The 43,153-nt window shown below is 50.8% G+C and carries 47 protein-coding genes, 2 tRNA genes, 1 rRNA gene and 1 other RNA gene; 9 read left to right on the forward strand and 42 right to left on the reverse strand.

The annotated features are described in order from the left end of the window. Position 1: 1 nt before the first annotated feature. From ABNS49_RS05940 to ABNS49_RS06065, 26 genes are all read right to left on the reverse strand, one after another. Positions 2-74: transfer RNA gene (locus ABNS49_RS05940), tRNA-His, on the reverse strand. 62 nt (positions 75-136) lie between these two features. Further along, on the reverse strand, positions 137-502 hold the full coding sequence (locus ABNS49_RS05945; protein WP_135981017.1) for a YbaN family protein: 366 nt from the start codon (positions 500-502) through the stop codon (positions 137-139). Further along, complete coding sequence (locus ABNS49_RS05950; RefSeq protein WP_135981016.1) at positions 499-825, reverse strand: nitrous oxide-stimulated promoter family protein; 327 nt, start codon at positions 823-825, stop codon at positions 499-501. Before ABNS49_RS05950 ends, ABNS49_RS05945 begins: the two co-directional genes overlap by 4 nt. Further along, positions 822-2,459 (reverse strand): ABC transporter ATP-binding protein, encoded by a 1,638-nt coding sequence (locus tag ABNS49_RS05955; protein WP_135981015.1) that lies wholly within the window; start codon positions 2,457-2,459, stop codon positions 822-824. Before ABNS49_RS05955 ends, ABNS49_RS05950 begins: the two co-directional genes overlap by 4 nt. Next, complete coding sequence (locus ABNS49_RS05960) at positions 2,452-4,176, reverse strand: ABC transporter ATP-binding protein/permease (protein WP_135981014.1); 1,725 nt, start codon at positions 4,174-4,176, stop codon at positions 2,452-2,454. The genes ABNS49_RS05955 and ABNS49_RS05960 overlap by 8 nt, the downstream gene beginning before the upstream one ends. Positions 4,177-4,386: 210 nt before the next feature. Continuing rightward, the gene (gene atpC / locus ABNS49_RS05965) at positions 4,387-4,779 is read right to left on the reverse strand and encodes an ATP synthase F1 subunit epsilon (protein WP_135981013.1); all 393 of its coding nucleotides are present in this window, start codon (positions 4,777-4,779) and stop codon (positions 4,387-4,389) included. After that, complete coding sequence (atpD, locus tag ABNS49_RS05970) at positions 4,776-6,179, reverse strand: F0F1 ATP synthase subunit beta (RefSeq protein ID WP_135981012.1); 1,404 nt, start codon at positions 6,177-6,179, stop codon at positions 4,776-4,778. The genes atpC and atpD overlap by 4 nt, the downstream gene beginning before the upstream one ends. A gap of 11 nt (positions 6,180-6,190) precedes the next feature. Next, a complete protein-coding gene (atpG, locus tag ABNS49_RS05975; RefSeq protein WP_135981011.1) occupies positions 6,191-7,039 on the reverse strand; it encodes an ATP synthase F1 subunit gamma in 849 nt (282 codons plus the stop codon). Further along, entirely contained in the window at positions 7,026-8,561 is a 1,536-nt protein-coding gene (gene atpA / locus ABNS49_RS05980) for a F0F1 ATP synthase subunit alpha (RefSeq protein WP_135981010.1), read from the reverse strand. Before atpA ends, atpG begins: the two co-directional genes overlap by 14 nt. Positions 8,562-8,569: 8 nt before the next feature. Further along, positions 8,570-9,103, reverse strand: coding sequence for an ATP synthase F1 subunit delta (gene atpH, locus ABNS49_RS05985; protein WP_135981009.1), 534 nt, complete (start codon positions 9,101-9,103; stop codon positions 8,570-8,572). Further along, a complete protein-coding gene (gene atpF, locus ABNS49_RS05990) occupies positions 9,097-9,612 on the reverse strand; it encodes a F0F1 ATP synthase subunit B (protein ID WP_135981008.1) in 516 nt (171 codons plus the stop codon). The genes atpH and atpF overlap by 7 nt, the downstream gene beginning before the upstream one ends. 19 nt (positions 9,613-9,631) lie before the next feature. Next, positions 9,632-9,877 (reverse strand): ATP synthase F0 subunit C, encoded by a 246-nt coding sequence (gene atpE, locus ABNS49_RS05995; protein ID WP_135981007.1) that lies wholly within the window; start codon positions 9,875-9,877, stop codon positions 9,632-9,634. Positions 9,878-9,903: 26 nt separating this feature from the next. After that, positions 9,904-10,611 carry a FoF1 ATP synthase subunit a gene (locus tag ABNS49_RS06000; RefSeq protein WP_135981006.1) on the reverse strand — a complete coding sequence of 236 codons (708 nt, stop codon included), beginning with the start codon at positions 10,609-10,611 and terminating at the stop codon, positions 9,904-9,906. Next, entirely contained in the window at positions 10,604-10,972 is a 369-nt protein-coding gene (locus tag ABNS49_RS06005) for an ATP synthase subunit I (RefSeq protein ID WP_135981005.1), read from the reverse strand. Before ABNS49_RS06005 ends, ABNS49_RS06000 begins: the two co-directional genes overlap by 8 nt. Next, positions 10,965-11,144 carry an AtpZ/AtpI family protein gene (locus ABNS49_RS06010; RefSeq protein ID WP_135981004.1) on the reverse strand — a complete coding sequence of 60 codons (180 nt, stop codon included), beginning with the start codon at positions 11,142-11,144 and terminating at the stop codon, positions 10,965-10,967. Before ABNS49_RS06010 ends, ABNS49_RS06005 begins: the two co-directional genes overlap by 8 nt. Further along, a complete protein-coding gene (upp, locus tag ABNS49_RS06015; RefSeq protein WP_135981003.1) occupies positions 11,144-11,764 on the reverse strand; it encodes a uracil phosphoribosyltransferase in 621 nt (206 codons plus the stop codon). Before upp ends, ABNS49_RS06010 begins: the two co-directional genes overlap by 1 nt. A 213-nt stretch (positions 11,765-11,977) precedes the next feature. After that, a complete protein-coding gene (locus ABNS49_RS06020) occupies positions 11,978-12,733 on the reverse strand; it encodes an MBL fold metallo-hydrolase (protein ID WP_135981002.1) in 756 nt (251 codons plus the stop codon). Further along, complete coding sequence (gene dnaB, locus ABNS49_RS06025) at positions 12,723-14,084, reverse strand: replicative DNA helicase (RefSeq protein WP_135981001.1); 1,362 nt, start codon at positions 14,082-14,084, stop codon at positions 12,723-12,725. Before dnaB ends, ABNS49_RS06020 begins: the two co-directional genes overlap by 11 nt. A gap of 3 nt (positions 14,085-14,087) precedes the next feature. Then, positions 14,088-14,537 (reverse strand): 50S ribosomal protein L9, encoded by a 450-nt coding sequence (gene rplI, locus ABNS49_RS06030; RefSeq protein WP_135981000.1) that lies wholly within the window; start codon positions 14,535-14,537, stop codon positions 14,088-14,090. Further along, positions 14,534-16,495, reverse strand: coding sequence for a DHH family phosphoesterase (locus ABNS49_RS06035; RefSeq protein ID WP_348688057.1), 1,962 nt, complete (start codon positions 16,493-16,495; stop codon positions 14,534-14,536). Before ABNS49_RS06035 ends, rplI begins: the two co-directional genes overlap by 4 nt. Next, complete coding sequence (locus ABNS49_RS06040; protein WP_289108234.1) at positions 16,492-17,364, reverse strand: hypothetical protein; 873 nt, start codon at positions 17,362-17,364, stop codon at positions 16,492-16,494. Before ABNS49_RS06040 ends, ABNS49_RS06035 begins: the two co-directional genes overlap by 4 nt. Positions 17,365-17,448: 84 nt before the next feature. Beyond that, positions 17,449-17,679, reverse strand: coding sequence for a 30S ribosomal protein S18 (rpsR, locus tag ABNS49_RS06045; RefSeq protein ID WP_003864783.1), 231 nt, complete (start codon positions 17,677-17,679; stop codon positions 17,449-17,451). 13 nt (positions 17,680-17,692) lie between these two features. After that, the gene (ssb, locus tag ABNS49_RS06050; protein ID WP_135980998.1) at positions 17,693-18,187 is read right to left on the reverse strand and encodes a single-stranded DNA-binding protein; all 495 of its coding nucleotides are present in this window, start codon (positions 18,185-18,187) and stop codon (positions 17,693-17,695) included. Between the two features lie 15 nt (positions 18,188-18,202). After that, complete coding sequence (gene rpsF, locus ABNS49_RS06055; protein WP_135980997.1) at positions 18,203-18,496, reverse strand: 30S ribosomal protein S6; 294 nt, start codon at positions 18,494-18,496, stop codon at positions 18,203-18,205. 97 nt (positions 18,497-18,593) lie between these two features. After that, positions 18,594-19,247: a nuclease-related domain-containing protein gene (locus ABNS49_RS06060; protein ID WP_168353638.1), complete on the reverse strand. Its 654-nt coding sequence runs from the start codon at positions 19,245-19,247 to the stop codon at positions 18,594-18,596. Positions 19,248-19,284: 37 nt separating this feature from the next. Next, positions 19,285-20,121, reverse strand: coding sequence for a putative ABC transporter permease (locus ABNS49_RS06065; RefSeq protein WP_135980995.1), 837 nt, complete (start codon positions 20,119-20,121; stop codon positions 19,285-19,287). 173 nt (positions 20,122-20,294) lie between these two features. Here ABNS49_RS06065 and ABNS49_RS06070 point away from each other — a divergent pair, with 173 nt between their 5' ends. Then, positions 20,295-21,530: an MFS transporter gene (locus ABNS49_RS06070; RefSeq protein ID WP_277820851.1), complete on the forward strand. Its 1,236-nt coding sequence runs from the start codon at positions 20,295-20,297 to the stop codon at positions 21,528-21,530. Positions 21,531-21,603: 73 nt separating this feature from the next. Here ABNS49_RS06070 and ABNS49_RS06075 read toward each other — a convergent pair whose 3' ends face one another. Both ABNS49_RS06075 and ABNS49_RS06080 read right to left on the reverse strand, forming a co-directional pair. Beyond that, entirely contained in the window at positions 21,604-22,458 is an 855-nt protein-coding gene (locus ABNS49_RS06075) for a DegV family protein (RefSeq protein WP_135980993.1), read from the reverse strand. A gap of 3 nt (positions 22,459-22,461) precedes the next feature. Further along, entirely contained in the window at positions 22,462-23,325 is an 864-nt protein-coding gene (locus tag ABNS49_RS06080) for a DegV family protein (protein ID WP_135980992.1), read from the reverse strand. Positions 23,326-23,532: 207 nt separating this feature from the next. Here ABNS49_RS06080 and ABNS49_RS06085 point away from each other — a divergent pair, with 207 nt between their 5' ends. After that, the gene (locus tag ABNS49_RS06085) at positions 23,533-24,237 is read left to right on the forward strand and encodes an ABC transporter ATP-binding protein (RefSeq protein ID WP_135980991.1); all 705 of its coding nucleotides are present in this window, start codon (positions 23,533-23,535) and stop codon (positions 24,235-24,237) included. Further along, positions 24,237-27,596 (forward strand): FtsX-like permease family protein, encoded by a 3,360-nt coding sequence (locus tag ABNS49_RS06090; protein WP_135980990.1) that lies wholly within the window; start codon positions 24,237-24,239, stop codon positions 27,594-27,596. The genes ABNS49_RS06085 and ABNS49_RS06090 overlap by 1 nt, the downstream gene beginning before the upstream one ends. A 67-nt stretch (positions 27,597-27,663) precedes the next feature. Here the strand turns inward: ABNS49_RS06090 and ABNS49_RS06095 are convergent, their stop codons facing one another. The 9 genes from ABNS49_RS06095 to pfkA form a co-directional block, all read right to left on the reverse strand. Next, positions 27,664-28,017 carry a hypothetical protein gene (locus ABNS49_RS06095; protein ID WP_135980989.1) on the reverse strand — a complete coding sequence of 118 codons (354 nt, stop codon included), beginning with the start codon at positions 28,015-28,017 and terminating at the stop codon, positions 27,664-27,666. Positions 28,018-28,105: 88 nt separating this feature from the next. Continuing rightward, entirely contained in the window at positions 28,106-28,603 is a 498-nt protein-coding gene (locus ABNS49_RS06100) for a DUF3284 domain-containing protein (protein ID WP_135980988.1), read from the reverse strand. Between the two features lie 57 nt (positions 28,604-28,660). Further along, a complete protein-coding gene (locus ABNS49_RS06105; protein ID WP_135980987.1) occupies positions 28,661-29,314 on the reverse strand; it encodes a GntR family transcriptional regulator in 654 nt (217 codons plus the stop codon). 27 nt (positions 29,315-29,341) lie between these two features. Next, on the reverse strand, positions 29,342-30,427 hold the full coding sequence (locus tag ABNS49_RS06110; protein WP_288341844.1) for a MupG family TIM beta-alpha barrel fold protein: 1,086 nt from the start codon (positions 30,425-30,427) through the stop codon (positions 29,342-29,344). A 30-nt stretch (positions 30,428-30,457) separates the two neighbouring features. After that, a complete protein-coding gene (locus ABNS49_RS06115; RefSeq protein WP_135980985.1) occupies positions 30,458-30,697 on the reverse strand; it encodes a glycosyl transferase family 1 in 240 nt (79 codons plus the stop codon). A 66-nt stretch (positions 30,698-30,763) separates the two neighbouring features. Then, complete coding sequence (locus ABNS49_RS06120; RefSeq protein ID WP_135980984.1) at positions 30,764-32,155, reverse strand: PTS sugar transporter subunit IIC; 1,392 nt, start codon at positions 32,153-32,155, stop codon at positions 30,764-30,766. 255 nt (positions 32,156-32,410) lie between these two features. Continuing rightward, positions 32,411-33,316 (reverse strand): ROK family protein, encoded by a 906-nt coding sequence (locus ABNS49_RS06125; RefSeq protein ID WP_135980983.1) that lies wholly within the window; start codon positions 33,314-33,316, stop codon positions 32,411-32,413. A 79-nt stretch (positions 33,317-33,395) separates the two neighbouring features. Continuing rightward, complete coding sequence (gene pyk, locus ABNS49_RS06130) at positions 33,396-34,811, reverse strand: pyruvate kinase (protein WP_135980982.1); 1,416 nt, start codon at positions 34,809-34,811, stop codon at positions 33,396-33,398. Between the two features lie 49 nt (positions 34,812-34,860). Continuing rightward, positions 34,861-35,823 carry a 6-phosphofructokinase gene (gene pfkA, locus ABNS49_RS06135; RefSeq protein WP_135980981.1) on the reverse strand — a complete coding sequence of 321 codons (963 nt, stop codon included), beginning with the start codon at positions 35,821-35,823 and terminating at the stop codon, positions 34,861-34,863. Between the two features lie 169 nt (positions 35,824-35,992). On the opposite strand from pfkA, the gene ABNS49_RS06140 reads away from it, so the two are divergent. Further along, entirely contained in the window at positions 35,993-36,421 is a 429-nt protein-coding gene (locus ABNS49_RS06140; RefSeq protein ID WP_135980980.1) for a DUF5684 domain-containing protein, read from the forward strand. 114 nt (positions 36,422-36,535) lie between these two features. Here the strand turns inward: ABNS49_RS06140 and ABNS49_RS06145 are convergent, their stop codons facing one another. From ABNS49_RS06145 to ABNS49_RS06155, 3 genes are all read right to left on the reverse strand, one after another. Then, positions 36,536-37,135 (reverse strand): cytidylate kinase-like family protein, encoded by a 600-nt coding sequence (locus ABNS49_RS06145; protein ID WP_135980979.1) that lies wholly within the window; start codon positions 37,133-37,135, stop codon positions 36,536-36,538. Positions 37,136-37,143: 8 nt separating this feature from the next. Next, positions 37,144-37,599: a thioredoxin-dependent thiol peroxidase gene (gene bcp, locus ABNS49_RS06150; protein ID WP_135980978.1), complete on the reverse strand. Its 456-nt coding sequence runs from the start codon at positions 37,597-37,599 to the stop codon at positions 37,144-37,146. A 476-nt stretch (positions 37,600-38,075) separates the two neighbouring features. Continuing rightward, positions 38,076-38,151, reverse strand: a tRNA-Ala gene (locus ABNS49_RS06155). Positions 38,152-38,236: 85 nt separating this feature from the next. Here ABNS49_RS06155 and smpB point away from each other — a divergent pair. Together smpB and ssrA are read left to right on the forward strand one after the other, a co-directional pair. Next, the gene (smpB, locus tag ABNS49_RS06160; protein WP_135980977.1) at positions 38,237-38,692 is read left to right on the forward strand and encodes an SsrA-binding protein SmpB; all 456 of its coding nucleotides are present in this window, start codon (positions 38,237-38,239) and stop codon (positions 38,690-38,692) included. Positions 38,693-38,726: 34 nt separating this feature from the next. Further along, positions 38,727-39,109: a transfer-messenger RNA gene (ssrA, locus tag ABNS49_RS06165) on the forward strand. A gap of 138 nt (positions 39,110-39,247) precedes the next feature. On the opposite strand, the gene ABNS49_RS06170 is transcribed toward ssrA, so the two are convergent. Then, positions 39,248-39,529 carry a hypothetical protein gene (locus ABNS49_RS06170; RefSeq protein WP_135980976.1) on the reverse strand — a complete coding sequence of 94 codons (282 nt, stop codon included), beginning with the start codon at positions 39,527-39,529 and terminating at the stop codon, positions 39,248-39,250. A gap of 294 nt (positions 39,530-39,823) precedes the next feature. Here ABNS49_RS06170 and serC point away from each other — a divergent pair, with 294 nt between their 5' ends. Genes serC through ABNS49_RS06185 form a run of 3 tightly spaced genes read left to right on the forward strand, consistent with a single transcriptional unit; the run spans position 39,824 to position 42,848 of the window. Beyond that, on the forward strand, positions 39,824-40,906 hold the full coding sequence (serC, locus tag ABNS49_RS06175; RefSeq protein WP_135980975.1) for a 3-phosphoserine/phosphohydroxythreonine transaminase: 1,083 nt from the start codon (positions 39,824-39,826) through the stop codon (positions 40,904-40,906). Between the two features lie 6 nt (positions 40,907-40,912). Next, entirely contained in the window at positions 40,913-42,076 is a 1,164-nt protein-coding gene (locus ABNS49_RS06180; RefSeq protein ID WP_135980974.1) for a phosphoglycerate dehydrogenase, read from the forward strand. Then, positions 42,066-42,848 carry a histidinol-phosphatase HisJ family protein gene (locus tag ABNS49_RS06185; protein ID WP_135981020.1) on the forward strand — a complete coding sequence of 261 codons (783 nt, stop codon included), beginning with the start codon at positions 42,066-42,068 and terminating at the stop codon, positions 42,846-42,848. Before ABNS49_RS06180 ends, ABNS49_RS06185 begins: the two co-directional genes overlap by 11 nt. 97 nt (positions 42,849-42,945) lie before the next feature. On the opposite strand, the gene rrf is transcribed toward ABNS49_RS06185, so the two are convergent. Beyond that, positions 42,946-43,060, reverse strand: a 5S ribosomal RNA gene (gene rrf / locus ABNS49_RS06190). Positions 43,061-43,153 lie beyond the last annotated feature (93 nt).

The raw sequence follows: 43,153 nt of genomic DNA on the forward strand, positions 1-43,153 counted from the left end.
GGGCGGCTGACGCGGATCGAACGCGCGAATGACGGAGCCACAATCCGTTGTGTTAACCACTTCACCACAACCGCCATGTGCTCAATTATAATAACGAAAAATCGAGCATTTGTAAAGAGGAAAATTCTTTTTTTTGTTAATTCTCCAACGTTTTCATCCCAAACCGAAAGTAAGCCACATGACCGATCCACACCAGGACAAGAACGATTCGTCCGACAGGCACCTGATCCATCATGACAAATCCAAACGCCATCGTCAACGTGATGATCGCCATGACCCGGATCTTCGCCCGCCGGCACATTCCCCGCTCCTTCACCCAGCTTTCCAGGTTATCCTTGTACAAATTGGTGGAAAGAAACCAGCGATGAAGCCGATCGCTCCCCTTGCCAAATCCGAAGGCGGCCAGCAATAAAAACGGAAACGCCGGCAGCAGCGGCAGGATCGCTCCCAGCACGCCCAGACCAAGCCCCAAAAACCCAATGATCAAGTATACGATTTTCATACCGCCTTCAACCTTCCCTCTCTTTTCTCTTTCCATTCCACCAGTAAGTGGCGGATGACCAAAACCGGATGGCGTAACAGCATCCGCGGTCCCGCGTAACGCATCACCGCCCGGATTTGCTCCCGCTCTTCCTTTCGATAGCAATGCACTTTGCAAGCCGAACAAAACGTTTTCGTTTCCATAAACGGGCATTTGTTGATGCGCAACGTAGCGTAGTCGATCAGCGCCTGCCCGTCGCCTTCATGATGTTTATAGTACAGACGAATCATTTCGCCCACCAGCCGAATCTCGTCTTTTCTTTTTTGGTCTTTGTCTTTTTTCATGTTTTCTCCATTTTCAAAATCGTGTCCGCGAACTGCAACGAAGACGTGCGATGCGAAACGAGCACAATCGTTTTTCCTGCTTTGTTTTCATCGACCGCCTTCAAAATGGCGCCCTCGTTCAAACTATCCAAATTGCTTGTCGGCTCGTCGAGCAGCAGCACGTCGCCATCGTGCAAAAACGCGCGCGCCAAACCAAGCCGCTGCCGCTCGCCACCCGACACGCTGCTTCCAAGCTCCGCGACCGGGGTGTCGTAGCCTTGCGGCAACGACATGATAAAGTCGTGAATGCTCGCCTTTTTGCAAGCCGCCACCAGCTCCTCGTCGCTTGCGTCCGCCTTCGCGATCCGCAAATTGCGCGCGATCGAGTCGTGAAACAGCACCGTTTCCTGCGCGACATAGCTTTCATGCCGGCGAAGCGAGCGGGTGTTGATCCCTTGAATGGATTTTTCGTCAATCAAGATTCGACCTTCGTCGACATCCCACATCCGCATGAGCAGCTTCAACAGCGTCGACTTGCCGCAGCCGCTTTTTCCCTGAATGCCTAAAATGCGGTTTTTTGGAATTTGCGTCGAGAAATTTTGAAGCACCCGCTCCTTGCCATACGCGAAATCTACGTTTTCAACCGCGATCGAGCCAAAAGCGGCATCCGCCCCGTCTTCCACCTCTTCCATCGCGGCTTCCTCTTCCAGCAAGTCGAGCAGCCGTTCCCCGGCCCCCAGCGTTTGCGCCAGACCCGTTCCTAAATTCGACAACGCGATCACCGGTCCAAACGAGGAAATCATAAGCATCGGCGCCATTAGCACGACATCGGAAACGACCATTCCCTGCCGCGCGAGCGCCATGGAAGCCAGCAGCGTCAGCACTGTAAACGCGATGACGCACACGTTGGTCGCCGACACGCCCTTCGCCATGCCTTGCTTGATCTTTTTTTCCTTGCTTGCAAGCTCTTTCGTGCTTTGCAGGATTTGTTCCTTCCGACGATTTGCCGCCTGAAACCACAACAGTTCCTTCATCCCGCGCACGCTTTCAAGCACCATCGCGTTTTGCGCGCCCGCCTGCTCGCGAAACGCCTTGCCCGCTTTGGCGCTCGTTTTCGACAACCAAAACGGAATGCCGATACCAACCGTAGCGTAGCCCGCCAAAGCAATGAAAGCCAAAACCCCATGCATCGAAGCCTGCCACGCCACGCAAATCGCTGATACGAGCAAGGCGATACAAACCGGGGAAATCGTATGCGCGTAAAACACTTCCAGCAGTTCCACGTCGCTTGTGATCAAGGAAATAAAGTTGCCTTTGTCGCGTCCTTCCAGCTTGGCGCACGACAAGGCGCGCAGTTTACCAAACACAAGATCGCGGATGTGGGCAAGCAGCCGAAACGCGATATAGTGGTTGCACGCCTGCTCGGCATAGCGCAAAACCCCTCGCAGCACGGCGCAGGCCGCCATCGCGATCACGATCGTCCGCAATGTCCGCCCTTCCATGATGTGGACAACGCCTTGGGCGCCCAGCACCGGAATGAGGATCGCGGCCAGAAAGCCGATCGTCCCCATCGCGATGGCGATGACCATGACAGGCAGCATCGGCTTCACGAACACAATGAGTTTCGATAAAATTTGTCGATTCGATTTATGCATATTGTCCTCCCTGGCTGTATCGTTCCAGCGCTTGCTGCGTGTTCCATAACGTGGCGTAGCGCCCCTCTGTTTGCACTAACTCGTCGTGCGTTCCTTTTTGAACGAGCCGGCCGTCTTGCAGCACGTAAATGACGTCGGCGTCCACGATGTTTTTGAGGCGGTGCGAAATGCACAAAATCGTCTTGTCGCGCAAAGAGCGCACAACTTGCATGATCCGGTCTTCCGTTTCGACGTCCACGTTGCTTGTCGCCTCGTCCAAAATCATCAGATCGCCAGACTTCAGCAGCAGTCTGGCCAGGGCGATGCGTTGCCTTTGTCCGCCGGAGAAGTTGGCGCCGCCTTCCTCAACCAGGGTGTCAAGTCCTTGCGCCTCTTCCAAGTCTTTGGCAATGCCGGCCAGCTGGAGCGCTCTCCAGAGCGCCTCGTCCAAATGCGTCGGGTCGGCCATGCGCAAGTTATCCCGCACCGTGCCTTTGAATAGCGTCGATTCGTGTCCTAAATACGAAACGTGCGCATACAAGGAGGCGAGCTGGATGTCATTCAAATCCGTGCCGTTCCACTCGATCGTTCCTTTTTTGGCCTGGATCTGGCCCAGCAGCAGCTTGGCGATCGTGCTTTTTCCCGAACCCGACTCGCCGACGATCGCGGTTTTCTTTCCTTTTTCAATGACGAGGTCGATGTTTTGCAGCGTCAAATCTTCCTCATACGCGAAGTCGACGTCACGCAAAGCCAGCGTGTCCAGACCGGAAAGATCGCTTTGACGACGCGTCGAAACAGGCGCGTCCAAAATCGCGAACATCTTCGCGCTGGCGGCCATGCCGTTCATCGCGATGTGGAAGTACGAGCCCAGCGTTCGCATGGGCAGGAAGAACTCTGCCGACAGCAAAACGATCAAAATCGTTTGAAACAACGTGATCGTCCCGCTCTGATACGCGCCCAGGGCGACGAGGATGCCGGCGGCCGCCCCGCCATAGGCGACAAGGTCCATGACGGAAATCGAATTGAGCTGCATTGTCAAGACGCGCATCGTGATTTTGCGGAATTTTTCCGCTTCCTCGTTCATTTCCTGATGGCGAAGGCCATCCGCCTCGTAAATCTTCAATGTCGTCAGCCCTTGCAGGTTTTCCAGAAAGCTGTCGCCAAGCTGCGTGTACTGGCCCCAGTATTTGCCAAGCAGTTTTTTGGCGAACTTTTGCACCGCGATAATCGAAGCCGGGATGAGCGGCACGCACACGAGCAGGACGAGCGCGGCTTTCCAGTCTAAAAACAACGTCACGACAAAGAGCGTGAGCGGCGCGAGCAGCGCGTAGAAAAACTGCGGAATGTAGCTGCCAAAATACGTTTCGAGCTGGTCGACACCTTCACCAAACAGCTGGACGATTTCCGCGGTCGACCACCGGTTTAAATAGCCGGGTCCGATTTGGACGAGCTTGGAAAAGAGCTTGTCGCGCATTTGTTCCTTCACAACCGTACTTGAGGAAAAGCTCGCCATCGTCGCCTGCTGGTTCATGATCAACCGCACGACGATGCATCCTGCCATGATCAGCAGCGTGGCGCCCACGTTCACCGGCGCGCCCGCCATCGTCCGGGCGATAAGCCACGCGATGCAGCCGCTCAACGCGGTGTTGGCAAGCAAGCCGATCCATTGGCAAAATATGTTTTTTCGAATGCCCGGCATGCTGTCCGGGAATGCTTGAAGCAATCGTTTATCAATCATGAGTTAGTCTCCTTTAACAATTAGTTAGTTTAATATAACTTAAGACTGTTTTCAAGCACATCCCATATTTTCACAAAAACAGACACGTCATTCTTTCTTCTTTGCCAAGGGATAACCATGCCTGGAATCATCGCGCATGATGAAATGGCTTATTCAGAAGAAAATGGATACTCAACAAAAAAAGAGCCACATTTTCATGGCTCTTCGTTTCTATCCGTGAACGCTGATTCGGTTGAGCGCTCTTTGCAAAGAGAGCTCCGCCCGTTTCATATTCGTGGTGGTGTCTTTTTTGTCGATGCGGGCGCGCGCACGCTCGTACGCTTTTTTCGCCCGTTCCAAGTCAATCTCGTCTTTGCCTTCGATTGCATCCGTCAGCAAAAGCGCTTCATCATTTCCGAAATGCAAAAATCCTCCCGCGATCGCGTAGTCGAGATCCTTGTCGTTTCCGTCTTTCAATTTCAGCCGGCAAGGAACGAGCGCCGCCACGATCGGCATATGTTTTGGAAGAATCGTCATTTCCCCTTCCACGCTTTTCACGTGGATGCTTTTGACGTCAAGGTCGAGATATTCGCCTAATGGTGTCACGACCCTGATTTTGATCATGACTCAGCCTCGATCTTCTTCGCCTTGTTGATGGCGTCCTCGATCGTTCCGACCAACAGGAACGCCTGCTCCGGCAAATCGTCGTAGTCGCCGTTCAAAAGCTTTTCAAAATCATCGACCGTCTTGTCAACCGGCACGTATTGGCCTGGAATGCCCGAGAACACTTCCGCCACGCTGAATGGCTGGGAAAGGAAGTTCCGGACACGGCGGGCGCGGTTTACGATTTTCTTATCCTCTTCGGACAATTCATCCATACCAAGAATCGCGATGATATCCTGAAGCTCTTTATAGCGCTGCAAAATGCTTTGCACTCCGCGCGCCACCTTGTAGTGCTTCTCGCCGACCACAAGCGGATCGAGCATTCGCGACGAGGAATCCAGCGGATCCACCGCCGGATAAATACCAAGGGCGGCGATATCACGGGAAAGGACGGTTTTCGCGTCCAAATGCGTAAACGTGGTCGCCGGCGCCGGGTCCGTCAAGTCGTCGGCCGGCACATAAACCGCCTGAATACTTGTGATCGAACCGTCTTTCGTCGACGTGATCCGCTCTTGCAGCTGTCCCATCTCGGTCGCCAACGTCGGCTGGTAGCCTACGGCGCTCGGCACCCGACCCAGCAAGGCGCTGACTTCCGAACCGGCCTGGGTGAATCGGAAAATGTTGTCGATAAACAACAACACGTCCTGGTGCTCGACATCGCGGAAGTACTCCGCCATCGTCAAGCCCGTCAAGCCAACCCGCATCCGGGCGCCTGGCGACTCGTTCATCTGTCCGTAAACGAGGACGGTCTTATCCAATACGCCGGACTCTTTCATTTCCCAGTACATGTCGTTTCCTTCACGTGTCCGCTCGCCAACGCCAACGACGACGGATTTGCCGCCATGCTCCTTGGCGATGTTGTGGATCAGCTCCTGGATCAATACGGTTTTTCCGACACCGGCGCCGCCGAACAAGCCGATTTTTCCACCTTTGGCGTACGGACACAACAAGTCGATGACCTTGATTCCCGTTTCCAAAATGGCGCTCGAAGTCGCCTGCTCGTCAAAAGCCGGCGCTTTGCGGTGAATCGACATTTCCGTATCGGTTTTGACCGCGCCCAGCCCGTCGATTGGCTGTCCAAGCACGTTGAACATCCGGCCGAGCACGCCGTGGCCGACCGGGGCCTGAATCGGTTTTCCCGTGTCGATCGCCTTCATGCCGCGAACCAAACCGTCCGTGCTGCCCATCGCGATGCAGCGCACCATATCGGCGCCGATGCCCTGGGCCACTTCCACGACGAGGTCGTCCCCGTCTGGTTTTTTTATTTTAATTGCCGTCAGCAAGTCAGGCAGGTGGTCTTCGTCAAATTTGACATCGACAACCGGCCCGATGACTTGGGCGACAGTTCCTACGTTTTCCATCCACTACCTCCTTAGGATGCGAGCGCGTTCGCTCCACCGACGATCTCGGTGATTTCCTGCGTGATCGCGCCCTGACGGATCCGGTTATAAGCGAGTTCAAGCTGTTCCTGGAGCTCGGTCGCGTTGTCCGTTGCCGACTCCATCGCCATTCTTCGCGAAGCTTGTTCGCTCGTCTTGGATTCAAGATACAAAGAATAGAGGACGGATTTTGCCGCCATCGGCACGATGCTCGAAAGCATCGCCGCCTTGTTCGGCTCGAAAATCGTCTGCACCGGATTGTGCTTTTCCTGCTCTTTTTCGATACGGACCGGAATGATCGTCTCGAGAACCGGAATAAATGTCAAAGTATTTTTATAATGCGTATACAGCACTTCGATTTTTGAAATTTTCTTTTCATTGAACAAATCGAGCGCCAGCTGCATCTGGTTGGCCAGATCCATATACGCCGTGTCTTCGTTTAAATCAATCAATGTGGCATCGCAATGAAGATCCTTGGCTTGCGCCCACTGCGCCCCGCGGCTGCCGACCATCACGATCCGGTCGTTTTGGGAAAGATCCTGCAAAACCGTCCGGTAAATGTTGGCGTTGTAGCCGCCACACAGCCCCATGTCGGATGTGATGACGAACACGAACGCCGGCTTGCCTTCGTTTTCCTTCAAGTACGGATCGTTCTTTCCGGCGGCGTTGACGATCAGCGTCAGCAGGTTTTGCAACGCGTGCGCGTACTCGCGGTTGCGCTCCATCGCCTCGCGCTGTTTCGACAGCTTGCTGCTGGCGACCAGCTGCATGGCTTTCGTGATCTTTTTCGTCGAGTCGACCGACGCGATCCGCGATTGAATATCCTGTCTACTTTGTGCCATCGCCAGTTCCTTCTGTTATGGCGAACTCCTTCGCAAACTCGTCAAGCGCCTTGCGGATTTGGGCGATCAAATCGTCCGACAGCGCTTTTTCGCTGTTGATTTGATCAAGGATATACGGGTATTCGCGTTCGATGAACGCCAGCATATCGTGCTCGTATTTCAAAACCTTGTCGACCGGAACCGATTTAAGATACTTGTATTTCGCCGCGAACAAGGAAAGCACTTCCTGCGCCACCGGCATCGGGTCGTACTGCTTTTGAATGAGCAGCTGCGTCAGCCGTTCGCCATGGTTGAGCACCTCGGTCGTCGACGCGTCCAAATCGGATCCGAATTTCGCGAAGCTTTCCATTTCGTGGTATTGCGCCAGTTCCAGCTTTAGCGAATTGGACACTTGCTTCATCGCCTTGATTTGCGCCGCCGATCCAACACGGGACACGCTCAAACCGGAGTCGACCGCCGGACGGATACCGGCGTTGAACATGTCGGTCTTCAAGAAGATTTGCCCGTCCGTGATGGAAATGACGTTGGTTGGAATGTACGCCGAAATATCGCCGGCCTGCGTTTCAATGATTGGCAGCGCGGTCAAAGAACCATTTCCATAGTTCTCGTTCAGACGGGCCGCCCGTTCCAGCAATCTGGAATGCAAATAGAAGACGTCGCCCGGATACGCCTCGCGTCCAGGTGGACGACGCAGCAGCAGCGACATCGTTCGATACGCCACCGCGTGCTTGCTTAAATCGTCATAGACGATGAGCACGTCTTTGCCGTTTTCCATCCATTCCTCGCCAATGGCGCATCCCGCGTATGGCGCGATGTACTGGAGAGGCGCCGGCTCGGAAGCCGTCGCCACGACGATCGTCGTGTATTTCATCGCGTCGTGCTGTTTCAGCTTTTCCACGATTTGCGCGACTGTACTCGCTTTTTGACCAATCGCCACGTAAATACAAAGAACGTCTTTTCCTTTTTGGTTCAAGATCGTGTCGATGGCGATTGCCGTTTTTCCTGTTTGTCTGTCTCCGATGATCAACTCACGCTGTCCACGTCCGATCGGGATCATGGAGTCGATGATTTTCAACCCTGTCTGTAAAGGGACGGATACGCTTTTCCGCGTCATAACGCCCGGAGCGACCCGCTCCACAGGACGCATTTTCGTCGTTTCGATCGGTCCGTCGCCGTCAATCGGCTGTCCGAGCGCGTTGACAACGCGTCCGACCATGGCGTCTCCGACCGGAACCTCCACGATATGGCCTGTTCTCTTTACGAGGTCTCCTTCTTTGATGTCATAGTTTTCCCCCATCAAAACGACTCCGACGGAGTCTTCCTCCAGGTTCATGACCATACCATATACATCATGCGGAAACAAAAGAAGTTCAGACATCATGGCGTCTTTTAATCCGTAAACCGTTGCGATTCCATCCCCGACGGAAAGCACCGTACCTGTTTCGCTCATTTCGAGGTCCTGGTCGATGTTTTGAATCTGGGCTTTGATCAGTTTACTGATTTCTACCGGATTTAAACTCATTGTTTCACCTACTTTTCATTCAATTTCTCTTTTAGATTGTCAAGGCGCGTCTTCACCGTGTTGTCCAGCACGATGTCTTTCGCTTTGACTTTCAGACCGGCGATCAAGTCGGGATCGACGTCGACCGTCAGTTCAACGTTTTTATTCAGTTTCTCTTTCAGCATTTTGGAAAGAGCTTCTATCTGCGCTTCGCTCAACGCCGTCGCGCTTTGCACATGCACTTCCTCGATCTGCTCGCTCTTGCGATACAAATCCGCGTACTCGTCCGCGATCTCGGGCACATGCGCCGCGATTCCATGCTCGTTTAGCACATACAGGAAATTGAGCACGACCGGATCGACGCCCGAGGCGAAGACCTGTCGGAGCCATTCTCTTTTTTCCGCTTTCGCGATTTTTGGATGCGAGAGGGCGAGGGCGAAGTCCGCGTTGGACTTCCAGATCTGCTCGAGGTTTCTCAACTCGTCCAGATACGCTTGTTCCTTCCCTTGTTCCTGCGCGATTTCAAAAAGCGCACTGGCGTACGGTTTGTAACTGGCTACCATTCGTTATTCCCTGCCTGTTCGATAAACGCATCGACGTAGGCTTGCTGTGTTTTTTCATCCATTTCTTTTTGAACGATGTTTTTGGCCACTTCGATCGCCACATCGCTAATGGCGCTCTTCATGGCCGCTTCCGCCTTGCGTTTATCCCGTTCTATGTCTTCATGGGCCGCGTCTTTGATTCGAGTGGCTTGGGCGTTCGCTTCGGAAAGGATTTGCGCCTTCTCCTGGTTCGCCTGTTGCTTGGCGGACTCGATGATGGCGTGCGCCTCTTTTCCGATGCCCTTCATCTTCTCGTCGTACGCGGCTTTCGTTTCAAGCGCCTCCTCTTTCAGTTCGATGGACGCATTGATGTTTTCCTGAATGAGATCTTGTCTTTTTTTCACGAGAGCAATGATCTTATTCCAGAAAAAATGCTTGGCGAACAAAACGATCAGCGCGGTGGAAATACATACTAATATTACATCGGTCAGTGAAATTCGCAGATAGTTATCAATGTTAAAATCTATCATCACCGATCACCCTGCAATCTTAACCTTTGATGAAGATCAATAAGATCGCGATGACAAGCGAGTAGATACCGGTCGTTTCGGCAAGCGCGATACCAAGGACCATGATGGACTGGATCTTTCCGGCTGCTTCCGGATTGCGTCCAACGCTTTCAGCACCTTTACCAGCGGCAAAACCTTGCCCGATACCTTGACCAAGTCCGGCAACCATCGCGATGCCGGCACCTAACAATGCCATACCTTGTACGAAAAATTCGTTAAATCCCATGTTGTTTCCTCCTGTTAAAATTTATCTTAATCTTCCTGCTTGCTGACTTGCTGTCCTAGGAAGAACGAGCCCAGCGTGAAGAAGATGTAAGTCTGAATCACACCCGAGAAGATATCAAAATACATATGCAGGAACGGGGTCAGCGTCAAGCCGAGATAACCCCAAGGCGCGATGTTTTTGATCAGCGTGTACACAAGCAGCGTAATGATACTTCCCGCCAAAATATTACCAAATAAACGCATCGTCAATGAAATCGGCAATGCGAGCTCGCCGATGATGTTCAGCGGCGTCAGCAGCCACATCGGCTCCGTCAGTTCCTTTAAACGGGCTTTGAGTCCCGCTTTTTTGATCGCGTTGCCCTGGATCATCAGCCACAGCGTCAAAGCCAGCGTCGCGTTGAAACTCACGTTCGAAGTCGGGTTCTGAAGCCCGATCAGTCCTGTCAGATTGGCTACCACCATCAGCAGGATCAGCGTTCCAAACATTGGAATGTAATGTGTCGTCGTCTCCTTCAAATTGCCCTGCACGACGTACAGGATCAAGTTGTACATTTCCTCGCAGACGTACACAAGCCCTTGGGTGGGCTTGGAAGGATCCGCTTTTTCGATCTTCTTCCCGGCAAAGTAGAAGAAGAACATCGCCAATACACAAATACAAAGCCAGACGAAGATGGATTGCTGGATTTCGATCGTGAAACCGCCCAGGCGGATCACGACCTCACTAACTTCAGGCATCGTCTGCCTCCTTTCTCAGTTTTCGGGAATACATCAAAAGCGCGCCTTTGCTGCACATGAAGCCAGCCAGCATCGCCAGGACCGGCACATGCACGCAAGCGAACGCGACCATGACGATCCCGTACATACAATAGCGCAGAACATACTGGGTAAGTCCCGCCCGATCCGCCTTTTTATGCGTCGTGATCGACTTCGCGAACCGGATGATCATCCACAGTCCCACCTGTCCGGTGACGACGCCGACAACCACGCCAAGCCCGCTAAGCCATCCAAAGCAAAAAAAAGCGGCACATGCACATGGAAGAGCGAGCAACAGCGAATCTTTCGTCGTTTCGACAAACAGTCTCTTTAAATCATCCATGTTTCTTTTTCCCTTTATACAGCAGCAGCGCAAAGCTTCCAATCAATGCGTACAAAACAAAAACGACCAGAAACACCGGCGTCGTGTGAAGCCAGTCATCCAACAGGTAGCCAATCAAAAGGCACACCAGCAAATTGACAAGCAGAAAGCCGGGAAACTGCGCCGGTTTCATTACTTCGTCCCGAAAATACGGTCCCCCGCATCGCCAAGTCCGGGAACGATGTAGCCATTCTCATTCAGGCGTTCGTCAAGCGCCGCCAAATAAATGTCCACATCCGGATGCAGCTTCTCGATCAGCTCCACGCCTTCCGGCGCGCCAACGAGGCATACGAGCTTGATGTTCGTCGCTCCCTGGCGTTTCACCATGTCGATCGCAGCCGCGCTTGAACCGCCGGTCGCCAGCATAGGATCCACGATGATCACCGTCGACTCGTCCATGTGTTTTGGATACTTCTCAAAATACGTATGGGGCTCCAGCGTCTCCTCGTCCCGATACAATCCGATATGCGCAACTTTCGCCGTTGGAATGAGCGAAAGAATTCCACTCACCATTCCCAGACCGGCCCGCAAAATCGGCGCCACAACGATCGGTGTCGCCAGCGTCTTGGCCACGTATGGACAAATCGGCGTCTCGATCTCAAGATCCTTGAGCGGAAGGTCACGCGTCACTTCATATACCATCAATCCCCCGATCTCATCGAGATTGTCGCGAAAATCTTTGGTTCCCGTGTCTTTATCTCTCATCACAGTCAGTTTGTGACGGATCAGTGGATGATCAATTACCTTAAGCATCTGTTTCACCACCTTTTTATCGTCCCCATTATAGCAAACCTGCATATCAAAAAAAACCATCTAGCTATCCGGGAGCCAAAAAGTTGCAAGATATTTATAGCAGCTTTTCAAAAAATAAAATCCACTCAACCGTCCAAATTTCACTTTGGACCAAAATATAGGAAATATGTGAAAACGCGAAAATACGCCAAAAAAAAACGGTTCGCGTCCTTTTCAGGCACACGAGCCGCGTTCAATCGTCTCGATTTGAAATTGCTCCGCCGCCCGGATCTGCATGCCGTCGGTTGGAATTTGCTTGCGCGCAAAACAAGCGTGCAGCGCCTTTAGCGCCAGCTCCGGCGTGTTGGCCTCCTGCGACAAATGCGCCAGCACGATGTCGGTCGTGTTCTCGCCGACAAGCTCCGTCAGGTTTTTCGCGCTATCCTCGTTATTCAAGTGTCCGCTTGGCGACAAGATCCGCTGCTTCAAATACAGCGGCCGGCTCGTCCCCATCAGCATCGGCACGTCGTGGTTGCTTTCGAAAATATAGTAGTCGGCGTTTTTCAAATACGGCTTGTTCGAATTGGCGATATAGCCCGTATCGGTAATATACACGAGCGTCTGCTCCCCGTCCGAAATGACATATCCCGCCGTTTTCGGCGCGTCATGCGACAAAGGAATGAGGCGAATCGACAATTCCCGGATCCGGAACTGCTCCAGCGGCTCGACATGAGTGTGCCGCTCGAAGCCTTCCACCTCGCAATACGAATACATCGGGATCTGGGCAAACAGCTTGCGTTGCGACACGTGGTCGGAATGGCTGTGCGTCAGCAAGATCGCGTCCGTCTGTCCGATTTGCGCGCCCACCGCTTGCAGTGACTGCGTCAAATACCGCTTTGTCGAGCCGCAGTCGATCACGATTTGCGTGTCTTTGGCGCGCACAAGGCAGCAGTTTCCTTTGGAGCCGCTGCACAATAAATCAATTCGCATACATATCATCTCCCCGATTTGTCTGATCCCACGTGGAAAATTTGGAAATCGACTTTTGAAACACGAGCTTGATGTCGCCAAGGCCGCCGTTTCGGTGCTTGGCCAAGGTCAAGTCGACAAGCTCGGTGTCTTTTTTATCCGCTTCCTCTTCCTCACGTTCATAGTACTTTTCACGATACAAAAACATGACGATGTCGGCGTCCTGCTCAATCGACCCCGATTCCCGAAGATCCGCCAGCTGCGGCCGGTGGTCGGTTCGCTTCTCGACTTCACGGCTTAGCTGCGACAGCGCGATAACCGGGCAATCCAGCTCCTTGGCCAGGATCTTCAGGTTTCGGGAAATGTCCGACACTTCCTGTTGTCTGGAGTCGGCGCGCGTTCCGGTAATGAGCTGCAAATAGTCGATCACGATCAAAGACAAGGCGCCGTACTCGCTTTTTAGCTTGCGGCACTTGGAAAAGATTTGGGAAACCTTGATGCTCGACGTGTCGTCGATGAAAATTTTCCGCTCGCTCAGCCGGTTGCCGCCTTCGTACAGCTTCGACCAGTCCTCGTTGGATAAAGACCCGTCCCGCAGCTTCGTGGCTTGCACGTCGCTTTCCGCGCTAAGCAAACGCTTCATAAGCGAGTCGGTTGGCATTTCCAGCGAGAAAATCGCCACCGCCTCGTCTTTGTTGTGCTTGGCGACTTCGGAGGCGAAATTGAGCGCCAGCGCCGACTTTCCCATCGCGGGACGCGCCGCCAAAATGATCAAGTCGCCCCGCTGGAATCCATTCGTGTAGCGGTCCAGATCCGAATAGCCGGTTTTAATGCCGGTCACCCCGTCCATCGTCTTTAAGCGGTTCAGCTCCTCGATGACGCGTTCCACGATTTGGCGGCTGCTTTCAAATTCCGTTCCCCGCCGGTGCCGGGTCACGTTCATGATGCCCCGTTCCGCCTCGTCGAGCAGCGTGTCGATATCGTCCGTCGAATCGTACGTGTTTTGCGCGATCTGGTCGGCCGCCATGATGAGTTCACGCATCTGCGCCTTGTTTTTGATCGTTTCGATATACGAGTGCGTGTTCGCTGGCGAAATGGCCGAATCCATCAGCTTGATAATGTAGTCCGCCCCGCCGGCGCGTTCAAGCTCCTCCTTGTCCTGCAACCGGGTAATCAAATTGTTGAGGTCGAGCGGATGGCCCGAATCGCTTAGCTCCTGCATGCACTGATAAATCCGGGCGTGCGCGGGCAAGTAAAACTCCTCGGGTGTCAAATCCAGTTCCGTGCATGTCGCCATCACGCTGGAGTACACCATTAAAGAACCGAGCAAAGCCTGCTCGATCTTTTGCGAATTCGGAAGTTCCTTCGCCATGGATCACTCCTTTTCGCTGACGTGCACTTTAATTTCCCCAATCACCTTGTTGCGATATAAATCCACTTTGATGATTGTCGTTCCCAGCGAGTTGATGGGCTCCTCTTTGTGAAGGCGCTTCTTGTCGATTTGAATCCCGGCCTCGTCGAGTGCCTGAACGATTTGCTTGTTCGAAACCGTGCCGAACACGTTGCCGTTTTTTCCGACTTTCAGCTTGAATTCGAACGTCATCGTCTTCAACCGTTCCTTCAACTCGTTGGCTTCCTTTTCCAGCTGCGCCTCGTTGGCCGCTCTTTGACTAAGTTGCGCGGCCAGCACCTTCTGGCTTCCCTTCGTATAAGGAACGGCCATTTTGTTTTTAAACAGGAAATTGGAGGCGTAGCCGTCGTTCACTTCCTTGACTTCGTCTTTTTTTCCGACGTTTTTCACATCTTTCAGCAATATAACTTTCATGATTTTTGTAAATCCTCCTTCAAACATTTAAGAAGCTCGTCCTTGATGGCGCCCACAGTCGTGTCTTTGCGCTCCAGCGCGGCCGCCGCGAAATGACCGCCGCCATGCATCTTCTCCATGATTTTCTGCACGTTGAACGTGCCGTCGCTGCGGGCGCTGACCGCCACGCAGTTCGGATCGGCTTTCGTTCGCGCAATCGTGAAAGACGCCTGGCATCCTTTAATTTTCAGCAGCGAGTCCGAAACTTGCGACATCATCGTCCGATCGAGCTCCTTGTCCTCGATCGCCGCGATGATAAAATGATCGAAAAACATTTCCCCTTGCGAAACGAGCTCGGTTCGCAGCCGGAAATCGCCGATGTTTTCGCACAGCGCCTTTTCGGCGAAATTCGCGTTGGCGCCCCAGATCCGCAACGTCGCCGCCGTTTCGAATGTACGCGCCGACGTATGCATTTTAAAGCGGTTCGTATCCACAAGCAATCCCAAATACATAATCGTCGCTTCCGCCTCGAAGATCGGGATGTGGTTTGGGATCGACTGAATCAGCTCGGCGATCAGCTCGCACGTCGACGAGGCCTGGCTTTCCACATACGTAATGAGCGGGTGGACGACAAAGTGCTCGTTGCGGCGATGATGGTCGATCACGACGATTCGTTCCATCCGGTCGATAAAAGGCTTCGACGACGAAATCATCGGGACGCCATGATCCACCATAATGACCAAATCGTTTTTCGGGTCGATCATTTCCATCGCTTCCTGCACCGTCACAAACCGGTGGCGCTCCCCAATCGCCTGTTTATAGTGGTCCATCGTATCCTGAAGCTGATGGTCGCGTGGCACATCCTGCAAAACGATGAACGCGTTGCGATGCAGCGCCCGGCACCAGTTGGACATGGACAAAGCCGCGCCCATGCAGTCGTAATCCGAATTGACGTGGCCGACAATGAAAACCCGGCCGCTTTCCTTGATCGCCTCCTGGATGGACTGGGCCATGATCCGCACCCGGACCTTGGAGCGCTGGGAACTCGTTTCCGAGTTTCCGCCAATGTAGTGGACGCGATGCCCCGCGCATTGAATGGCGGCCTGGTCGCCGCCCCGGCTTTGCGCCAGCTCCATCAGCTCGTTGAGCATCGTGTTCAATTCCTCGAAATCGTCGGTTCCATACGCGATGGCGACGCTCAGCGTAATGGACACGTCGATTTTCGCCGCCTCGTCCTTGATGATCTGCAAGATCGTGAAGTTCTCGTGCCGGATCTGGTCGAGAATCTCCCGGTTGAACAGCACGAAGATCCGATCCGAGCGAATGCGGCGCACGAGCATGCGGTGGTCTTTTGCCCAGGTAACCAGCGGCGTGCGCAAGTGGGTGTTTATTTTCGCGATTACGTCCTCGTTTTCATACGACTGGTATTCCACGTAGTTGTCCAGCTGCATCAAGGCGGCCACGACTTCGTTTTGTTTTTGGTGCTTGCGCAGTTTGTACAGCTCGGTGATGTCGCGCGCGTACAGCACTTGCGCGTCTTCTTTTTTAATGACTTCGTAAACGTGGTGCTCGTACTTTCCAATGACGGAATCGACGTCCTCGTCGAAAAGCTCGCGGATGTTCTCGATCCACGACGTCACCTTTTTATTGACGATATCAATGCCATGCTCGCGAAAAAAATCGCTCGCCCACGTGACGACGAATTCGTCGTTGTACGTCAAGATCCCGACATCCCCCACCTGAAGGGCGTCTTTGGCATCCCGGCCAAGGATTCGCGAAATATCGAATTCCGTCTGCAAGCCTCTTTTTTTCAAATTGTGCCAAAAACCGATAAAGACGGCTGAAAACAGCCCGCTGATTAAAACAAGCAGAACGACGGACACCCAGTCGTGGGCCCAAATCATATAGGCCAGCAGCCCGACGACGATCACCATCAAGACAATCATGAGATTGCGCCATTTCGTGTATTTTTTCATCATTTTCCTCTATCTTTCCTCAAGCCAATCAAACAATCCAGCTCGCCGAGCACGATCCAGATCAAATTCAGCCCCGGGACAAACCCGCCCAGGATCGCAAAAAACGTCAGCGAGCGCTTGTTGTAGCGAATGCAGCGATCCATCATATAGACGATACCGTAATAATCCAGCACGCATAAATCAATAAACGTGGCCATCATCACGATATCCTGAATCTCTGAGGAATATTTTACCATACTTTGACTCATAGAAAACAGAGCCAGCAAGACAATCGTGACAAATCCAATCCAGCGTCTTGGCCGGATCTGCGCCACTTTTCGAATGGGCGGAATCCAGATTTTCATCCGGATACACACCATGACCGCCAGCAAATGGATGCAGACGGTTTGCAGCAGCGACAGCAAAAACACCACCGCGCCCACAAAAACCCGCCAGTCGACGAAAGGAAGCCAGCGCTGGATCCATGCAAAATCCTCTTGCAGATCCAGGCCGAAGATCCCGGCCCAAACAGCGAAAATCAAGCCATAGGAAACGCAGGACAGGACGAACGTGACGCCAAGCTTCAGTCCGTTGCTCCATCGTTTGTACACGCCGATTCCATAGCACAAGCCGATCAAAATCGACGTCCAGCTGTAAAACCACGTCGTAAAGCCGCCAAACAAAAACGACTCGAGAGCCATGGCGAGCGCGCACACCCCCGCGATCGCGACCGGATTTTGGGCCGCGTAAATGAGAATCGGAAAGGCGAACAGCCAGGACATGCTTTCTTCAAGCGCTAACGCAAATTGTTGATTGACCAGCAACATCACGCCGTAGATGGCGCAAACCATCGCCCCACGGGTGATCTGCCGGGTTTTGATTGTTGAATTCATAATAGAGATTATAATACACAACCGCGTTTTTTCCTATCCCGCCCAAACTAAAAAGACAGGCTTTCGCCTGTCGCTTTTGCTTGATTAGTCTACTACGTAAGGAAGCAGAGCCATTTGACGCGCGCGCTTAATTGCGGTTGCCAGCATTCTCTGGTATTTCGCGCGGGTTCCGGTTACGCGTCTAGGAATGATTTTTCCGTTCGCGTTGATGAAACGTTTCAAAAGTTCTACATCTTTGTAGTCGATTTCCTTGATTTTATTTTTCGTAAAATAGCAAACCTTTTTACGACCCATACGTTGTTTTTTAAAAGCCATCTCTTGTTCCTTTCTAGAATGGTAAATCATCGCTGGCGATATCCAGCGTGTCATTCGCATCGAAAGCAGAGCTGAATCCGTCATCCACCGGCTGGGCGTAAGGATTCACCGGCGCGGGCTGCGGCTGCGAATACGAATTGTACGAATTGGAGTTGCCGTACGAATTGTACGCGTTTTGCTGCGGCTGCGCGTTTTTTGGCTCGAGGAACTGAACGTTGTCGGTCACGACTTCCGTCACGTACACGCGCTGTCCCTGCTGGTTTTCATAATTGCGGGTCTGGATGCGGCCTTCGACACCGATCAGCGAGCCCTTGTGAAGGTACTGCGCCATCAGTTCGGCCGTTTTGTTCCATGCCACGCAGCTGATGAAATCCGCGTCCGGCTGGCCGGGCGTCTGGGAGCGGCGATTGACGGCGATCGTATACGATACGACGCTCGTTCCGCTTTGCGTCTTGCGAAGCTCAGGATCTTTTGTAAGACGTCCTACTAATACCACTCGATTGATCATATTGTTTTTCCTCTATTATTTTTCGCTTTCAGTTTTCACGACCATGATGCGGATCACCGAGTTGTTGATACGGCACAGACGCTGGAATTCCTCGATTCCCGCATTGTCGGCCGTCGCATTGACAACGACGTAATGACCTTTTTTCATGTGGTCGATTTCATACGCGAACTCACGAACGCCCCAGTTGTCGACATTGTCGATCGAACCTCCGTTTTCCAGGATCGGAGCGAAAAGTCTTTTTTCCAGTGCTTCGAATTGAGCATCGTCTAAAGACGCGTTCACGATAATCATGATTTCATATTTTTTCATGCGTACACCTCCCTTTGGACTGATTTGGTTTCAAAAAATGAAACAGAGAGCAAGCGCAAACTTGCTCCAATATCTTAGCACAATCCCTTTGGGAAAATCAACGTAAAATTCGCACAATTTTCCGGATCTCGCTCTTGCGCAAAACCGGTTCGGAAAACGACTGGATCCTTGCCAGCAGCGCTTTGCCGTTGGTCAGCACCGCGCCCGAGTCCACGTCGATGGCCCGGGCGTTCGAGAAAAACACGCACCCGCGAATCGGTGCCGCCACGCCAAAAGAAGCCAGCGTCTGCCGCAGAAGCCTCATTTCCCGCTCCAGCTGGTGCAGCGGATTTTTCATATATTTTGTTTCCTGCCGCTTGTCCTGGCGCCACGTGTTTTGTCCTTTGCGCCCGAAGATCCTGCCGCTGTGGTTTTTGACCTCGACCACGAACAAGCCGGATTCGCTGACCACGAGCAAATCAATTTCGCTACGACGGCCTCCCACTTCCAGCTCGACGTTGTTTAAGACGGTGTAGCCTTTCGGCAGTCCTTCCAGCAGGCTTTGTGTCTGTTCCTCACCCGCCAGGCCGCACCGCGCCATTTTCGCCCGGATCCGGCAGCGCCATGAGAAAAACAGGAAAAGCGCGATCCACAAGACGCCAAACCACGTTCGGTACTCGATGGACACGACAACGGTCAGCGCGGCGAAGATCCAGCCCATACGCTGCAAAAGAATGTATTTTGTGTAACGGATTCGATTCGGATTTTTCATCGCTTCCATTATACCTCAAAAAGAAAAGGAACATCCGTCAATGTTCCTGATTTTCCTCTTTTTGTTCTTGTCCGCGCTGATGCAAATATTTGGCGATCACGTGCGAATCCTGCATCGGTCCGGTAATGAAACGGGAAGGAAACGCCTTGGACAACCGCTGCGTCCGGATTTTCTGGATCTTTTCCATCGTTTTGTTCAGCTCGTCCAGCCGGTCGGCCAGCTCGGGACGGTTTTCGACCCATTCGCCAATCCGTGTCGACACTTCGGTAAGCTGGTCGTGCATCGAACGGATACGAATCGAGGTTTCCTCCTCGAACTGCGTCTGCAAAGCCTCGATTTGCTTGTGCAGCTTTTGCAAAACGTTGCGCCGCTTCACCAAATGCACGCACGTCACGATAAGATCCGCGAAAAAGCCAATCGTAAAAATCGTCAAAAACGTTTCCATCGCCGGCAGCGGAATCGAGTGCGCCCACGCCTCGACGTGCGGCTGGATCAAAAAGACGACGACCAGCGACATCAAGCCGAACAAGACCGAATTCAGCAAGCACACCCGGCCGTTGATATTGAACCGGTACGTGCTGTAGTCCCACCAGCGCTCGTGAAACAGCTTTTCCATGATCCAGCTCGTAAAGTACTCGAGCACGCTCGTCAGCACCATGCCCCCGAAAAACACAAGCACGGGATGGTCGCCCAGCATCATGAGAGGATAAAGGACGATGAGCGCGCCAAATCCGTAAATCGGACAATACGGTCCGTAAAGAAATCCGCGGTTGACAAGCTTCTTCTTTCCGATTCCGACATACACGTCTTCGCACAGCCAGCCCGCCACGCTGTATACGATAAAATAAAAGTAGGCATCGAGCCAATACGTCATAAATAGTTCTCCTCTGCTTTCTTTGTGTTTGTTTTTTATTTTACCATACTTCCTTTCAAACGCTTTCACGCACGCTTTTCAGGTAAAGTTTTCCAACCAACTCGAAAATGTGTTTGAAAATTTAAAAATTCGTGTATCATAGTTTTGTATTAAAAGAAATGAGGAAAACATTCATGAAGAAACTCACAAAGCTTGAACTCAAGTGGATTTGTTACGATATTGGAAACTCGGCGTTTATTTTGCTCGTTTCCACGATCCTGCCAATCTATTTCAACTCGCTTTCATCGGCGGCAGGCGTCGCGGAAAGCGACTATCTCAGTTACTGGTCCTACGCCACAAGCATCTCGACGATCATCGTCGCCTTGCTTGGTCCGATCCTGGGCACGATTGCCGACTACAAAGGCCGCAAGAAACGCGTCTTTTTGACGAGCGCCCTGCTTGGCGCCCTGGCGCTGGCGTGCTTCTGGATCCCGTCGTACTGGTTTTCGTTTTTGGTGTTGTATATCGCGGCCAAGATCTGCTACTCGCTTTCGCTTGTCTTTTACGATTCGATGCTGGTCGACATCACGACCGAGCAAAACATGGACTCGGTTTCCAGCCAGGGCTACGCCTACGGCTATATCGGCAGCTGCATCCCGTTTGTCATCTCGCTCGTGTTCGTCCTGCTTTACGACAAGCTGGGCATCACGATGCACACCGCGATGATGATCGCGTTTTTGATCAACGCCGGCTGGTGGATCGCCTTCACGCTGCCGCTTGCCAAAGCCTATCGTCAAAAGCACTACATTGAACCGCAGCGCCACGTTGTCGTGGATACGTTTTCGCGGTTGAAGAAAACGCTCTCCTCGATTCGAAAGGAACGGAAAGTGTTCTTGTTTTTGCTGTCGTTCTTCTTTTTCATCGACGGGGTGTACACGATCATCGACTTGGCGACCGCGTATGGAACGAGCCTGGGTCTGGATACGACCGGTTTGCTGCTCGCGTTGCTGTTTACGCAAATCGTGGCGTTTCCAGCCAGTCTGACCTTTGCCAGCCTGTCGAAACGATACGATACCGCCAGGCTCATCAAGATTTGTATTGCCGCCTACTTCCTGATCGCCTTGTTCGCGATCCAGCTTGACAAGCTGTGGGAGTTCTGGCTTTTGGCCGGCGCGGTTGGATGCTTCCAGGGAGGCATTCAGGCGCTTTCCCGTTCCTATTACGCCAAGATCATTCCGGAAAACGCGAGCGGCGAGTATTTTGGCTTGTTCGACATTTGCGGCAAGGGCGCTAGCTTTTTGGGCTTGCTCGTCGTCGGTCTGGTCACCCAGTATACCGGTCATCAAAACATTGGTGTCGCCGCCCTGACCTTCATGTTCATCATCGGCTACGTGCTGTTCTCGAAAGCAGCCAAGCTGGACAACGACTAACGAGAAGAGGTTCGCCTCTTCTTTTTTTGCTTTTGGCAACAAAAAAGCACCACCCAATGGATGGTGCCACGCGCTAGGAAAAGCGCGGACGGAACGCCTGTACAGCCAGGCAGCCCAGTCCGGTGTGCACGCTGACCGCGCTCACCAAGTCAATATAGCGGATCTTCACGCCTTCGATGGCGTTCTTGATTTTCTCCCCGTATTTTTGCGCCGCTTCCGCCGCGTCGACATGCGCGACGATCACCGTGTAATCCTGGTCGACGCCCAGATTTTTCAGGCGGGAAATCACATAGTCCTGCGCCCGGTTCATCGTCCGGACTTTGTCGAGGACGTCGATGCGCCCCTCGGTTTCCATGTTGAGATGCAAAATCGGCTTGATTTTCAACAGTCCGCCCAGCGCGGCCGCCATTGGCGTCAGACGACCTCCTTTTTTCAAATGGTTCAAATCGTCGACGAGCAAAATCGTGTCGCACGACGCCGCGATTCGATTGAGTTCGCGAATGATTTCCTCCATCGTTTTTCCTTCATCCCACATTTTTTTGGCTGTCAGGATCATGTCGGCTTGCACGACCGCCGTCGAATAGCAGTCCACGCCGATAAATTCTATTTCCAGCATCCGGGCCGCCATTTCCATCGCGTTCATCGTCGAAGACAAACCGGTACAAATCGGGACCGCGAAAATCGTGTCATATCCTTCTTTTTTCAACTGTTCGAACAAATCCTCGATTTCGCCCAGCTTTGGCAGCGACGTCTTCATCGGCAGCTTCGCGTGCAAATTGTCGAGCACATCCGGTATCGCGATCGTTTCCTCCTCATCGAAGCTGTGTCCATTCACTTCGATTTGCAGCGGCAAGGAATAAATGCCCTTTTCCGCCCAATAAGCTTTGGAACGACCGGTGCCCGAATCGGTCACAAATGCGATTTTCATACGTTATTCCCCTTTTACTTTCTTTACATACTGCATGCCGACCGCGCCAAGACCTGTATGGCAGGCGATCACGGCGTACATCGGCTCGCGGCGGATATCCGCCTGGTCCCCTAAAACGCTTTTCAATTCCTCGATCGCGGTTTGGGCCCCTTCCTCGTTGCGCGCGTCCAGCACGTAAAACACATACTGGGATGGATCGTCGACGCTTTGTCCAATTTGATCGGCGCCCGTCTTGATGGCCTTGCTCATCGTTCGCACCTTGCTCCATACATCGACTTTTCCCCCGGTGTTTTTCGAAACTTCCAAAATCGGCTTGATTTTCAGCATGCCGCCCAGCTTGGCGGCCATCGGCGTCAGACGGCCTCCTTTGGCTAAATGGTCAAGATCCTCCGCGATCAAGTACCCAGCCGAACGGTCGATGGCTTCCTTCAGCGTCGAAACGATTTGTTCAGGCGCCACGTTTTTGTCGTTCAGACTGGCTGCCGCCAGCGCGCAATAATGCTCCACGCCCAGCGTCGTGAACAAATCCAGCGTATGCACCTGGATGCCGTGCCGGTTTGCCGCCGCCAGAAACGTGCTGTTCGTGCTCGACAACCCGTTGGAAAGCGTAATCAAAATCACCTGATCCACGCCTTGCTCCTCATACGACTCCAGCAAATCTTCCATAATGCCAAGGGGCGGCAGCGACGTCTGGACGCTGGCTCCCTGCGCGATATGGTCATACAAATCGTCGATGTCCAAATCCACCCCGTCCAAATACGTGTGATCGTCCACGATGACTTGCAGCGGCAAAAAATCTATTCCTAACGCGTTCGCCTTCTTTTGAGAAAGACCGGAACCGCTATCTGTTACTACTTTTATTGTCATTTTGCTACTCCTCTGATCTTTAGATCATGGGAATGGTATCATGTTTTTTCCCAAACATCTACTTCATTTCCGGAAATTCCGGTAAATCTCCATTCTACTCGTTCTTTTCACGAAAAACAAACGCTCCCCGTAGAACAAATAAAAAAATCCCTTTATAATAGAAATAGTCGTCTTTTACATAGTCTTTTGTTAGAAAAGAGGTTGGATATGGAACATTTTATTTCTTTTAAAGATGTCCGGAAAACATACAAAATGGGCGAAGTCGAGATCCACGCCCTCAACGGCGTTTCCTTCGATATCGACCAGGGGGAGTTCGTCATCATCGCCGGCGCTAGCGGCGCAGGCAAAAGCACGATTCTCAACTTGCTTGGCGGCATGGACACGGTTTCCGCCGGCACAATCGAGGTCGACGGCAGCGTCATTTCGGATTTCAACGAAAAACAGATGACGCTGTACCGGCGCTACGATGTTGGATTCGTCTTCCAGTTTTACAATCTGGTTCAAAATCTCACGCTCAAGGAAAACGTCGAGCTGGCTACGCAAATCTCGAAAAATCCACTCGATATCGACAAGACGATCGCGGCCGTCGGATTGAGCGAGCGCATCAGCAACTTTCCGGCCCAGCTTTCCGGCGGCGAACAGCAGCGCGTCGCGATCGCCAGAGCGCTGGCCAAAAACCCGAAGCTGCTGCTTTGCGACGAGCCGACCGGCGCCCTGGATTACGTGACCGGCAAGCAAGTTCTCAAAGTGCTTCAGGACACTTGCCGCAAAGAGCACAAAACCGTGATCGTCATCACGCACAACCTGGCGTTGACGCCCATGGGCGATAAAGTCATCAAAGTGCGCTCGGGTCAAATTGAAAGCGTCGAAATCAACCCTCACCCTATGGACGTAGATCGGATCGAATACTAATGCCGAAAATTCTCTGGAAAGATCTTTTGATCGAAATCCGGCATTCGCTGGGCCGCTTTTTCTCGATTTTGTGCATCGTAGCGCTTGGGGTGGCGTTCTTTGCCGGAATCAAAGCCAGCGCGCCCGATATGAAATACAGCGCGGATGTCTATTTCGATCAATACAACACGCAGGATATCCAGGTGTTCTCGACCCTTGGACTGCGGAAAAAAGACGTGGAAGCCATCGAGAAAATTCCCGGTGTCGAACACGTCCAGCCACTGTTTTCCATGGACGCCCTGACAAGGGTGGGCGCCAGCGAACTCGTCTACAAAGTGTTTTCCCTGCCAGACGATTCCGCGATCAACCAGGTCCGCCTTGTCGAAGGACGAATGCCTGAAAACGACAAAGAATGTCTGCTGGAAGCACCCAATGTCAAAAACGAGTTGTTCGCCGGGTACAAAATCGGCGACACCATCAAGCTGTACTCCGGGACCGATACACCCATCACCGACGATTTGAAATTCGACGAATACAAAATCGTCGGCACGTGCTACTGGCCAAGGTACCTGTCCTACGAAAAAGGCACGTCGTCGATTGGTTCCGGTGAAGTCGATTCTTTCATCTTCGTCCCGGATGCCGACATCAAAGCGGATTACTACACCGAAATCGACGTCACCGTCCAGGGGGCGAAAGCGCTGAACACGTATTCGGACGCCTATTTTGACCAAGTCGATCCGGTCGTCAAAAAAATCGAAGCGATCGCCAACGGGCAGATCCAAGCCGAAATCGACCAGCAGCAGGCAAAAATCGACGACGCGAAAAAAGAACTGCTCAAAGAAATCGACAGCGGACAGGCGAAGCTGAACGACGCCAAAGCGCAAATCGAGCAAGGACAGCGCGAACTGGCCGCCCAGGAGCAAAACCTCGCCAGCGCCAAAGCGCAGCTGGACGCGGGCTGGGCCGAATACGCCCAAAACCGCGCCGCCATCGACGCCAACCTGCCTAAGCTGGACGACGCCATCGCCAGCATCCAGCAGCAGGAGCAGCAAATTCCCGGCTTGCAAAACCAAAAAGAAGAGCTAGAAGCGAAGAAAGCCACCCTTCTGGCCCAAAAGGCGCAGCTGGATGATGGCATCACTCAAATCGAATCCGCGCTGGAGAAAAAGCCGGAACTTCTCGCGCAGCAGGCCGCGCTGCCGGAAGCGATCGCCCAAATCGAAGCGCAGCTGGCGGACCCGTCCCTTCCTTCGGAAGCGATCGAGTCGCTTACGCAAAAGAAAGCCGAGCTGGAAACCGCGCTCCAAGCGGTAAACGATGGTTTGGCGCAGCTTGAAACACAAGAAGCCGCCCTTTCCACGTACCAAAGCCAGCGCGACGAGCTGGCAAAGGGTCTGACGCAAATCGACGACGGCATCGCCCAGATTCAAAGCGGTCTTGACCAGCTGGCGCAGGCGAGCGCCACGAAGCAGCAGCTGATTGCCCAGCGCGATCAAATCGCTGCCTCCTATCCGCAGCTCAACGAAGCCTACGCCACGCTGAGCCGCTCCCAGGCGCAATACAACGATGGTTTGTCGCAAATCGAGAGCGCCCGCCGCGCGTTGATGGACGCGCAAAACGAAGTGGAAACCAATCAGAAAAAACTAAACGATGAAACAAAAAAAGCCCGGCAGGAAATTGACGACGGGCAAAAGAAAATCGACGAGCTGGAAGGCGAATGGATCGTGCTCGACCGGGATTCCCTGTATTCGTATCGGGACTATGGCGCGTGCGCGGACCGGATGGATGGCATCGCGTCCGTCTTCCCGGTGTTCTTCTTTCTTGTCGCCGCGCTGGTGTGCATGACGACGATGACGCGGATGGTGGACGAGCAGCGCAACGAAATCGGCACGTTGAAGGCGCTGGGCTACTCCAAAGGCCAAATCGCGATGAAATACTTGATGTACGCCTTGCTGGCCAGCGTCCTTGGCTCGATCATTGGCTGCGCGATTGGCTTGTTCGTCTTCCCGTACATTATCTTTTACGCCTGGAACACGATGTATCTGTTGGAAAAGATCCAGTACGCGTGGCAGCCGGGCTTGATGATTTTGGCCGGCGCGTCCGTGACGGGCATCACCTTGCTGGCGACGTTCCTTTCTATTTACAAGGAGTTGATGGAGGCGCCAAGCCAGCTCATGCGGCCAAAAGCCGGAAAAGCCGGGAAGAAAATTTTGCTGGAGCGGTTTCCAAAGCTTTGGAGCAAAGTTTCCTTTTTGCACAAAGTCACGATTCGCAACATCTTCCGGTATAAAAAGCGGTTCTTCATGACTGTGATTGGAATCGCGGGCTGTTCGGCGCTGCTTGTGGCGGGATTCGGGATCAACGACTCGATTTCCGACATTGTCCATTTGCAGTACGAGGAAATCGACCATATGGACGCCTCGGTGACGCTCGACGGCGCTTCGCCGGACACGTTGAAAGAAATTCTCGCCAATCCGGATGTGGAGGATGGCTTCGCGGAAGAGTCCATCAACGTAACGCTTCATATCGAAGACAAAGACATGAGCGGCACGGTCCATATCATCCCGAACGACGAGTTGAAGCGCTTTAACGAATTTGTCACTTTGCGCACGATGCGCGGAAAAGAAAAAATCACCTTGCAAAACGGCGGAATTTACATTTCCGAAAAAATGGCGCAAAAAATGGATCTGGCATCCGGGGATACGCTGACGTTCAAGGACTTGGATGGCCAAACGCTGCACGCCAAGGTGCTGGGGGTGTTCGAAAACTATATCGGTCATCAAATGTACGTCACGCAAACGGAATTCGAGCAATGGAAAACGACGGAGAAGCCGACGCAGACGTATTTGCTGAAGCTGAAAGACACGAGCGACCAGGCGCAAACCACGCTTGGAAACGAGCTGATGGAAATGAAAGATGTCAAGAGTGTCACCTTCTACTCCGCGCTGGAAAAAAACTTCCTCGATATGATTGGCTCGATTCAAATGATCGTTGTCGTCCTTGTCCTCTCGGCGGCCGCGCTGGCGTTTGTCGTGCTGTACAATTTGAGCAATGTCAACATTTCCGAGCGGATGCGGGAAATCGCGACGATCAAGGTGCTTGGCTTTACCGAGAAGGAAGTCAACGCCTATGTCAATCGGGAAAGCCTGATTTTGGCGGTCATCGGCTCTTTGGCCGGTCTTGGGATCGGCATCGGCCTGCACCATCTCATTATGAATTTGGCGGAAATGGACGATATTATGTTTGGACGTACGATTTTGCCGCAATCGTTCGCCATCGCGTTTTTCCTGACGATCTTTTTCGCTTTGCTGGTCAACTTTGTCATGAAATTCAAGCTGCGGAAAATCAAAATGGTGGAATCGCTAAAAGCGGTGGAATAATTTGGAAGAAGGTCGGATCGCGGCCTTCTTTTTTTGTTTGGCGCAAAAAAAGGCGGAGCGGTTCCGCCTAGGACAACAAGATCGTTGGAATAATGCTGCCAATCCAAATGAGAATTGGCGGCAGCGTGTTTTCGACAGGAAACACATGCGCGCACCCTAAGATAAAAAAAACAGTCAAACTGACGACAAGAACCCATCCGATTGTTCGGTGTGGATGGTTTTCATACACTTTTACCCAGAAAATCAGACATACCCCAAAAAACAAATAAACCAGCGGTGCGCTTTCTCCATTTAACGGCATGGACAGGCCGTTTCCAACGACGGTCTGCGGGTTGTTGATGAGCACAAACAAGATCGAGCTGCCAAATGGCGACAGCATCAAAAACAAGTTGTGGATCAATCGGCTTTTCGTTTTACTCATTTTCTTTTTCATCTTCTTTTCTTTGTTTTCATCATAGTCGAATTTTGGGAAAATTGTGTGCTGGATGCCCAAAAAAAACGCCGAATTTTCATTCCGCGTTTTCATTGTTTTCATCTGCTTCCAAAAAGGTGTCGTCGTCCATCGCCCGGTTTTCAATAATCGAGCGCTCCATGGCGCGCAGCCGTTTCTTGATATCCTTTTTCGCTTTGTGGTTGTAAATCAAACCGACAAGCCAGCCATTCATCGAGGCCATTTTTCCGGCGCCCTCAAAATCCTCCACGTAAGCGAGGCCGCTGTTTCCGTTTTCGAGCCGCTCCACTTCGTAGCGCATCATGTTGCTGCCGGAAGCCGATTCGAATCGGGCCTCGTACACGACCGGATATTCAAACTTCGCGATCGTCACCTTTACGCCCGCTTCCTTTCCCAGCTTTGATTTTAACTTTTTCTTGTATGTATAGTTGTCATGAAGCTGGTTGACTTTAACATTTTTCCCGGTGCTTTCCTTGATGTCGTACAGCACCGATGGCACGATGACGTCAAACAGTTCTTCCGGTGTGACTTCCAGTTCCAAATCCACTTCGATCATTTGGATTTTCCTCCCATTTCTTTTTTCGTAATTGCATTTATTTTAGCACAAGATCGTTTAATTGGAAATCTCGATCGTTTCCACGAAGGGATTGTAATAGGTCTTGCGCATCAAAATCGTTTCCCCGTTAAAAGAGCGGTAAATGGATTTCACCATAATGATGGGCACATCCATCGGAATGTTCATGATATTGACAAACTGGACCGGAATCAGCATCGGAATAAACGTTTTGGTGATGCGGAAATCCTTTTTACGTTCGATTAGCTCAAAAACTTCCTCTATGTCTTCCACTTCCCGGCGATAATACGCGGAAGTCATATAAATCTCGTCGATGTTCGCAATTTCGCCGGCGCGCTGCCTGCTTCCCACGATTCGCATGATATCTTCGTAAATCGGCACATTTAAAATCGGCGCGATTTCCTCAAACGTCCGGTGGGTCATATACAGCAAATGACAAGTTTCATTTTCCTTCTCGTCGTCGATCGTGTTTTTACGCACGAGCTCTTTGTCCGACACAAACGTTCCGCGTGTCTTGTCCCGATACAAGATGCCTTCGTCGACGAGTTCGTCAATGGCTTTTCGAACAGTCATCCGCGACACTTCAAACTCCAGCGATAAAGCCCGCTCGGAGGGAATCGAAGAATTGGCAGAAAGAGAAGCGATCTTATGGAGTATTTTCGATTTGACTTGTTGATACAACGGTCGGCTCATAAGCAGTTCCTTTCTTGCCCATTTTCCTTATTTCTTGAACGCGAATGTCTTCCAGGCATCCAAGTAGTCAAGAAGAATGAGTTCCTCTTCCGGTAAATGGGCCACAACATTCTTTTTACCATCATTTGGCATATCTTTCAAGACGACATGAAGCTCCCCTTTATACCGGTCGTAGTTTTCATTGACGATCACGATATCCCCCCGCTTTAAATCCCGGGTGTTGCGCGCAGGAATGGACGCGTCTTTGTACGTGATGCGCGGCATCGTGCTCCGGGCCGCGTAGTCGTTCATATCGCCACGAGCAAAATGCGGATGCTCGAACAAAATCTTTTCTTCAGCCTCGTTTGGCTCGCCTTCCAGCTCGATGCGGAATGTCAGCTTGCCTGGTTCGATTTCCGAAAGGGCCTTCATTTCCTCTTCGGAGGCGAAACAGTTGGCGATGATCACATCGTCCACCAGTCCGGTCGCGAACAAGTGGCGGGCCTGCAAGTCGATTGGCAGATCGCGGTGCATTTCCAGCGTGCAAAGTCCTTCGTACACGTTCCATGGACCGAATGTATCGGGCTGCTGGCTGGAAACGAACGCGGCAATCGGCAAATTGTGCTGACGAATGCGCTTGGATGTTTCCTCGAACATCTTGTAGCCCAGTCCCGAATACCGCTGCGGATAGAAATTGTGGCAGGTGAGCACGTAGTCGGTGTTCGGCTTGTAGCTGAGCACGTTTTCGATGTACTTGTTGTCGACGGAGGCGTTGAACTCGATTTTCAAATGATCCGGGTTGTACGTCATTTGCGCTTCCTTGTGGCCGTCGAAGCCTTCGTCAAGCCGGATACCGTCGGCGTGGATATCGGCAAAGAACGACAAGTCGTCGTACGTGATGCCCAGACGTTCGAACACGTACGGCGCCACATCCAAAATGACTTCCATGCCTTTTTCATGCGCGTAGTCGATCAGTTCCTTGAATTCAGCTTTCACTTCCTCTTTGGGCTTGTCAACCGACAACAGACACGTAAAGATCCGCTTGAAGCCGTAGCGGGCGGCCTGTTCGATGTACTTCTTGTTTTCCTCCAGTGTGGCGTGTTCCGGATAAATTGAAATCCCTAGTCTTCTCATGATGAATTCTCCTCTTCTTTTCCTCTTTGTTTATTTTGTCTTTTTATACTGGCGCGGCGTCTGCTTGCGACGTTGACCGAGCTCATGCTTTTTGCGGCTTAGACGCATCCACAACACGCCAATCAGCACGATGGATAAGCCTTCGATCACGACGATGATCGGCTTGTCGTACATGGGCGCGGTCACGATGACGAGCGTTCCGATCGCGATGACGAACAATTCCCACGATCCCCATTTGTTCGGGGCTTGCTTTTCCTGTTTATTTTTCATTAAACCTCCTTTTAAAAGGCGAAAAAAGGAAGGTTCAACCTTCCTTTTCTTGCTGGTCTATCTTTTTTATTCAACTTCCTGTTGACGGTTGGCAAGCAATACAAACGGTGTCCAGATCAGGAACGACACGCCCAGGTTGATCAGCGCGACTAAACCTGCCATCAGACTTCCGCCGGTTGCCAGGAAGGCGTAAATACCAACTGGCATAACCCAAGGCACTTGCACGTACACTGGAGGAATGATTCCACCCGCTGTGAACAAGTAAGCGATCAGCGTACATACTGGCGGAACAAGCAACCAAGGAATGAAGTAGATTGGGTTCAACACGATTGGCAAACCGAAGATAACCGGCTCGTTGATGTTGAACACGCCCATTGGCGCGGCGAGTTTTGCGACCTCACGCACATCCTGACGCTTCGAGAAGAACAGGATCGCGATCAGCAAACCAAGCGTGACACCCGAACCACCCATCTGGGCGTAAGCATCCAGCGAACCACGCGTCCAAATGTAAGGCATGCCTTCCGTCGTGTGGTGCTGTTCGAAATAAGCGAGGTTTTCCAGCAACGCTGGTGTATACACACCTTCGATGAACGGTGCCATAACGTTGGAACCGTGCAGACCGAAGAACCACAGCAGCTGAACGAGGAACGATACGAGGATCGCACTGAACATGTTTTGCGAAAGACCCATCAACGGCGCCTGGATCCATTGCTGGATGAGCTCGTTTGGATACATGCCCGCTGTCGCCACACAGATCTGCGTGATGATACCGAATACGTAAATCGCTACGCATCCTGGAATGATGGCCGCGAACGCGTTACCAACAGCTGGCGGTACGTTTTCCGGCATTTTGATCGTGATCTTGTGGATCATGAGCTGCACGTAAATCATCGAAGAAGCCAGACCGACGATCAACGCGGTGAACAAACCGGTCGCGCCGGTATAGGCGCTACCCATGTAGCCCCAGCCGCTGACGCTGATGTTGACTGCGTCGCCGCTTGCGACCGCTTCCACACCAAGATCGTTGAGCGCGGCCACGCTGGCTGCGTCGACACCTGGCAAAGTGAAATCGAAGACTGCGCTTTGATTCATACATACGACAACCGCGGAGAAGGCGATAACGCCGCCGGCGATTGGATTGACATTATATGTTTTCGCGATTTGATAACCGAGCGCAAACGCGAAGGCGAGCGATAAAATAACGATCGAACCAAAGTACACGTTTCCGTTTACGTTGATCAGCGGTGTCATCGTTGCCACAAAAGAATTTCCCTCACCCCACCAGGAGTTCGGCAGATCTCGGAAGAATACGTTCAAGAGTACGGCGATACTTCCTACCATCGTGATCGGCATGATCGCGATGAAGGCGTCACGGATCGCAACAAGATGCTTTTGGTTACCGATCTTGGCGGCCGCCGGCATGAAGTGTTCTTCCATCCAGTTCAAAAAACCATTCATAGAATTGTATTTCCTTTCTCCAAGCTTTTCACTTGGTCTATACCAATATTAAAACGCTTACATCACTCTTTGTCAACGAGTTTTGACATTTTTTCGAAAATAGATTTTAAATGACGCAGAATTAAGGGAATATATCGTTCAATCGTATTAAAACATATTCTGAAAAGAAACGCCACTCTGAATGGTACCGCTTTCAAAGAAAAAACGGTATAGACCAAAAAAAGACCAATTATGCCAAATTGGTCTACTTGAATTTTACTTTTCTTCCCACGTCATGGCGTACATGGCCGCGCCCACGATGCCCGGCTCGTCCAGTTTCGCCGGAACGAGTTCCACATCGCGCATCGCTTCGAACAGTTTGCTGCGCCATTTTTCCCGAAGAGCCGGCATGAATACATCGGCGCCCTTCATGACGCCGCCGCCTAAAACGATCACGTCCGGGTCTATGACAAGTGAAATCGCCGACAGCAAATTGGATAAGTCGTCCGTCATCTCGTCGACGATTTTAAGCGCTTCCTCATGGTGCTGGGCGGCTCGTTCGAACACCTCGCCCGCGTGCTGGATCGAAGCGTCGATACGCTCTTTTCCCTTGCGTGTCACTGCCGTTCCGCTCGCGCCGCTCTCTACCGCGCCCTTGTTCATGATTCCGTATTGGGAATCGCGCTCGTTGACAATCATATTGCCCACTTCGCCGGCGAATCCGTGACGCCCCATCAGCACTTTTCCCTGTATGACGGCAGCTCCGCCAATGCCTGTGGAAATCGTGACGTAATACACGCTTTCGTTCCCTTTTCCTGCGCCGGCCAGCGCCTCTCCGATGGCGGCCGCCTTTCCATCATTGGCCAGCACGACTCGTCTTCCGTCCAGTTCGCCGGAAAGCTTTTCCGTCAGCGGATAATCGACTAGCTTCGACAAATTGTTCGCGGCCTTGATCGTTCCTTGCTCAACGTCGATCAACCCGGGCACCGCGATCCCGATTGCTTCTGCCTCCTCCTGGTTTGGCAGCGAACGGACAAGATCGACAATGACCTTCACGACATGTTCCGCTCCTTTTTCCGGATTGGACGCGCTTTTGTTGAGCGCCAGCACTTCGCCTTCGGCGTTGATGAGCGCGGCCCGGACATTGGTTCCGCCTAAATCAATCCCAACATATTTCTTCATTTCTTCTTCACCTCATTTTGTTCATTGTATCAAAAAAAGACCCCTCAGGCGAGAGGCCAATTTTGTTTCCAATAAAACGTTAGATTTGAACGATTTTCATCATGTTCGTGCTGCCGGATCCTACTGGATAACCTGCGACCACGATGATGTTGTCCCCTTTGTTGAATCCATATTCCTGGGCGATGTTGCGCGCGAGCTGCACATCGTTTTCCTGCGAGTTCTGGATCGCGGAAACGTAAGGGAATACACCAAATACAGGAAGCAGAGAACGCTCCGTTACTGCGTCGAAGCATACGGCAACGATTGGCGCTTCCGGACGGAATTTCGCCAGGCGCTTTGCGGTGTTTCCGCTTTGCGTGAAGGCCACGATGCATTTCACGTCGATGGCCAGCGAAGTATCCGCTACCGAAATCGCGATCGCGTCGTTCATCGTGCGGCGGCTCGACTTGATGCCTTGTTTCAGGCGTTCCTTGTAAGGAATCATCGGCTCAACCGCGTTGGCGATCTTCGTCATGGTATGAACGGCTTCCACCGGATAGTGGCCGGCGGCTGTTTCTCCCGAACACATGATCGCGTCCGTTCCGTCCATGATCGCGTTGGCCACGTCGCTAGCTTCCGCGCGGGTCGGGCGCGGGTTTTCCTGCATACTTTCCAACATGTGGGTCGCGGTAATTACCGGTTTCCCCATTTCGTTGGCAATCTTGATCATTTGTTTTTGATAGATTGGAACATATTCGAGCGAAACGTTGACGCCAAGATCGCCACGGGCGACCATAACGCCATCGCTGACTTCAAGGATGTCTCGCAAATTATCGAAACCTTCCTGGTTTTCAATCTTCGGAATGATCTGGATATTGTCTTTGTTTTCGTCGATCAAAATTTTCCGGATCGCCAGCACGTCTTCACGACGGCGCACGAAACTTGCGGCGATGTAGTCGACATCGTTTTTCGCGCCGAACCGGATATCCGCCTCGTCTTTCGCGGATACGAATGGCATACTCAAAATGATTCCCGGCAGGTTGCATCCTTTGCGGCTCTTCAAAAAGTGAGGGTTCGCAACAACGCCTTTAATAACGCTTCCCGGTTCCACATCCGTGATATCGACGCGCATCTTTCCGTCATCCATCAAGATGTAGTCGCCTTTTTTCACATCGTTGAACACTTCCGGACAACGCAAAGTGAACCGGTCGTGGTTTCCGAGTACTTCCTCTTTGACGATTGTCACCTCGTCGCCTTCCGCGAAATCGACGCCGCCGTTCTCAAAGTCGCCCAGACGAATTTCCGGCCCTTTGGTATCCAATAAAATACCGATTGGCTTTTTCGTTTCCTGCGATACTTCGCGAATCAGATTGATTCGTTCCCCGTGCTCTTCGTAGCTTCCATGCGAGAAGTTCAATCGGGCGATATTCATGCCTTCTTTGACCAGTTTCGTGAGTGTTTCCTTATTTTCACTAACCGGCCCGATCGTACAAACAATTTTTGTCTTTTTTTCCATACTGTTCCTTTCCTCAAATAGTTCCTTCCTTAAAAAACTTAAGCCTATTCTATCCTAATCGTTCAAACAGATTTGTCAATGGTTTTCTTGACTCTGCCGGCATACACAACGCTTTTTCGATTGGGTAGGATACGATTTTGTTGTCGTGGATCGCGACGCACTGTCCACCGATACCCTGCATAAGCAAATCAACGGCTTTTTCTCCCATTTGGGAGGCGAGCATACGATCAAACGGACAAGGCGAACCGCCACGTTGAATATGGCCCAACACCGTGGCGCGTCCGGAAAAACCAGTATTTAGACTGATTTTCTTGGCAAGTTGATGCACATCGGTGATTTTTTCACTGATGACGATAATCGCGTGTTTCTTCTTTCGGATCAAGTCCAGATCCCGCAAACGATCCAAAATCTCGTTTTCGTCAAATCCGGTTTCGCTCGTTACGACGATTTCCGCTCCGCAGGCGATGCCGGCCCACAACGCCAGATCCCCGCAGCGGTTTCCCATGACTTCCACGATCGAGCAGCGATGGTGGGAGTTGGATGTGTCCCGCAGTTTATCGACCGCGTCGACCACCGTTTCCAGCGCGGTCTGGAATCCAATCGTAAAATCGGTGCAGTTGATGTCGTTGTCGATCGTACCCGGCAAACCGATGCAGTTGATTCCCATTTCCGTCAAAGAAAGCGCCCCGCGATAGGAACCATCCCCGCCGATGACGACAACCGCTTCGATTCCTCTTTTTTCAAGCTGCCGAATCGCTTTTTGACGAACTTCGAGATCTTTGAACTCCGGAAGTCTTGCAGACCCGAGAATCGTCCCTCCCCGATTGACGATCTCGCTGACATCCTCGCGGGTCAACGGTTCGATATATCCCTCGACCATCCCCTTGTACCCGTTGTAGATTCCAAACACTTCAAGACCTGCGTTCAATCCAACGCGCGTCACTGCGCGGATCGCCGCATTCATCCCTGGCGAATCGCCGCCAGAAGTTAAAATGCCTATTCTTTTTACCATACTTCAACCTCCATCAGGCTATAGATTTCATTAGTTTTACTATACCATAATGGGCTTGGAAATTCAGCTGTAAAGAAGTGTAGTTTTCTCGTTTTCCTTCCTTACTTTTATGCAAATAATTGGACGGGCCAAACCACATCCACGTATATTGAAGAAAGGAGGTAGTATTATGTTTTTTTCAACCACATATTCCATCATCGGTCTCGTCTGGTACGTTTTTGTCGTGATCGGCAGCTGGAAAATGTTTCAAAAAGCCGGCGAAAGCGGATGGAAAGCTTTGATTCCGGTGTACAATCTTTATATCGTATTCAAGTTCTCGTGGCAGACCATGTATTTCTGGGTTTGGCTTGGATTGACTGTCATTTCCTTTTTCATGGGTTCAAACGCCAACAGCGTCAACGGTTTCATGTATTACGCCGCCTGGATCATCGGTTTTATCCAGCTCTTGATTTTATGTAATCTGGCGTTCAAAGTGTCGCTAGCGTTCGGACACGGGATCTGGTTCGCTCTGGGCTTGTATTTCTTCCCGTTCTTATTCACGTTGATCCTTGGTTTTGGAAGTTCCCGCTACATTGGAAACTTGTCCTCGAACTATTAACTTCTAAAAGCAGGCTTTCCTGCTTTTTTTGTGCAGGCGCCCGCTTCCGGATTCCCTTCTCTTTTCCTCCGATAAAAAAGAAGATGGCGCGCAATGCCATCCTCTTCGTTCTTTTTACTCGTTTCCAAAATATTCCATCGCGTACATCGCCAGACCAGGAATCACTTTTTTGATTTCAACGTTTGTCGTGTTGACGCATAAATCGTAGTTTTCCTTCTCGCCCCAGCGGGTCGGCGCGATCATTTCATGAATTTTTTTCCGGTTCTTATCCACATCTTTGATTTTCCGGACAAGTTCTTTCTCCGTGAGTTTTTCCTCTTCCGGCCCTTTGGCCCGGCAACGTTTGATTTTCGCTTCCATATCGGCGTAGACGAAGATGCTGAACGGATTGCGTTCCGCCAGGATTTCCGCGCAGCCATGGCCGACAACGACACAGTTTCCTTTGGATGCCAGCTCTTGAATGATCTTTTGCTGGGACACTAAAACGTCGATTTGCTGCTGATTGTAAAACGTATGTCCAAATTGCGTGGAAATGAGCGAAATGGCTTTTTCCGCCACCCCTTCGACATACCCTTCGTGCATTCCCGTTTCCTTGCAGATTTCTTTGATAATTTCCTGATCGTAATAAGCGAATCCGAGTTCGTCGGCCAGCCGCTTTCCAATTTCACGGCCTCCGCTTCCAAATTCTCTGGAAATTGTAATAATTTTATTCATACTCCCTTTTATTCTATGCTTTTCAACATGCGCTGCGGATCTTCGCCCGGTTTCACTTTCTCAAACGCTTTTTCGATGATTCCATTTTCATCAATCAAATACGTGCTGCGAACGACGCCCATATACTTTTTTCCGTACATGGACTTTTCCTTCCATACGTCATAGGCTTCGATCACTTCGTGATCCGGATCCGACAGCAGCGGGAACGGAAAACCGTATTTTTCCTGAAATTTTTTATGCGAGCTCACGCTGTCTTTTGAAACGCCGAGCACGATTGCGTCTTTTTGGGTAAACTGCGGATACAAATCCATGTACGCGCACGCCTGCTTCGTGCAGCCACTTGTATTGTCTTTTGGATAAAAATACAAAATGACCTTTTTCCCTCGCAAATTCGATAGTTTGATTTCGTTTCCGTCCTGATCTTTCAAAGTAAAATCCGGTGCCGGGCTTCCTATTTCCAACATAGAATATTCTCCTTTATTTCCTCTATATTACCATCTTTTGTCTAAAAAGAAAGAGCTTTCACCACGGAAAGCCCTCTTTGTTATTGTCAAACGACTTTTCAAAACCATATTTTCATCGCTCTTTGTTCCTTCTGCATCGGATCTCTTTGCTGTCCTTTTGGATTGACGCTTTACCGGTCGTCATGCCATTTACTTGTCATTCCGCGTTCGTTCTACCTTGATTTCATACACCGTTTCGCTCGCGTATTTTTGATCCGTCTTGCCCATTTTATCGTCTTTCGTTGACGGGGAACACTTCTGAATTGTCGTTCGACCCACATAGATCGTTCTATGTGTTAACCACTTTTTACATTTTCATTTTAGCACGAATCGCGAAAAGATCCGCGCAGATGGAAAAACAAGTCGAAAAAATGGATTTTTAAACAAAAAAAAACGAACACACTCTTTCATCCGAATGTGTTCGATCTGTTTTCAAATGGTGGAGCGTAGGAGGATCGAACTCCTGACCCCCTGCGTGCAAAACAGGTGCTCTCCCAGCTGAGCTAACACCCCACATCTGTTATTATTTTAACGTAAATCAAAAAAAAATCAAGCCCAAATGTGTTAAAATTATCCCATACAACATCAGGAGGCGAATATGAGTACCTATAAGACTATTGCCGAGAACAAAAAAGCCCGGCACGACTATGAATTATTTGACCGGTACGAGGCGGGCATCGAATTAAAAGGAACCGAGATCAAAAGCATCCGCAAAGGCAAAGTGCAAATGAAAGACAGCTATATTTCCTTTCACAACCAGCAGGCGTATATCAAGGAAATGCACATCTCACCGTATGAGTTTGGCAATCGCTTCAATCACGACGAAACAAGAGAGCGCCGGCTTCTGCTGCACAAAAACGAGATTTTAAAACTGGCTCAGGCGGTCAAGATCAAAGGCTATACCATCGTGCCGGTGAAGATGTATATCGCCCATGGCTTAGCGAAGATGGAGATCGCGCTGGCAAAAGGAAAAAACCTTCACGACAAGCGGGAATCTCAAAAAGCGAAAGACGCCAAACGGGAAATCGAAAAAGCGATGAAATATAAATATTGACACTCCGGAGCGAATTCTGTATAATATCCGGAACGGGGGTGTTTTTGGCATTCGATAAGTAAGTGTTTGGATCCAACCACAGCCGTGAAGGAACACGTTAAAACCACTTAATTTTAAACGCTAAAACTAGAATTGCTAATGTATTTGGTGCAAACCAAAGCATGGCTTTTGCTGCCTAATTTAGACTAAGTTTGTCTTGCAGCCCGGATCCGCGAGTTTGCTTTCTTATAGCGGATCACGTGTCAAACAAAGAAGATCGGAATAAGTGTGGATCTGTTCCTTATTCCTAAAAACGCAGATCAAAACCTATGCTGGTTCTGTCCACCGATCGCATAGGATATATAGATGGACTAAGCTGTAAACGTTGGATCGTGGAGCCTTGCTTAGACAGGAGTTCGATTCTCCTCACCTCCACCAAAGTAAATAACGTCCTTGATGAAAGGATTTTCGATATTCAAGCCTTGGAAACAAGGCTTTTTTTCATTGGAAACGAAAAAGCCGCGATGCGTCCGGTTTCACATCCGGCCATTGCGGCTTTTTCTGTTTTATTTCACTTTATTTTTTCGTTGCTTCGCTGACTTTGTCCTTGACGGCTTGAATCGCGTCGCCCGCTTTGTCTTTTGCGACATTGAGTGTAGCGGCCGCCTGATTTTTCGCGTCTTCTACGCCATTTTTCAAATCTTTTTTCGCTTTCTCAGCGCTGTCTTTCAAATTGCGTTCCGCTTCTTTGGCGTCGTGTTCCGCTTTGACTTTCGCCGCTTCCTTTTCTACATCGTCTTTCAAATCTTCCCAGCCTTCTTTAATGTCTTCCGCTGCTTTTTTAAAAAAATCTGCCATTTGATTGTCCTCCTTGTATGCGAGTCTGCTGACTCTTATATTCTTCTAATCCCATCATATGGGAAACAGAAAGAGGAAGCAAACGCGATGCAACCCTGAAAATCCTTTGAAATGAATTGAAACAAAAATATTCCATTTTCTTAAATTTTCACCATTTTCTCCCACGATTGTTTATTGACAAGAAACATTTGCCTATATTTTTTGAACGAATCCCCTTGCAATCTCTCGAAAGAATCGTATAATGATTAATATTATGAAAGGAAAGGTGGATACAGTTCACCAAGGTGAAAAAATATGACACGTGTTTACAATTTCAGTGCAGGCCCGGCCTGTTTACCTGAGTGGGTCTTAAACAAGGCCAGCCAGGAAATGCTGGATGCTCACTCAAGCGGGATGAGCGTAATGGAGATGTCCCACCGATCCAGTGAATTCGAAAACATTTTGAATACGGCGAAAGATAGGCTGCGTCGTTTAATGGACATTCCTGAAGATTACGAAATCTTGTTTTTGCAAGGCGGGGCTTCTTTGCAGTTTTCAATGGTTCCTATGAATTTATTGAAGCACAGCGCGGACATTATCAATACAGGCCAATGGACAAAAAAAGCGATTGCCGAACATAAAAAGCTCGGCGATACCCATGTTGTCGCCTCCAGCGCGGAAGATAATTTTACGTACATCCCAAAAATCAAGCAAGAGGATTTGAGTCCGGACAGCGATTACGTTTACATTTGCGAAAACAACACGATCTACGGCACAAAATATAAAACGCTGCCTCCGCATGACGGAAAGCTTTTGGTGGCGGATATGTCGAGCTGCATTTTGAGCGAGCCTGTCGATGTCAGCCAGTACGATTTGATTTTTGCCGGCGCGCAAAAAAACATCGGGCCGGCTGGCGTGACTTTGGTCATCATTCGAAAAGACTTGCTGACGGAAAACGAAGCGCTGCCAAGCATGCTCAACTATAAAACCTACGCGGACAACAACTCCATGTACAATACGCCGCCAACTTACGGCATTTACGTGTGCGGGCTTGTCTTTGAATGGCTGGAAGAGCAAATCGGCGGTTTGGAGGCGATGGAAAAAATCAACCATCAAAAAGCGGCTTTGCTTTACGATTACATCGACCAGTCCACGTTGTACTCCAATCCTGTCGCCAAAGAAGACCGCTCGTATATGAACGTCCCGTTTGTCACCGGCGATAAGGATCTGGATGCGAAATTTGTGAAAGAAGCCAAAGAAGCGGGTTTTGTCAATATCAAAGGTCACCGCAGCGTCGGCGGTATGCGCGCCAGCATTTACAACGCGATGCCTGTCGAAGGCGTGGAAGCGCTCGTTGATTTTATGAAAAAATTCGAAAGCGAAAATACGAAGGGATAAAAAGCTATGTATAAAATTAAACTTTACAACAATATCGCTCAAAAAGGACTGGATCGTTTTAACGACCAGTTTGAAGTCGGAACGGATGTCGAGGCGGAAGACGCGATTATCGTCCGTTCCGCCAACCTGCACGACTTGGACTATAAAGATACGCTAAAAGCGATCGCACGAGCCGGTGCGGGTGTGAACAACATCGACTTGGATGCGTGCACCCAACGAGGAATCGTCGTATTCAACACGCCCGGAGCCAACTCCAACGCCGTAAAAGAGCTCGTTTTTGCCGGCTTGCTTCTGGCTAGCCGCGATATTTACCACGGCATTGAATGGTGCAAGACGCAAGCCGACAACGACAATTTGGCGAAAGATGTGGAAAAACAAAAGAAAAAATATGCCGGCAACGAGATTACCGGAAAAACGCTCGGCGTTGTGGGCCTTGGCGCGATTGGTATTCAAGTCGCCAATCTGGCTCTTCGTTTCGGGATGCAAGTCGAAGGATACGATCCATATATTTCTGTCGACAACGCGTGGAGCATGTCGCGATGGGTCAACCATGTGAAGGATGAAAAAGAATTGTTCTCCACGGCCGATTACATCACGCTTCATCTGCCTTTGATGGATTCGACGAAGAACACCATAAACAAAGACACGTTGGCTCTCATGAAAGATGGCGTGAAGATTTTGAACTTTGCCAGAGGCGGTCTTGCCAACGATGAAGATATGCTGGAAGCGCTCAATAGCGGAAAGGTCGCTGTCTACGTGACCGACTTCCCTTCGCCGCTTTTGGCCAGCCATCCAAACGTAGTCCCGATTCCGCATCTTGGTGCCAGCACCGACGAATCGGAAGAAAACTGCGCGATCAAAGCGGCGGATGAAGTAATGGAATATCTCATGAACGGCAACATTATCAACTCGGTCAACATGCCAAACGCGTCGGCACCTTTTAGCGGCAGCTACCGGATTTGCGTGATGCACGACAACAAGCCGAAAATGATTTCGCAAATTACAGACTGCCTGGCGCAGGAGGATGCGAACATTGAGAATTTGCTGAATAAGTCAAAAAAAGAAATCGCCTATACGATTTTGGATCTCGATCACAAAGCCTCGAAAGAGTCGATTGAGAAAATGAAAAAAATCAGTGGCGTCCATCGTGTGGAAGTGTATGAAAAATAATATAGACGGCCATGTTCATTTAGAAAACGGTCCGCTCACAAAAGAATATGTTTGGGAATTTGTTCGAAGTGCGCAAAAACAGGGAATCACAACATTACATATTTTAGATCATACCCATCGCTTTTTCGAATTTCGCGACATGTATCGAGGCGTCTGCCAAAGTGCCGACGTCCAAAAGCAATGGTTCGAAAAAAAACAAGTTAACTCCATTCGAGAGTATCAAGCCTTGATTGAGGAAATGAAAAAGGAAGACTTTCCGATTACGGTCAAATTTGGTTTGGAAGTATGCTACAGCCCGGAAAATGAAGAGTTTCTTCGTCGTGCCTTATCCTCCTATCCGTACGATTTTCTCGTTGGAAGCGTGCATTCCATTGACGGTCTCTTATATGATATGGATGCGTTCTCCAAAGAACTTCTTTGGGAAAAACAGGATCCGTCCACGATTTACCGTCGTTACTTCGAGCGACTGCAAGCGGCGATTGAATCGGATTTGTTTACACAAATCGGTCATCCGGACGTGATCAAAATGTACAATTACGATCCGGGCTACGATCTCGTCCCGACTTACCAACATCTTGCGAAAACGGCCAAAGAACACCATGTAAAAATGGAAGACAACACCGGAGCCCATTATCGCTATCACCATGCCGATGTTGGCTTGAATGAAACGTTTCGTTCCATTTTACAAAAAGAAGGTGTGGCCATCGTTTCTGCAAGCGATGCGCATTATCCAAAAGATGTTGCTAAAGATTTTGACCTCCTTCCGGAATAGAGTATTGCTCTATTCCTTTTTTATCCCAATGATGCAGAGATAAAAAGGTGAAGCACCACTTTGCTTCACTTTTTTGTTTGCCAAATAAAAAAAAAGAGCCGAGCAACGTCCTATTTTCGCAGGCGTCTTGCCAACTATCTTCGGCGCTCGAGAGCTTGACTTCTGTGTTCGGCATGCTTGACAGGTATTTCCTCTCCGCTCTTGCCACTCGTTCTCTTCTCTTTTCCTGTTCGATCTCTCAAAACCAGAAACACGCCTTCTTTCTCTTTCCACAACCCCTTGGTCTTGGCAAGTCATGGGCTCTG

Source organism: uncultured Dubosiella sp., from assembly GCF_964018005.1.
In the GTDB taxonomy this organism is placed as follows: Bacteria; Bacillota_I; Bacilli_A; order Erysipelotrichales; family Erysipelotrichaceae; genus Dubosiella; species Dubosiella muris.

What these genes read in the sequence shown, in the direction of transcription:
- ABNS49_RS06105 (WP_135980987.1), bottom strand. Translation starts at nt 29,314, where the DNA reads ATGAGCCGACCGTTGTATCAACAAGTCAAATCGAAAATACTCCATAAG.
- ABNS49_RS06075 (WP_135980993.1), bottom strand. Translation starts at nt 22,458, where the DNA reads ATGAAAATCGCATTTGTGACCGATTCGGGCACCGGTCGTTCCAAAGCT.
- ABNS49_RS06000 (WP_135981006.1), bottom strand. Translation starts at nt 10,611, where the DNA reads ATGCCTGAAGTTAGTGAGGTCGTGATCCGCCTGGGCGGTTTCACGATC.
- ABNS49_RS06180 (WP_135980974.1), top strand. Translation starts at nt 40,913, where the DNA reads ATGTATAAAATTAAACTTTACAACAATATCGCTCAAAAAGGACTGGAT.
- serC (WP_135980975.1), top strand. Translation starts at nt 39,824, where the DNA reads ATGACACGTGTTTACAATTTCAGTGCAGGCCCGGCCTGTTTACCTGAG.
- ABNS49_RS06145 (WP_135980979.1), bottom strand. Translation starts at nt 37,135, where the DNA reads ATGAATAAAATTATTACAATTTCCAGAGAATTTGGAAGCGGAGGCCGT.
- ABNS49_RS06120 (WP_135980984.1), bottom strand. Translation starts at nt 32,155, where the DNA reads ATGAATGGTTTTTTGAACTGGATGGAAGAACACTTCATGCCGGCGGCC.
- bcp (WP_135980978.1), bottom strand. Translation starts at nt 37,599, where the DNA reads ATGTTGGAAATAGGAAGCCCGGCACCGGATTTTACTTTGAAAGATCAG.
- ABNS49_RS05960 (WP_135981014.1), bottom strand. Translation starts at nt 4,176, where the DNA reads ATGATTGATAAACGATTGCTTCAAGCATTCCCGGACAGCATGCCGGGC.
- ABNS49_RS06115 (WP_135980985.1), bottom strand. Translation starts at nt 30,697, where the DNA reads ATGAAAAATAAACAGGAAAAGCAAGCCCCGAACAAATGGGGATCGTGG.
- upp (WP_135981003.1), bottom strand. Translation starts at nt 11,764, where the DNA reads ATGCTTAAGGTAATTGATCATCCACTGATCCGTCACAAACTGACTGTG.
- rpsR (WP_003864783.1), bottom strand. Translation starts at nt 17,679, where the DNA reads ATGGCTTTTAAAAAACAACGTATGGGTCGTAAAAAGGTTTGCTATTTT.
- pyk (WP_135980982.1), bottom strand. Translation starts at nt 34,811, where the DNA reads ATGGAAAAAAAGACAAAAATTGTTTGTACGATCGGGCCGGTTAGTGAA.
- ABNS49_RS06035 (WP_348688057.1), bottom strand. Translation starts at nt 16,495, where the DNA reads ATGATGAAAAAATACACGAAATGGCGCAATCTCATGATTGTCTTGATG.
- ABNS49_RS06010 (WP_135981004.1), bottom strand. Translation starts at nt 11,144, where the DNA reads ATGAAACCGGCGCAGTTTCCCGGCTTTCTGCTTGTCAATTTGCTGGTG.
- atpH (WP_135981009.1), bottom strand. Translation starts at nt 9,103, where the DNA reads ATGGTAGCCAGTTACAAACCGTACGCCAGTGCGCTTTTTGAAATCGCG.
- dnaB (WP_135981001.1), bottom strand. Translation starts at nt 14,084, where the DNA reads ATGGCGAAGGAACTTCCGAATTCGCAAAAGATCGAGCAGGCTTTGCTC.
- rplI (WP_135981000.1), bottom strand. Translation starts at nt 14,537, where the DNA reads ATGAAAGTTATATTGCTGAAAGATGTGAAAAACGTCGGAAAAAAAGAC.
- rpsF (WP_135980997.1), bottom strand. Translation starts at nt 18,496, where the DNA reads ATGAAAAAATATGAAATCATGATTATCGTGAACGCGTCTTTAGACGAT.
- ABNS49_RS06065 (WP_135980995.1), bottom strand. Translation starts at nt 20,121, where the DNA reads ATGACGTATTGGCTCGATGCCTACTTTTATTTTATCGTATACAGCGTG.
- smpB (WP_135980977.1), top strand. Translation starts at nt 38,237, where the DNA reads ATGAGTACCTATAAGACTATTGCCGAGAACAAAAAAGCCCGGCACGAC.
- ABNS49_RS06080 (WP_135980992.1), bottom strand. Translation starts at nt 23,325, where the DNA reads ATGACAATAAAAGTAGTAACAGATAGCGGTTCCGGTCTTTCTCAAAAG.
- ABNS49_RS06185 (WP_135981020.1), top strand. Translation starts at nt 42,066, where the DNA reads ATGAAAAATAATATAGACGGCCATGTTCATTTAGAAAACGGTCCGCTC.
- ABNS49_RS06125 (WP_135980983.1), bottom strand. Translation starts at nt 33,316, where the DNA reads ATGAAGAAATATGTTGGGATTGATTTAGGCGGAACCAATGTCCGGGCC.
- ABNS49_RS05945 (WP_135981017.1), bottom strand. Translation starts at nt 502, where the DNA reads ATGAAAATCGTATACTTGATCATTGGGTTTTTGGGGCTTGGTCTGGGC.
- ABNS49_RS06060 (WP_168353638.1), bottom strand. Translation starts at nt 19,247, where the DNA reads ATGAAAAATCCGAATCGAATCCGTTACACAAAATACATTCTTTTGCAG.
- atpD (WP_135981012.1), bottom strand. Translation starts at nt 6,179, where the DNA reads ATGGAAAACGTAGGAACTGTCGCCCAAGTCATCGGGCCGGTTGTCGAT.
- ABNS49_RS06040 (WP_289108234.1), bottom strand. Translation starts at nt 17,364, where the DNA reads ATGAATTCAACAATCAAAACCCGGCAGATCACCCGTGGGGCGATGGTT.
- atpC (WP_135981013.1), bottom strand. Translation starts at nt 4,779, where the DNA reads ATGATCAAAATCAGGGTCGTGACACCATTAGGCGAATATCTCGACCTT.
- ABNS49_RS06005 (WP_135981005.1), bottom strand. Translation starts at nt 10,972, where the DNA reads ATGGATGATTTAAAGAGACTGTTTGTCGAAACGACGAAAGATTCGCTG.
- ABNS49_RS06085 (WP_135980991.1), top strand. Translation starts at nt 23,533, where the DNA reads ATGGAACATTTTATTTCTTTTAAAGATGTCCGGAAAACATACAAAATG.
- pfkA (WP_135980981.1), bottom strand. Translation starts at nt 35,823, where the DNA reads ATGGTAAAAAGAATAGGCATTTTAACTTCTGGCGGCGATTCGCCAGGG.
- atpE (WP_135981007.1), bottom strand. Translation starts at nt 9,877, where the DNA reads ATGGGATTTAACGAATTTTTCGTACAAGGTATGGCATTGTTAGGTGCC.
- ABNS49_RS06110 (WP_288341844.1), bottom strand. Translation starts at nt 30,427, where the DNA reads ATGAGAAGACTAGGGATTTCAATTTATCCGGAACACGCCACACTGGAG.
- ABNS49_RS05955 (WP_135981015.1), bottom strand. Translation starts at nt 2,459, where the DNA reads ATGCATAAATCGAATCGACAAATTTTATCGAAACTCATTGTGTTCGTG.
- ABNS49_RS06140 (WP_135980980.1), top strand. Translation starts at nt 35,993, where the DNA reads ATGTTTTTTTCAACCACATATTCCATCATCGGTCTCGTCTGGTACGTT.
- atpA (WP_135981010.1), bottom strand. Translation starts at nt 8,561, where the DNA reads ATGAGTTTAAATCCGGTAGAAATCAGTAAACTGATCAAAGCCCAGATT.
- ABNS49_RS06170 (WP_135980976.1), bottom strand. Translation starts at nt 39,529, where the DNA reads ATGGCAGATTTTTTTAAAAAAGCAGCGGAAGACATTAAAGAAGGCTGG.
- ABNS49_RS06020 (WP_135981002.1), bottom strand. Translation starts at nt 12,733, where the DNA reads ATGCGAATTGATTTATTGTGCAGCGGCTCCAAAGGAAACTGCTGCCTT.
- ABNS49_RS05950 (WP_135981016.1), bottom strand. Translation starts at nt 825, where the DNA reads ATGAAAAAAGACAAAGACCAAAAAAGAAAAGACGAGATTCGGCTGGTG.
- ABNS49_RS06090 (WP_135980990.1), top strand. Translation starts at nt 24,237, where the DNA reads ATGCCGAAAATTCTCTGGAAAGATCTTTTGATCGAAATCCGGCATTCG.
- atpG (WP_135981011.1), bottom strand. Translation starts at nt 7,039, where the DNA reads ATGGCACAAAGTAGACAGGATATTCAATCGCGGATCGCGTCGGTCGAC.
- ssb (WP_135980998.1), bottom strand. Translation starts at nt 18,187, where the DNA reads ATGATCAATCGAGTGGTATTAGTAGGACGTCTTACAAAAGATCCTGAG.
- ABNS49_RS06070 (WP_277820851.1), top strand. Translation starts at nt 20,295, where the DNA reads ATGAAGAAACTCACAAAGCTTGAACTCAAGTGGATTTGTTACGATATT.
- ABNS49_RS06100 (WP_135980988.1), bottom strand. Translation starts at nt 28,603, where the DNA reads ATGATCGAAGTGGATTTGGAACTGGAAGTCACACCGGAAGAACTGTTT.
- ABNS49_RS06095 (WP_135980989.1), bottom strand. Translation starts at nt 28,017, where the DNA reads ATGAGTAAAACGAAAAGCCGATTGATCCACAACTTGTTTTTGATGCTG.
- atpF (WP_135981008.1), bottom strand. Translation starts at nt 9,612, where the DNA reads ATGATAGATTTTAACATTGATAACTATCTGCGAATTTCACTGACCGAT.